The following is a 46,993-nucleotide window of genomic DNA, read 5'->3' as shown; positions in this document are numbered from 1 at the left end:
GAAAATCGTCGTCTCGGGGCTGTGGACCGAAGTCTGCAACACCACCTTCGCGCTGTCGTGCATGCATGACACCGACTACGAGATCTACATGGTTGCCGACGCCTCCGGCGGCACCTCGGCCGATGCGCACAAATACGCCATGGACCGCATGGTCCAGGCCGGCGTTATCCCGGTGACCTGGCAGCAGGTCCTGCTCGAATGGCAACGCGACTGGGCCCGCAAGGAAACCTACAATGCCGTCACCGCACTGGTGAAGGAGCATTCCGGCGCCTACGGCATGGGCATCGATTACGCCGTCACCATGGTTCACAAGGGTGACGAACGCGTCAGCCACGGCAGGACGATCGGCCCCAACCCGGCAAAGTGATCCCGGCCCGACCAGCGAACATCCGCAATCGCTTCGGCATGAATGGCAAGGCCGGCCCCGCAGGGGGCCGGAAACTCGCGAGCGTCACCTGGGGCGCAACCCGCCCTGGTTCTGCGGCCCGGGATCGCGCAGTAGCAGGACGGTGGCTTGGGCTTTCCGGCGATCCAGATTGGGTCACCGCATGTCGCAAGCTCCGGCGCAGGCGGTCGATTGCGACTTTGGCATTAAGGAATACAAGTGCTTTCCAAATTCGATTGACAAGCCAACTCCTCGCGCGCATTTTAGAAAACATTAGTTTTCCTAAATTGGCGAACGGCGTTTTGGACCGCCCCGCCACACCGGGGAAAGGAACCGGCCGTGAACCAGAACACGCCTATCGCCATCATCGAAAACCCCTCGCCGACTGCGGAGACAGTGCCGACCATTCGGCTCCGCGAGGAACTGCCTGCGATCCCGCCTGCCGTGGCTCCGGCCTCGAACATGCCCGCAAAGCGGCGGCTGCGCGGCCTGCTCTTCGCCTCCGTGGCCGTCGCGGCCGTGGCGGCCGCCGCCGATTTCGGGTGGGGGTACTGGACGACAGGCCGCTTCCAGGTGTCGACCGACGACGCCTATGTAAAGGCCGACAGCACGACGATTGCCCCCAAGGTCTCCGGCCATATCGCCGAGGTGCTCGTGGCCGACAACGAACGGGTAAAGGCAGGACAGATCCTCGCCCGCATCGACGACCGCGATTTCAAGGTGAGCCTCGAACGGGCCATGGCCGAGGTCGAGGCAGCGGAAGCCAACATCGCCAACAAGCAGTCGGCCCTGGTGGCTCAGCAATCCGCAATTGACGCGGCAAGGGCGACTGTCGAAGCCGACAAGGCCGACCAGACCTTTGCCGAGCAGGATGACAAGCGTTACTCCGAGCTTGCCAGACAGGGCTTCGGCACCGTCCAGAATGCCCAGCAGGCGGCCTCGCGCATCACGGCCGCCCGTGCAGCGGTAACGCGTGACACGGCGGCACTTGCCAATGAAACCAAGCAGCTCGACGTGATCAGGGCCGAGGTCGCCCAGGCGAAGGCAGCACTCGACAGCGCCAAGGCGGCGCAGAACCAGGCCCGCCTGGACCTCTCCTACACGGCTCTTGCCGCCCCCATCGATGGCGTGATCGGCAATCGCACCCTACGGGTCGGTCAGTATGTGCAGGCCGGCACCCAACTGATGGCGGTCGTCCCGACGGAGGCGGCTTACATCGTCGCCAACTACAAGGAGACCCAGCTCACCGACGTCTATCCCGGCCAGAAGGTGACGGTCGAAGTGGACACCTTCCCGGGGCAGGTCTTCGAGGGTCACGTCGACAGCATCGCGCCGGCGAGCGGCCAGGAATTTGCGTTGCTGCCGCCGGACAATGCGACGGGCAACTTCACCAAGGTGGTGCAGCGCATCCCGGTCAAGATCGTGCTCGACCGCGGGACCCCACGATCGGTGACCTTGCGGCCCGGCATGTCAGTCTACCCGACCATCGACACCAACCCGACGGCGACTGAGGTCGCGTCTAAGTCGGACAAGATCTACTAGAGCGCCGTGCGTTCAAGTGAACGCACAAAGGACGCTCTAGCACTTTGAATCTAGAGCGTCTTTCCGCTTCCAGTGATTCCACTTGAGAGCGGGATGCTCTAGGGGGCGATTAGGCGCCCATCTCACCACAAGGCAGGAGGGTGTTATGTCCACCATTGCTGAAACGGTTGCGCCCGGCACGCTGCCAGCCGCTGCGGCGCCATCTGAAAAAGCGAGCACGACGGCATGGATCGCGGTGCTCGCCGGCCTGATCGGTGCTTTCATGGCGATCCTGAACATCCAGATCACCAACGCCTCGCTGCTCGACATCGAGGGCGGGATCGGCACCGGCGTCGACAATGGCGCCTGGATATCGACCTCCTACCTGATCGGCGAGATCGTGGTGATCCCCCTTACCGACTACTTCAGCCGCGTCTTCTCGTTCCGGCGCTATATCCTGGCAAATGCGATCCTGTTCCCGATCTTTTCCGCGGCTTGCGCCTTCGCCCATGACCTCGGCTCGATGATCGTGCTGCGCGGTCTGCAAGGCGTTGCGGGCGGCGTGCTCATCCCCATGGCTTTCACGATGATCCTGACCCGGTTGCCCAAGACGCAGCAGCCGTTCGGATTGGCACTCTTCGCCCTGTCCGTCACCTTCGCGCCGGCGATCGGCCCGACGATCGGCGGCTACCTCACCGAGAACTACGGCTGGCAGTCGATCTTCTTCGTCAACACGCCCCCAAGCATCATCATGGTGGTTGCGCTCTACTTCACGCTCGAGAAGAAGCCGATGCAATTGTCCTTGCTCAAAGAGGGCGACTGGGCCGGTATCGTCACCATGGCGATCGGGCTCTCGGCTCTGCAGACCGTGCTCGAGGAAGGCAACAAGGACGACTGGTTCCAGTCGCCGTTCATCGTCAAGCTCGCCTTGATCGCAGCCGTGTTTCTGACCGCCTTCGTCATTATCGAGCTCAAGGTCGAAAAGCCGCTGGTCAAGCTACGCCTGCTCAAGCAGCGCAACTTCGGCGTCGGCGTTCTCGTCAATGTGCTGGTCGGAGTGGCGCTGTTCGGCACCGTCTACATCCTGCCGCAGTATCTGGGTCAGGTGCAGCGCTACAATGCCGAGCAGATCGGCTTCGTGCTCGCCTGGACCGGCTTGCCGCAGCTCCTCATCATTCCGCTCGTGCCGGCACTGATGAAACGGTTCGACGCGCGCTACGTCGGCTTCGTCGGCATCAGCATCTTCGCAGCCAGCTGTTTCATGAACACGACACTCTCGCTCGACAGCGCCGGCGACCAGTTCTTCGTGCCCAATATCGTGCGTGCCATCGGCCAGGCACTGGTGCTGACGCCGATCACGGTGATCACGACCGCCGGCATCGCGCCTGGTGACGCGGCCGCCGCCTCCGGCCTGTCGAACATGCTGCGCAATCTCGGCGGCGCCGTTGGAACGGCCACGCTCGCGACCGTGTTGACCAAGCGGGAGCAGTTCCATTCCAACATCATCGGCCAGTCCGTCACGCTTTCCCGCGATGAGGTCCGTGACCGGATCAGCGATCTGACCCATCATTTCATGACGCATGGCGTATCCGACGTCGCGGTTGCGCAACACAAGGCAATCGCAGTTATCGGCGCGACGGTTCACCGCCAGGCGCTTATCCTGGGGTTTAGTGATACCTTCGCGGTGATCGGCACTGTGTTGGCGCTTGCCGCCATCGCCCTGCTTTTCACCCGGAAGATCCAGCTTGGTGGCGCAGGTGCGGGTGGCGCCCATTGAAAGCCTGCAGGTCAAAAGACGTGCACTCAGGGGAGGCAGGTTATGGACAGTTCGACGCCCGGTCGTCTCTTTCTGGACGACCTCTTTGTGGGACAACGCTTTACAAGCGGGACGCACACGATCGACGAAGCACAGATCAAGGCTTTCGCTATGCAGTTCGACCCGCAGCCTTTTCACATCGACGAGGCGAAGGCCAAGGACACGCTCTTTGGGGGTCTGGCTGCAAGCGGATGGCACACCGCCGCCATCACGATGCGTCTCAATGTCGAGACGGGCCTGCCATTTGCCGGTGGTGTCATTGGCGCCGGCGGAGAAATCAACTGGCCGGCTCCGACGCGCCCCGGGGACACGCTGCATGTGGAAAGCGAAGTCGTGGAGATCATACCTTCCCGCTCGAAGCCTGATCGAGGCATCGCCGTCGTTCTCAGCAGCACCATCAACCAGCACGGGGAAGTGGTTCAGAACCTCAAGGCCAAACTCGTCCTCCAGCGGAAAGCGGCGGGTTGACGCCGATTTAGCCCGAATATGCAGAGGCGGCGACGTTCATTCCGTCGAGACGAAATCGTCCTCCCGAGAGTTCAGCAGCGCTGCCAGCGTGCTGAGGCCAATGTCGAGCTGATCCATTGCCGGGCTGGCAAGCGCGAGCCGGACCGCGTTGGGCGCGTGGCCCGGCGTGATGGCAAAGGTCGTCGACGGGGTCAATGCAATGTCGCGCCTGGCGGCAGCCGCAACAAACGTCTGCGAACGCCAATGGGGCGGCAGCGTCAGCCAGAGATGGTAGCACTTTGGGTTGGCCTTGACCTCGAAGCCCTGGAGATGAGCGGCGGCCAGCTTCTGCCGCGCCTGCGCATCAAGGCGTTTCATCGTCATGAGCGCGGCAACGGTGCCATCGGCCATCATCCGCGCGGCCGCCGCAAAGGCAAATCCTGTCGCGGTCCATCCACCCGAACGCACAGAGGCGATCACACTTTCCCGTAGCCGCTCGGGCGGCACGATGAAGCCGAGCGCCAGGCCGGGCGCCACCTTTTTGGAGAGGCTGTCGACGACAATGCAGCGATCCGGCGCGAGGGCGGCAAGCGGCGGCTCGTCGTCAAGGAACCCATAGACATTGTCTTCGATAACAGGAAGATCAAGCATCTCGACCACCCGCAGAAGATCGGCCCGGCGCGCCTCACTCATCGTCGCGCCCAGCGGATTCTGGACCGCCGGCTGGATGTAGATGGCCGAGAGATGCGCCTCGCAATGCGCTTTTTCAACGGAATCGGGGCGCACCCCGCCTTCGTCCATCGAAAGCGGCACCAACGCAATTCCGAGCCGAGCGGCAATGCCCTTGACGAAGGGATAAGTCAGAGCCTCGACACCGCAGCGACCGCCCGCCGGAACGACAGCCGCGAGAGCCGCAGCAATGCTCTGCCGGCCATTGCCGGTGAAAACGAGGTGTTCAGGACTGGGCGACCAGCCACCTTTGGAGAGGTGCGCTGCTCCAATGTTTCTGATCGCCGGCGTTCCGATGCTGATCGCCTGGCGCGATGCAACGTCGAGCAAGGCAGGAGCAGCCAACCCCTCCAGGCTTCTTGCGATAAGCGCTGTCTGGTTGGGCAAGATCGGGTAGTTGAACTCGAAGTCGGTACGGATACCACGCGGCTCTGCGAGCGCCGCCACGCCTCGCCTCGCCTCCCCGGAGATAAAGGTGCCCCTGCCCACTTCGCCGACAACGAGACCGCGGCGCAACAACTCGGCATAGACGCGGCTTGCCGTGGATACGGCAATCTTGCGTTCATAGGCAAAGCTACGCTGCGGCGGCAGGCGGTCGCCCGGCCTGAGCGACCCAACCGCAATTTCCGCGGCGATCGTGTCGGCAAGCTTCAGGTATTCCGATCTCGACATTATTGCACCGAGTACAATGTTTCAATTGCACCGAGAATTATATCGGAACATTTTATTCTCATCAAATCCCATTCGCCCGGGACCGCGACGGTTTCGCAGGCCAGAGCGCTCTTTTCGAAGCGCGCTCAGGCTGGCGGCATCGCACGCCCGGAGCAAGGGCTGGAAACGAGACAATGCCTGTATTTCTCAACCAACCGACCACTCTCGCGTTCAAGGCGCACGCGAATGCGGAGGCACTCCGATGGAACTGACCGTCCCGACGATCCTGGTCGCCTTTGCCGGGATATTCCTGATCTGCTTCATGAAGGGGGCGTTTGGCGGCGGTTTCTCCATAGTCGGTATTCCGCTGCTGTCGGTCGTGATGGACCCGGTCACCGCGGGCGGCCTTCTCGCGCCGCTCTTCGTCGCGATGGATCTGTATGGGTTGCGCTACTTCAAGCGCACCACCTGGTCTGGTCCCGACCTCGTGCTGCTGCTTCCGGGGCTCATGATTGGCATCGGGCTCGGCTATCTGCTGTTCCGCTTTCTCGATCACCGCACCGTTGCGATCGTGATGGCGGCGACGACCCTGCTCTTCGTCGGCCTGTGGCTGGCAAGGGGCGCAGAGGTGACGGCGCGCCCACGCTCGACCCCGAAGGCGATTTCTGCCGGTCTCGCCTCAGGCATAACCACGATGGTCGCACACTCGGGCGGACCGCCGCTGGCGATGTATCTGCTGCCGCTCGGTCTCAGCAAGGAGGTCTACGCGGGAACGACGAGCCTTTTCTTTACCGTTGGCAATGCAACCAAGGCCCTGCCGTGGTTGTTGCTGGCGAAGCCAACCGCCGATCTCGGAGTGCTGATGGCGATCTGCCTGCTCGCCGTACCAAGCGGTGTTACGCTCGGCTGGCGGCTCCAGGGTATGCTCGACCAACGGCAGGTCTATCGCGCCTGCTATGGATTGCTGGTCCTGGTGGCGCTGAAACTATTGTGGGACGGCGTTTCCGGCTTTCTCGTTTAACCGCCGCATCGCCAACCTGTCCAAAGAGGATGCTTGCGACCGAGCAACATCTCGCGCCATAGGCGTATTGCGCAAGCTGCGCCTGCAAAGCTTTTCACTTTGCGTATTGACCTAAGTTTCTCAAAAGGTTGAAGTGCTCTGGCCATTCAAGCGAGGTACTTCACCCTGCAGAGCAGCGCCCCTTTCACAGCAGCAGGAGAGATGGGTCGGTTGATCCAGTCTTACCGCTGGGACGACAGCCCGCTCGGCCCCATGGTGGCTTGGCCGCCATGTCTGGCGGCTGCGATCGACATCATGTTGCCGGCGCAGGCGCAGATCGTGATGTTCTGGGGCGAAGAATTCGTGGCGCTCTACAACGACGCCTATGCGCCGACCATCGGAGACAAGCACCCTCGCGCACTGGGGCGCCCGGCGCGTGAAAACTGGGGTGAACTCTGGAGCGACCTCGAGCCTCTGCTGCGACGCGTGCTGGAACGCGGCGAGACGGTGGTCGCGAAAGACCGTCCCTTCTACATCGAGCGACACGGTTATCCCGAAACGGCTTACTTCGATATTTCCTATTCACCCGTCCGGGACGAGGAACAGAGGGTTCGGGGCGTGTTCTGCATCGTCAACGAAACGACCGAACGCGTGAAATTCGAGGGCGCGCTGCAAGCCAACGAAGAGCGGCTTCGCGCCATCTTCTCGCAGTCAGCCGCCGGCATCTGCCAGATGGACCTGACGGGCCGCTTCCTCCTGGTCAACAATCGCTTCTGCGAAATCGTCGGCTATACCGAGACCGAACTGCTGACGATGCGGATGCACGACATCACGTTTCCCGAAGACGTCGCCGAAAGCGCCCGGCTGTTCAAGGCGATGGCGAGCACCGGCCAGAGCTACGAAATCGAGAAACGCTATTTGCGCAAGGATGGCAGTCTTGTCTGGGTAACGAACTCGGTCTCCGCGCTTCACGATGAGCGTGGCAATTTTCGGCAGGCCGCCGCCGTCATCGTCGACATCACCGAACGCAAGCGGGCCCAAGAGGTCGAACGTCGCCTTGCGGCCATTATCGCATCCTCCAACGACGCCATTCTCGGCATCGATCTCAGGATGAGGATCACGACCTGGAATTCCGGGGCGGAGAGGCTCTACGGCTATTCGGCCGAGGAAATGATTGGCCGCTCCGTCATGACGCTGGTTCCCGAAGACCGAATTGACGAAGAGCCTGCGATCCTCAGGCAGGTCAGCGCGGGTCTCAAGGTCGAGCCATATGAGACCAAACGGCTCCATAAGGACGGTCGAAGCGTCGATGTCCTGCTCAGCGTTTCGCCGATCTACGACGCCTATGGCAGCATCGTCGGCGCTTCGAAACTGGCCCACGACATAACCGTGCGGAAGGAGGCCGAGCGCCTGCAGACCGTCCTGGTCGGTGAACTGAACCATCGCGTCAAGAACGTGTTTGCAACCGTGCTGGCCATTGCCCGGCAGACGCTCGGTCGCAGCGACAGCACGAACGCTGGAGAGGTGCAGGCTTTTGAAGCGCGGCTGGTTTCGATGGCACGGGCGCACGACCTGCTCACCCATGGCAACTGGGAACGGGCGGATTTGAAGGCGATCATCAACCAGGCGATCTCTCCCTACTCGCAGGAAAAGTTCGTCGTTTCCGGTCCGCAGATCCAGGTTCCGCCGAGGATGGTCGTATCGCTGTCCCTGGCGCTGCATGAGCTCGCCACGAACGCCGCCAAATACGGCGCACTTTCGACCGGGAACGGGCGGGTCTCCATCACGTGGTCGCTCCAGAGCGGCACGTCGACCCGGCTAACGCTGCGCTGGCAGGAATCCGGCGGGCCGTTGGTAAAGCAGCCATCGCGCAAAGGATTCGGCTCGCGCTTGATTCAAACCCTGTTGGCTGCCGAACTGAATGGCCAGGTGGAGATCAGCTACCATCCCACGGGCTTGGTGTGCTCGGTCGACGCGGCCCTGCAAAGTGGGTGGGACGAACCCACCGCACCCTAACGGCGCATTGGTAACCCCCGAGCATCGCGCCTGGTAGCGGCTTACGCCTTGCCGGAGAGCGCAAGCACACGATCCAATGCTGCAGCAAATCCCTTGAGCGATACTGAGAACGTCACGTTCTTTCCCGTATCGCTCACAAAGGCACCGATCTTCAGGGCCGTTCCGCTGCGCAGCAACGCGACCGTCCCCTCGGTAAAGGTCAACGACACGATGCAGCCGATGGGCAGGCAGGTGCGGAACGGCGTTGCCTTGCCACCGGTCGCCTCATCGACGCCGAGGGACACGCCCTTTTCCAGGTAGAGGCCGAAGGGAAGCGCGAGGCTCCCCGCCAGACCGGCGTTTTCAGCCTGCCGAAGTTCGAGCGTCAGTACGTGCTGGCCACTCTTGTGAAACTGCTGTTGCGACAGGATGCAATGCTTTTTGCCGTCGGCCTCGGCGCAGGCGACGCTCCAGTCTTCATAGGTTTCAGAAAGCTGAGAGGGCGCGGCAGCCTTCCCGGCCGCCGCGTCCTCTCCGTAAAGCGGCGTGATGGCGACGAAAGTCGCCATCAGCACTGTCGATAGCCAGACGAGCCGGCGCATCAGAAGCGCACGTCAAGCTTGGCATCGACCGCATTCTGCGTCGTGCCGGAGCCGAACTGTCCGGTGTAGGTGATGCCAAGGCTCGCATTGCCGGTCAGCGCGAAATCGATGCCGGCCTCGATGATCGCCGCGTCTTCGGCAATCGGCGTACCGGCAACCGAGAAGGCGCTGCCCGTGCCGAAGGCCATGGTCGAGAACGGCGTCGTGTCGCCAAAGGCGTGCTGCCAGCCGAGCATGCCGCGCACCTTCGCATCTGTCGCGCCGAGGCTGAGCGGAGCAGAAGCGCGCAGACCGAGCGTCGTGAAGGTCGTGTCGGTCGTGTTGCTCTTGCTCGACAGGGCGGCCGCGGCACCGCGCTCGGTGAAGCCGTCGGTGTGCAGGCTGACATAGGCGAGGTTCGCAAAGGGCTCGAGCGCCACATCAGGCAGGTCGATGCGGTAGCCGACTTCGCCGAACGCTTGGAACGTCCCAGCGTCATAGTCGGCCTTCAGTTGATCGGTGAAGCCGGGGAAGGCAACGCTGCGCGACGTGTTGATCGAGTGCCAAGTATAAGCGAGGCCGGACCTGAGCGCGACATCGCCCCAGCGGCCGCCGCTATAGACACCGAGGTGATAGTTGTCGCTGTCACCGCTGGAGGCGCGGCTGTCGACGTCGAAGTTCGTCCGGCTGTAGCCGGCCATGATGCCGATCAACGCATTGTCCGAGACCGCCGCATCGAAGCCGGTGACGAAACCGCCCGTCGACTGATCGAGGCTGCCGGCGTTACCGTTGCCGTCGGTATTGGTCCAGGAGCCGAACACCTGGCCCCAGCCGACCATCGCCGGCGGCGCGGCGGGAACGGCGTTGACGACGGCGACGGCACCGGTCGTGATCTTGTCCTCAGGGCCGTAAGCAAGAACCGGAACGCTCGCAGCACCCACGTCACCGAAGGCGTCGCGGATGCGGTCGTTCACCGCATTGCGCAGCAGGCTGCTGTCGTTGATCAGCGCGGTCTGCGCCGAAGCATGGACTTCGCCGGACAGTTGGTCGAAGGCACGACGTGCCGCGTCGCCGTCGAGGATAGTCAGCGCATTGTAGAGCCCGAGCGACGGGCCACTCTGGGCAAGTGTGTTGAGCGCAAGTGCCGTCTGTCGCTGGTTGCCGGTCGCAGCCTCGCCTTCAAAGACGCCGGGCTCGGTGGGCTTCGGCTCACCTGGTTTCGGTTCACCGGGCTTAGGTTCTTCGCCGGGTTTCGGCTCTTCGCCTGGCTTCGTACCGCCGTTCTTGACCTTGATCTTTAGGTCGACCTGCTTCTCCTTCTGGTCAAGCGAGACCTCAAGGAACGCCGATTTCGAGATAGCCTCGGCAAACTTTCCTTCAATAGCACGGTCGGCTGTCAGGATCGTATAGGTCTGCCCTGTCTTGTAGCTCGTGTTGGGGTCGAGGGCGGTCACCTGGACATTCGTGCCGCTGCCGATCTTGGCGATACCGGAGTTTTCGTTGGTGCCAATGCTCTTGACGACGATCCTGTCGGAACGGCCGTCACCGGCAACATCCGCCTCGTAGATCGAACCGGTCGCCATATCCAGTCGGCCCATGATCGTCAGCGTGCCGGTGGAATTGTTGCCGGGCGAAATGATCGCCTTGGAGTCGATATACGTGTCGCCAACCGTGCCGGAGCCGCCGAGCCTACCGAAAGAGGTCGAGTTCGGATCGCGGATGCGGTTCATCTCGCCGAACACATTCACCTCATTGGTATAGAAGCGATCACCCTGTACCCGTCCCGTCTCACCATCGACGATGAGCGTGCCGCCGCTTACTTCGAACCGGGTCTCGCTGTAGTCCAGGGGGCCGTTATCCGGGTCGTTGTCGATCGTGTCGAGGTTGCTCTTCAGAACCAGCTTGCCACCAGAAACGTTCACCTTGCCGTTGAACTTCGTCAGGTCGCCGTTGACGATGGTTTCCCCGGAAAAATTGCTGATCGTGCCCTTGCCGACGAGCGTGTTGGCAAACTCATAACCGGTGTTCGTGTGGTTGAAATTGACGTAGCCCTTCCGCGGGCCAAAATCGATCTTCGTCGACGGATCGACCGTGCCTGCCGCCTGCGCCTGCCGAGCACGTGGCTCGGCAATATTATTCAGGTCGACCTTGCCGCCGATCGTCAGATTGCCCATACCTTCGTTGCTTATGCCCCCGATATCGGAAAGCACGATTCCGCCGCCAGCCGAAAGCCTGGCGCCGTTGGCGACCGAAAGGTTGACCCGTCCGGCTTCGCCAATCGTCAGCTTGTCGGCGACCTTGAACTCGCTGCCGGCGCCATCGACATAGACCTGAATGGTGTCGACGCTCTCATCCTCGCGCAGGACAGCAGTGTTGGTCGAGACCACGGCGCCGTTTTCGATCGTGAAGCTGTCGCCGACTGTGAACTCTCCGGTGTTGACCCACCGCGAATTCTCACCGGTCACCAGAACCGTGCCGTTTTCGAAGTAAGCCGTCTTAGAGTTGATGAGGCCGCCGTTCTCGATCCTGACCGCAGCCGTGTTGAGCGTCAGGGCGCCGTCGGCAACACCCAGATAGTCGGTGGCAAGCATGGAGCCGGCACCACGCACCACGAGCGTTCCGTCGCCCTCCTGCAGAGCGCCGACATGGGTCTCCTTGGCGGATACCTTTCCGCCGTTCTCGACGATCAGCGTGCCCTTGCCGCCGTAGATGCCCCCCTCAAAACCGCCGACAAAAAGCACGCGGTAACCGTTCGGATTGGCATCGACAATGTCCCAGGTCGACCCGGAACCGGAGACCACGACCGTACCTACGCTGCCTCTCCCGTCGGCGATGTAGCCGTTGAGGCTCTTGACGACGGCACCGTTGTTGATGGTTAGGGTCGCGCCAACGGGACGGCCGCGGATCACGAGATTGCCGTTGATCGTATGGTCGCTGGACCAAGTCTCATCGTTTGGCACGAGCAGTCCGGCCGCTTTTGCCGGCGACGGCACGAGCGGCATCGCCGCCAGCATCATCGAGACGAGACCGACGCGGCCTAGCGCTGTCGAACTCAGAAGGTTGATTCTCGAAACGTCCGCCTTTGCACAGATATTCAATGTCTGCCCCTTTTCCTTTGCATCCATGGGCGCACAACTCCCAAGCGAACGGTGACGCCGGGAAAGCGCGGTCATGGGCCGGCTATAGCAAGCCCGCGAAGGGGGAGAATTCGGCTTTCTGCAAACGGCAAATTGCAGCGCTGAAGGGCTGTGGCTTTCTGCAAACCGCTTGATTTCGCCGACGAACGTCAATCGACAAGCGTGCCGACTTCGCGGATAAAGCCTTGCATGGCGCGAACAAATAGCACGATTTCGGCGGATGAAGCAGAGTATGTCGCGGGCGTTCGCCGGGCAACGCTCTCCTTCGGCTTCCTGTACCAATTCATGCAGTTCGTCATCAGCAGCGCGTTGTGGGCGATCCTCGGATACGACCCGATCAAGATCGCGCCAATCACCCTGATCCTGATGTTGAACGGGACGCTGATGTCCTATGCAATGGCGGCGATCCTCTTTCACTTTAGAGAGAGGTCCATTCTCTTCAAGCTTCTGCTCGGCTCTGCCCTGTCGCTCGTGGCGGCGGCCATCAATGCCGGCGTCGACTTCCTCTGCCACGGCCTGATCGAACATGGCGACCCGGGCGACATCAACTGGACCAATGTTGGCTACACCATCATCTACTGTATGGCGCTCTTCCACGGATGGGCGTTTCTCTACATCGCGCTTCTCGCCAATTTCGAGTTGCGCGAGCGCGAGCGCCGCCTCGCCGTGACGCGGGAGGAGGCACTGGCGGCGCAGATGCGAGCGTTGCGCTACCAGGTCAATCCGCATTTCCTGTTCAACACCTTGAATTCGATTGCCGGTCTGATCGAAGAGGGGGCTTCGACAGTGGCCGGTCGTATGGTGCTTTCGCTTTCTTCTTTCCTGCGCACCACGCTCGAACTCGACCCGATGCAGGACGTATGTCTGGCCGATGAACTGGCGCTGCAGCTCGGCTATCTGAACATAGAGGGCGAGCGCTTCTCCGACCGTATGCGGGTCAAACTCGACATCGCACCCGGGCTTGAGCAGGCGCTCGTGCCGAGCCTCATACTTCAGCCCCTGATCGAGAACGCCGTGAAACATGGTGTCGGCTGCTCGGTCGGCGCGGTCGAGATCCTCATCACGGCCACGCGACGTGGCGAAACCCTCGAGCTTTCGGTCGAAAACGACCTGACGGCGGGGCCGCCGCTGAGCGCCAAAAAACCAACCGGCACCGGTACGGGGCTCAAGAACGTTGCCGACCGCATCAATGCACGGTTCCCGGAGATGGGCGCTTTCATATCCGGGCTCGTGGCGCCGCAACGTTTTCGCGCATCCATCACCATGCCCCTGCGGATAGCTGGCCCCTAAGCCACCTTGGAAACGGCAAGCCGGCAAAGCCAAACGGCACAGAATCCCGCCGGAAGCGCCGCGGCTTTCTGCAAACCGCTTGAAATCGCCGACGAACGGCAATCGACATCGGCGCCCGCTTGAACCATAAAAATGGAATGAAACCAGAGGATGAAGCCAAATCGGGGGACGAAAGCGCCTATATCGCCAGCATGCGACGCGCGACGCTCTGGCTCGGTTTTCTCTACTGGTTCGTGGAATTCCTCATCAGCAGTATCCTGTGGGGTATACTCGGGATCGATCCGATCGTGTCTGCCCCCGGCAAATTGCTGCTGATGTCCTGTGGCATGGTTCTTTCCTACGGTATCGCGGCGACGATGTTTCGCGTCAGGCACCGGCACATCGCCACCAAGATCGTCGTTGGATTCTCGACCTCTCTCATAGCCGCCTTTGCCAATACCGGCATCGACTTCCTGCTCTATGTTTTATTCGTGCGTCCCGACCCGATCACGGTCGACTGGACGAATACCGGTTACACGCTCGTCTACAGCATGGCCACCTTCGTCGGGTGGTCGTTCTTCTTCGTCGCGCTGCTCTACAGCTTCGAGCTGCGTGAGCGCGAACGGCGACTGGCGATCTCGCGCGAGGAAGCATTGGCCGCGCAAATGCGCGCGCTGCGATACCAGGTCAATCCGCATTTCCTGTTCAATACGCTGAACTCCATCACCGGGCTGATCGAGGAAGGGCAGACCGTTGCAGCGACCCGCATGGTGATGTCGCTTTCCAACTTTCTGCGTACGACTCTGGAGCTCGATCCTTTGCACGACGTGCGGCTTGCGGATGAACTGGACTTGCAAGCCGGCTACCTTCACATCGAAGGCGAGCGCTATTCCGACCGGATGAAACTCAGGATGGACATTGCCAGCGGCCTGGAAGAGGCACTGGTGCCAAGCCTGATCCTGCAGCCCCTGATCGAGAACGCGGTCAAACACGGCGTTGGCCGCTCACCTGAACAGGTCGAGATCGTCATCAGCGCCGCCAAGGTCGGTCAGTCGCTTGAGATTGCCGTCGAGAACGATATCGCCGCGGACACCGATAGTGGGCGGCGCCAGTCCTCCGGCACTGGGATCGGCCTCAAGAACGTCGCGGATCGCGTCCAGGCGCGGTTTCCGGGGGTCGGGGCCTGTGTATCCGGGCTCGTGACGCCCAGGCGTTTCAGAGCCGCAATTACAATGCCCCTGAGGCTTGCATGAACCAAATCCAGACAGTCTCCCTTTCGATCCTCATCATCGACGATGAACCGCTCGCCAGACGCCGCTTGCTGCGCCTGCTCGGCGCGATGCCAGGGGTCGAGGTCTTGGGGACGGCCGGCAATGTCCAGCAGGCCTGCAGTCTCATCGCCGAGCTGCAGCCGGACGTGATCCTGCTCGATATTCAGATGCCTGGCGGCACCGGCTTCGACATCCTGGAGCACGTGGGCAGCAACGCGCCCGCGGTCGTCTTCGTGACCGCCTTCGATCACTATGCGCTTCGCGCCTTCGAGGCGGCTGCCGTCGACTATGTCACCAAGCCGATCGAGGCGAACCGCCTGCGCACCGCAATCGAGCGGGCACGCGTGGCGATCGCGGCACGAACGAGCACCGAACGTGTGGTGGAACTCAGCGAAACCGTGCGGGCACTGCGGCAGGCGCTGCGCAAACACGAAACCCAGTCGGCCGATCTCTGGATCAAATCCCGCGGAGAATTCGTTCGGATCGCGCTCGACCGGGTCGTGCGTTTCCAGGCGGAGCGCGATTATGTCCGCATCCACATCGAAGGCCGGTCCTATCTGCATCACGAAAGCCTGGCTTCGCTTGAACGCCGGCTCGACCCGGCAGAGTTTCTGCGGCTTCACCGCAGCTCGATCGTGCGCCGCGACTGTATCGTGGGGCTGAAGCAGGCCCCCTTCGCAGCCCTCATCGCCCTTCTCTCCGACGGCAGCGAAATTCGCGTCGGGCGAACCTATGCGCGCCATATCCGGCCGACCACGGGCGAGCGCCCTCAAGCGGACTGAGGGCCGAAACCGGGGCGATGGATCGGCTTTAGCGCAAGACGCCGCGCAGCCGCGGCACCGCAAAATCCACGAAGGCCCTGAGCTTCATCGGCACGAGGCCCTGCGGGAGATAGACCAGCTGGACCGGAAGCGGCGGGTGTTCGAACGCCTCCAGCAACGGAACGAGCAACCCTTCCGAGACGGGACTCGCTACCTGATAGGAAAGCACCCGCGTCAGGCCAAGGCCGGAGATGGCGGCATCGACGGCCGATTCCGCCGTGTTGACGATCAACCGCGACCGGATCGGCGCGGCCAGTTCGCGTCCATCGTCGAGGAAGCGCCAGACATGGGCGGCCGTGACGTTTTCGAAGGTGATGCAGTCGTGCTCGGCGAGTTCGTTCGGATGCCCGGGGGCGCCGTGCTGCGCGACATAGCCGGGGCTTGCATAGACCACGCGGCGGACTGAGCCGAGCCTGGTCGCCACCAGGTTGCTATCGGGAAGGTTGCCGATCCGAAGTGCCAAGTCGATATGGTCGTCAACGAGATTGGCAAACCGGTCACCCAGCGCCAGCCGCATATCGATCTCAGGATGAGCCTTCAGGAAGTCCACGACGACGGGAAGAACGTGCAGGCGACCGAAGACGATCGGGGCAGAGATCGTCAGGTCGCCCTTGACCGCGCTGTATTCGCCGGCGGCCACCCTTTCCGCCTCTTCGACCCGCGCCAGGATCTCCTTGGCGGCCTCGACATAGGAGCGGCCGGTTTCGGTCAAGAGGATCTTGCGGTTCGTGCGAGTGATGAGCTGGGCGCCCAGATGCGCCTCAAGCTCCGAGACCTTTCGGCTGACTGTGGCAAGCGGCATCTTGAGCTGCCGTGAGGCAGCCGACAGGCTGCCGCTGTCGATGACGGCGAGCAGAACCCCCATGGCGTCGAGGCGATCCATCTTTCCTTCCAAAAAACGGGAATCAGTCTATCGTTCCCGCAGTCTACTGCCAAAAAATGGAAAGTCATAGATTGACTTCGAAGGCGGTTCATCCCGAACCGTCGGAGGGCCGCGACGGTTCTCATGCTCTTCGAGGGACATCTCCCATGAAACTCTATCGCCATCCGCTGTCCGGCCACTCGCACCGGGCTCAGCTCTTCCTGTCGCTGCTCGGCGTACCGCACGAACTGGTCGACGTCGATCTCAAGGCCCGGGCGCACAAGGAGCCGGAGTTCCTGAAGCTCAACCCGTTCGGCCAGGTTCCGGTCCTCGATGACGACGGCACTGTCGTTGCCGACTCCAACGCCATCCTCGTCTATCTCGCCAAGAAGCTCGGCCGCATCGATTGGCTGCCGGAAGATCCGGCTTTGGCCGCCAGGGTGCAGAAGTGGCTTTCGGTTGCTGCCGGCGACATCGCCTTCGGTCCGGCGGCTGCCCGGCTCGTCACCGTGTTCGGCGCCAATCTGCGGGCGGAAGAGGCTGTCGCCCGGGCCCATCGCGTGCTGGCGCAGATCGATGCGGAACTGAGCAGCCGCGACTTCCTGATCGGCGCCCGGCCGACCATCGCCGACGTTTCCCTCTACAGCTACGTTTCCGCCGCACCCGAGGGTAATGTGGACCTTTCCGACTACCCGCAAGTCCGGGCCTGGCTTGCCCGCATCGAGCGTCTGCCCGGCTTCGTCGGCTTTGAAAAGACGGCCGTCGGCCTCGCCGCCTGACGAACTGGCCCGGGGCGGTCACACTGCCCCGGGCCTCACCCCAACGAGGTTTCAGATCATGCCGGACAATGCACAACAGAAGCGGCCGGACTCTCCCTGGCACGAAGGCGAACTCGCCATCCAGCGCAGCCTCGGCGTCGTCGAGCGCATGGATGCGACCGGGCGTAATTTCGTCCGCAGCTTCATGCCCGAGCAGCACCAGCAGTTCTTCCCGATGCTGCCCTTCGCCGTCTTCGGCGCGGTCGATGCGCAGGGTGACGTCTGGGCGACGATGCGCGCCGCGGCCCCCGGCTTCATGCAGGCGCCCGACGCCTGGAACCTCGACATACGGCTGCCCCGTGATCCAGATGATCCGGCGGATGCCGGCATGGGCGACGCACACTCGATCGGCATGCTTGGTATCCAGCTCGAAACCCGGCGCCGGAACCGGCTCAACGGCGCGATCCTGCGCGACGGCGACGTCAGTTTCACCATTCGCGTGCGCCAGAGCTTCGGCAACTGCCCGCAATATATCCAGCTCCGGCAGTTCTCCTTTTCCCGCGATCCATACGAACCGGCATCGCAACGGCCGATCCGTTACGCGGCCCTCGACGATCGCGCCCGGGCGATCATCGCCAACGCTGACACCTTCTTCGTCGCCTCCTATGTCGACCGCGATACCGGCGAACGGCAGGTCGATGTCTCCCATCGCGGCGGAAAGGCCGGCTTCGTTGAGCTCGGCGAAGATGACGTTCTGACCATCCCCGACTTCTCCGGCAATCTGTTCTTCAATACGCTCGGCAACTTCATGGTCAATCCGCGCGCCGGCCTGCTGTTCGTCGACTTTGCGACCGGCGACATGCTGCAGCTGACCGGCAGCGCCGAGGTCGTACTGTCGTCGCCGGAAGTCGCAGCCTTTCAAGGCGCCGAGCGGCTATGGCGCTTCCGCCCCGAGAAGGTCGTCTATCGCGAGGACGGCCTGCCGCTTCGCTGGGCTTTCGAGGATGGTGGGTGGTCGCCCAGCCTGCTGACAACGGGCGATTGGGATCAGGCAAAGGTGCGGCTGCAGGCTGCGGCCGTCGCCGAGGCGTGGCGAGCGTTTCGGGTCGCCCGCGTCGAAGAGGAAAGCACGACCATCCGCTCGCTTTACCTCGCGCCGGACGACGGCATCGGCCTCATGGCTCACCAGGCCGGCCAGCACCTGCCGATTCGGGTGAGGATAGACGCGGACGGCAAGGCACTTGTCAGAAGCTACACGCTCTCTTCCGCCCCGACCGACGCCCTCTATCGCATCAGTGTCAAGAATGACGGCACCGTCTCGCAATACCTGCACGGGCTGAAAACCGGCGACCGGATCGAGGCGCGCGCGCCGGCCGGCAGCTTCACGATCGATGGCACCGAGCGGCGACCGGCCGTGCTGATCGGCGCCGGCGTCGGCATCACGCCGATGGTCGCCATGTTGCAGCACATCGTCCACGAGGGGCGCCGCAAGCGCCGCACGCGCCCAACCTGGCTTTTCCAGGCCGCTCGGTCCCGAAACGAACGCGCCTTCGAGCGGGAGATTGCCGCTCTGGTCGAGGAAGGCCAGGGCAACATCCGCCTCATACGTGCGCTCAGCCAGCCGGAGACCGCGACCGAAGGGCAGGACTATGACGTCGGCGGCCGGATCGATATCAGCCACCTCAAGTCCACGCTGCCCTTCGACGACTACGACTTCTATCTCTGCGGCCCGGCGGCTTTCACGCAGTCGCTGTATGACGGATTGCGCGGGCTTAATGTGGCCGATGCCCGCATCCATGCGGAAGCCTTCGGGCTCTCGTCGCTGACCCGGCGGCCGGATGGCGGTGCTGGGCCGATCATGCCACCGCCCGCCAGCGCTCCCGTACACGTCGTCTTCGCGAAATCCGCCAAGGAGACCAGTTGGCAGCCGGGCGACGGCAACCTGCTCGATCTCGCCGAAGCGCGCGGGCTGACGCCCGAGTTCGGTTGCCGCAACGGCAGTTGCGGCTCCTGCAGAACGCCGGTGCTCGAGGGGAAGGTGACCTACCCGTCGCTGCCCTCCTTCCCGGTGGCAGAGGGCGAGGCGCTGATCTGCTGCGCCGTTCCGGCGGAAGGTGAGGAACGCAAACTGCATCTTTCGCTCTGAGCTCTGGTTCGGCTATTGATGATGCACCACATCATCAGGCAGTCGACGTCGACCGAGCGGGATGCGCCATGAACGACCAACAGATACGCGATATCGTGCTCTGGCTTTCCGACCAGGGCCTGAAAGGCCTGGAAGAGCCGGAGTTGTTTGCCGGCTTCTGCGAGCAATGCCGCGCAGCCGGCCTGGATCTGGCCCGCGCGCTTGGGCTGATCGACACATTGCATCCGGAATTTGAGGGCCGCGCCTTCCAGTGGAACGACGAGAGCGAGGTCACGCCCGAAGTCATCCAGTACGGCTCGACGACCACAGGCGAAGCACTGCTGAACTGGCAGAACTCGATCTTCTCCCACATGCTTCGCGACCGAGCGGCAGAGCGCCGCATCCGGCTCTCAGCCGATGAAGGCACCACCTACAACATAATCGACAAGCTGAAAGATGAAGGTCACACCGACTGCATCAGCATGATTCACCATTTCACCGACCAGGGCCGTGTCGGCGAGATGGACTGTTTCTATTCCTATTGGACGACGCGACGCGACAGCGGGTTCAGTGACGATGATGTCGCCGCACTGAGAATCCTGCTGCCGACCCTTGCGCTGGCCGTGAAGGCCGGCTCATGCGTGCGCATCATCAGCACGCTCGCAGACGTCTATCTCGGCGCCGACGCCGGTCAGCGCGTCGTCAAGGGCAGCATTGCCCGCGGCTCGGCGGAACGTATCGAAACGGTCATGTGGTTCTCGGATCTGCGCGGCTACACGCGCATCTCGGACACCGCCGCCCCCGACGAGATCATCCCGCTCCTCAACGACTATTCGGGCACGGTAATCACCGCCGTTCACGACCACGGCGGCAGCGTGCTGAAGCTCATCGGCGACGGCGTGCTTGCGATATTCAACGCCGACGATCCGGCAATCGCCTGCGCCAACGCGATTGCGGCGGAACGGCAGCTGCGCCGCATGCTGGCCGAGCTCAACGCACGCCGGCAAGAGGAGGGCAAGCCGACGACCGACGTCTATCTCGGCCTCCATATCGGCGAGGTCTTCTACGGCAATATCGGCAGCCAGACGCGGCTTGATTTCACCGTCGTCGGCCCCGCCGTCAACGAAGTGAGCCGCATTTCGTCGATGTGCCGTTCGGTGGAGCGGCACATGATCATGTCCTCTGATTTCGTCGAGGCCTGCCCGCCGGAACATCAGGTTCATGCGGTGTCGCTGGGTCGTTTCGCGCTGCGCGGCATCGCCCGGGCAAAGGAACTGTTCACCTGGGATCCGGAGCTGCCGGTGAATTGAAAAGGCGCCGTTACTGGCTCATCGCGCCCTGAGAGACGCGCGAGAGGTGGCGGTGCTGCAGTTCGGCCTGAACCTCACCCTGGAAGTCCATCACCTGCCGGCGCACTTCGTCTTCCGAGCAGCCGCAGGCAAAAAGTTCGTCGGCAAGGGCGCGGCACCGGCGGCGCCAGAATTGCAGCGCTTCGGCGCCATGCAGGTCTTCGAGCTCGGCGGCAGCGGTGCGGATGGCGGTCAATCTCCTCGTCACTGGAAACGGAACGATCGTACCTACGTCGGATTCCGTGGCTTTCACTGATTGATTGCCTGCCATCGTCTCATTCGCCCCCTGGAACTTCGTGCGTTGACGCGAACGCTTGAAGACGCCCTACGCTTGTCGATATCGAGCACCTCAGATGCCTCCGATGTCCCCAATCGAAGGCGAAGCACTCTGGTGATTCCTGTTCTACGAAGCTTATGGTTAACGTTTCCTTCCCGCCGACGCCGCCAAGTGCGGATTGATCCTCTGCAAGACGGAAGATGTCGACCCCGTCAAACACACGACACGGTTTTCGGCTTTTCTGGGTTGGTTTCCGGCACAAAACATGACATTGGAAATCATATTTCTGCTGACCCTCGGTCGCCGCCCCCAGTGAGTGCACCTGCATGTTGAAGCGTTTCTTCGCGTTTTACCGCCCCTATCGCGGCCTGTTCATTCTCGACTTCTCCTGCGCCGTATTGTCCGGCCTGCTCGAACTCGGTTTCCCGATCGCGGTGAAGCTGTTCGTCGACCAGCTTTTGCCGAGCCAGCAATGGACGCTGATCCTCCTGTCCTCGGCCGGCCTTCTGCTGGTCTATCTGCTCAACACCGGCCTGATGGCGACAGTTACCTATTGGGGTCACATGCTCGGCATCAACATCGAGACGGACATGCGGCGGATGGCCTTCGACCATCTGCAGAAGCTCTCCTTCTCGTTCTTCGACAACCAGAAGACCGGCCATTTGGTCGGACGCCTGACGAAGGACCTCGAGGAAATCGGCGAAGTCGCCCACCACGGGCCGGAGGACCTGTTCATAGCGATCATGACCTTCATCGGCGCTCTGTTGCTGATGCTGATGGTGCATTGGCAGCTGGCGCTGATCACGGCCGCCGTGGTGCCGATGACCGCCTGGGTCACCAGCCGCTATGGTGGGCGGATGACCCGAAACTTCCGCAGCCTCTATGGCCGTGTCGGCGACTTCAACGCCCGCATCGAGGAGAATGTCGGCGGCATGCGGGTGGTGCAGGCCTTCGCCAACGAAGCCCATGAGCGCAGCCTGTTCGAGACCGACAACCAGAACTATCGCCGCACCAAGCTCGAAGCCTATCGCATCATGGCCGCGAGCACGTCGCTCAGCTACATGAGCATGCGGCTGACGCAGCTGATCGTCATGATCACCGGCTGCTACTTCGTGCTAACGGGCGAACTGACGAATGGCGGCTTCGTCAGCTTCCTGCTGCTGGTCGGCGTGTTCTTCCGCCCGGTCGAGAAGATCAATTCGGTCATCGAGACCTACCCCAAGGGCATTGCCGGCTTCAAACGCTTCCTCGAACTCATGGAAACCGAACCCGATATCGAGGACCGGCCGGGTGCTGCCGACGTCTCCGGCCTCAAGGGCGACATCACCTATCGCGGCGTCTCGTTCGGCTATAGCGCCGAGAAGCCGATCATCCAGAACATCGACCTGACGATCCATGCCGGCGAGACGATCGCCTTCGTCGGCCCCTCGGGCGCCGGCAAGACGACGATCTGCTCGCTGCTGCCGCGCTTCTACGAGGTCAGCGAGGGTTCGATCACCGTCGACGGTATCGACATCCGTGACATCACGCTCTCGTCGCTGCGCGGCCAGATCGGCATCGTGCAGCAGGATGTCTTCCTCTTTGCCGGCAGCATCCGCGACAACATCGCCTATGGGCGGCTTGGCGCGAGTGAAGCGGACATCCTGGATGCCGCGCGGCGCGCCAAGCTCGACGGCATGATCCAGGCATTGCCGGACGGCATGGACACGGTAATCGGCGAGCGCGGCGTCAAGCTTTCCGGCGGGCAGAAGCAGAGGCTGGCGATTGCCCGCATGTTCCTGAAGAACCCGGCGATCCTCATCCTCGACGAGGCGACCTCAGCGCTCGACACCGAAACGGAAAGGGCGATCCAGCAGTCGCTGGCCGAACTTTCCAAGGGCAGGACGACGCTGATCATCGCGCATCGGCTGGCAACGATCCGCGATGCGGACCGCATCGTCGTCGTCGACGGCAGCGGCATTCGCGAACAGGGGCCGCATGAAACGCTGCTCGCCGCCAAGGGCGCCTATAGCCGCCTCTATCACGCCCAGGCAGGCGCCGGCTGACAAAGCCGCGGAGCTGCAGGCATTGCATGCGGAAGGCGGGGGCGATACGAACGGAACACAACGTCCCCTACCCTCCGTCCCATAGACCTTCAGCGCCATGAACACTCCTGATCTTTCCGTCCTTGAACGTGCCCTCGCAGCCTTGCCGCAGCACTACCCCGGACCGGGCGGCGTCGCCGGTGTGGTCAGAAATGGCAAGGTCCTCTTTCGCCACGCCTGGGGCTATGCCGGCCTGACGGCCCGCACGCCGATGACGATGGCGACGCGGATACCGATCTGCTCGATCACCAAGCATCTGACCTGCGCCGTTCTGCTGGATAGGGTCGGCGATCCCGAGAAGCTCGATCGGGCGCTCGACGCCTATCTCCCCTTGCTCGAAGGCAAGCGCCCGACCGCTGCCCATCTCTGTCACAACCAGTCCGGACTTCGCGACTACTGGGCATTGACGGTGCTGCAGGGCGCCAGCCACGACGGCGTCTTCCGCCGCGAGGATGCACGCCCGCTGCTCTCCAAGGCGCGCTCGACACACTTCGAGCCCGGCACCCGCTATTCCTATTCCAATGGCAATTTCCGCATTCTCGCCGATCTCATCGAGGAGCATACCGGCCGCTCGATGGCGGAACTCTATCAGCGCTCCGTCTTTGGCCCCGCGGCCATGCAGACCGCCGCCCTGACACCGGATACGAGCCTGCCGCCGGACGGCGTCGTCGGTTACGAGGGCAACGAGACAACAGGCTATTTCGAGGCGCTGAACCGCATCTACTGGGCCGGTGACGCCGGTGTTTCCGCCTCGCTCGACGATATGCTTGCCTGGGAGTGTTTTATCGACGGGACGCGTGACGATGCGGACGGGCTCTACCGGCGCCTTTCTGCACCGCAGACCTATGCCGATGGCCGCCCGGCACCCTACGGCTTCGGCCTCGCACACGAGACGATCGGCGATGCCGTCATCAGCGGCCATGGCGGTGCGCTTCGCGGTTTTCGCTGCCGCAGGCTCTACGCGCCGGCCGAGCGCCTCTCTGTCGTGGTGATGTTCAATCACGAAGGCGATGCCCATGCGGCGGCGGTCGCGCTGATGAAGATCGCCCTCGGCCACGAGGATAACGAGACCACATCCGGAAGCTGGGACGCCAAGGGCACCGGCAACTATCTGGATGCCGAAACGGGCCTCGCCCTTGTCACCAGGCCCAGCGGATCGTCCCGCGTCGAACTGCAGTTTGCTACCTCTCCCGAGTCGCTTTCCGTCAGCGCCGACGGCAGCGCCCGTTCGGCCGCAGTGACCCTGACAGCGCAAGGCGCCTCGCTTCGCATGGAGCGGCCTCGCGAAAATCTGACGGTGAGCGCTGACCGCGTTTCCGGCACGGCACTTCCCGATATCGCCGGTCGCTATCACTCAGTTGAACTCGACGCCCATCTCGACATCGCTTCCACCAATGGTGTCTTCTACGGTGGCTTCGACGGTTCGCTCGGGACCGGCGCGATGCACGCCATGCGACCGCTGGCCGAAGACGTCTGGCTTCTTCGCTGCAAGCGCTCGATGGATGCACCGGCACCGGGAGACTGGACCGTGCTTGTCCGACGCGACCAGCAAGGCAACGTGGCCGGCCTCACCATCGGCTGCTGGCTCGCCCGACGGATCGACTACACGAAGATCGGCTGACGCCGCGGTCGAAGCGACCGGATATTTTAAGCAGGGGTACGGCCGCGGGCCGCACACGACCAGGAACCGGAAGATCACAGCGTGAAGCAGAAGCGACCGACAGCCGCTCGAGAAACCGGACGCCACGCCGGGGCCGATTCCGGCAAGCGCGTGACGGTTGCCCGCGCACTTTCCAAGCTCGGCTATTGTTCGCGCACGCAGGCCGAAAAGCTCGTGCTCGAAGGGCGCGTCAGCGTCGGCGGACGCAAGATCACGGACCTTTCACACTGGGTCGCCGTCGACAAGGATCGCATCACGGTCGACGGCAAGCCGGTGCTTGCCGAAGAGAAGATCTATCTGATGCTGAACAAACCGCGTGGACTGGTCACGACCCGCCACGACCCGGAAGGCCGGCCGACCGTGTTCGATTGCCTGAGGGATATAGACACCTCTTTCCTGTCCCCGGTCGGTCGCCTCGACAAGGCGAGCGAAGGACTTCTGCTCTTCACCAACGACACGGTACTCGCCCAGCGCCTGCTTGATCCTGAAACCCATCTCGGCAAGGTCTACCACGTGCAGGTCGCCGGGCAGATCGGTGACGACCAACTCAAGCAGATGGTTGCCGGCATCGAGGAAGGCGGCGAAACCTTGCACGCAGCGCGGGCCGTCCACCTCAGGGGCGGCGACAAGAACACGTGGATCGAAGTCGAGCTGGAAGAGGGGCGCAACCGCCAGATCCGCCGCATGCTCGATGCGCTCGGCTTCGAGGTGTTGCGCCTGCTGCGGGTTTCAATCGGGACGATCGCTCTTGGCGATTTGCCGAAGGGGACGAGCCGCAGCCTGGCCCCTGAGGAAATCGCCTATCTGAGGCGACGCACGGGTCTTTGACGGCAGACGACGGATCTCAGTTTCCAAAACGGGCCCTTGCCACACGCATTATCTCCCCAAAACGCGGCAGTGAACGCAGGCTGTCCAGATCGTTGTCGTTTTCCATCCATACCAACAATTCGGGGCTCATCTTCGGCGTGATACGCTCAAGCGCGTCCAGGGCCGCTTCGGCGTCACCACTGATCGCCCAGGCACAAACCAGATTTGCCTGCAGCTGGATATTGTCGGGCTCAAGCAGACTGGCGCGCGATGCCCATTCGTTGGCCCTCTCGCGATCGCCAAGGAGGGCGAGGATGCCGGCGCCATGCCCGATCGCACCGCTGTGATCCGGCTCAGCAGCGACGATGCGCTCGATCCGGGCCAAGGCACGGCGACAGGCCTCAAGTGCCGCCTGCGCGTCGCCCTTGCCCTGGTAACATTGGATAGCCATGGCGGCGGCGTTGTAGTCCGTGGGGGCCAGCGCCGCGGCCCGCTCAAAGTGGCGTATGGCGTCGTCATAGCGACGCTGCATGATGAAGGTTCGACCGGCAGCGAGATTGGTGGCGTAGTCGTCAGGCTCGAGCTGCAGGGCAATAGCACATTGCCCCTCCGCCTCCTCGAACTGTCCTCGATATAGAAATAGCAGCGCCTTTGCGGCATGGGCGCTGGCGAGACCGGAATCGAGTTCGAGGGCGCGGTCGATTTCCAGCTCGCCTGTTTCCGCACCTCCGACGCTGCGCCGCAGCCGGTTGAGCGTTTCGCCAAGAAGGGCCCAAGCCCGTGCATTGCCGGGCTCCAGCTCGGTCACGCGACGGCAGAGCCGGATGATCAGCGGCAGATGTCGCTCGGACCCGGTGATGTTGTATTCACGCGCCAGGAGAAACAGCTTGTAGGCTTCCGGATCGGTCGGCGCTTTGCGCTCCAATGCCTGGCGCTCCGCAGGTAGGAGCTGAAGCCGGAGCGCCTCGACGACGGCACTTGCCAGGTCTGACTGCAGCCGCAACACGTCCTTGATCTCTCGGTCGAAGCGCTCGGCCCAGACGGTCGCCTCGTTTGCGCCATCGATCAACTGCGCCGCCAGTCGCATTCGGTCACCGGCCTTGCGCACGCTGCCTTCGAGGATGTAGGCGACGTTCAGTTGTTGTGCGACGACCCGCGCGCTCTGTGGTTTCATCCCGAAGGAGGTCGCCCGCGAGATGACCGAGAGCGACGAGAGTTTGCTGAGGTCGATGATGATGTCCTCGGTAACGCCGGCACTGAAATAGTCCTGCTCCGGATCGCCGCTCATATTGGTGAAGGGCAGGACACAGATGCCGATCCGTTCGCGCTTGCCACCGGTCTCTGGCGGCCCGCCAGGGTGGATGGCGAAGGCGCGGACGGCGCGCTCGATGTTCTTGAGCGACATCGGCCCGAGGTCTTCCAGGGCAAGGCTCAGCTTTCCGGCGACGTGCTCGCGGACAGCTTCGGAGAGGATGATCCCACCGGGCTCGGCGAGAGCTTGCAGCCGTGCGGCGATGTTGACCCCTTCCCCATAGAGATCACCATCTTCGGCGATCACATCACCCAGGTTGAGCCCCATGCGAAAGCGGAGTGAAGGGTCGGTTGCCGCGGCCACGCTCTGAAGCGCCATTGCGCATAGGGTCGCATCGACCGCACTCGCAAACTCGATCAGGGCGCCGTCACCCATCAGCTTGACGATCCGGCCATGGTGCCGCACCAGCGTCGGATCGAATGCCGCAAAGGCCCCCTTGACGCGGGCAAGCGTACCGGCCTCGTCGCGTCCCATCAGCTTGCTATAGCCGGCGATATCGATACAGAGAACAGCGGCCAGTTTGCGCATCCAACCATTCCCATGGGCGAGCGCTCACCGTGAAGCTTTAGCCTCCCCGAGGTCAGTCCAACACACCCAGGCATAAGAAACAAGCGAAGACACCTGATCGCCCCTGAACTCAAGGGCGCGGTACCACGCCGCCCTTGATGGGTGGAAATCCACCCACACGATTGGCCGCATGTTTCCAAATCCACCCAAATCAGCGCCCGCGCCCGACAAATACGCGCCGTCACCCCGCTAAGCCGTTGTCTGCTCTACGATTGCGTTTGCAAATGGGGGTACCCAGAACCGGCGCGGGAGGAAACCTTGCCGGCTGGCCGATATTTCATCCGGGAGGAAGAGATGAAAACCTTGAATGCCCTGCTCGGCGCTGTTGCCGCCCTGTCGCTTTTCGCCGTTTCCGCCAATGCACAAACCTATCCCGAACGCTCGATCACCATGGTCGTGCCGTTCTCGGCCGGTGGCCCTACGGATACCGTCGCGCGTCTTGTGGCTGAATCCATGTCCAAGGATCTCGGTCAGCAGATCATCGTCGAGAACGTCGGCGGCGCCGGCGGGACGCTTGGCGCCGGCCGCGTCGCCCAGGCCGATCCGGATGGCTACACCGTGCTTCTGCATCATATCGGCATGGCGACCAGCGCCACGCTCTACCGCAAGCTCGCCTATGATACGCTGAACTCCTTCGAATATGTCGGCCTCGTTACCGAAGTGCCGATGACCATCGTCGCCCGCAAGGATCTGGAGCCCGCCGACCTCAAGGGTCTCGTCGAGTACGTCAAAGCGAACAAGGACACCGTCACCGTCGCCAATGCCGGTATCGGCGCCGCCTCGCATCTCTGCGGCATGATGTTCATGAGCGCCATCGAGACACCGCTGACGACCGTGCCTTATAAGGGCACCGGCCCGGCCATGACCGATCTTCTCGGCGGCCAGGTCGACATCATGTGCGACCAGACCACCAACACCACGAAGCAGATCCAGGGCGGCACGATCAAGGCCTATGCGGTCACCTCACCGGAACGCCTCAAGGTCTTCCCCGATCTGCCGACGACCGCCGAAGGCGGCCTACCGAACCTTCAGGTCGGCATCTGGCACGGTATCTACGCCCCGAAGGGCACGCCCGCCGAAGTGACCGAACGCCTGTCGAAATCGCTGCAGGTCGCGCTCAAGGATCCGAACGTCGTCGCCCGCTTCGGCGAACTCGGCACCGAACCCTCCTCCGACGCCGATGCGACCCCGGCCGCGCTGAAGGCAAAGCTTGAGAGCGAAATCGCCCGCTGGAAGCCGGTGATCGAAGCAGCCGGCCAGTACGCCGACTGATCCATGGCTCGTCGCGCCGCGTCCCGGTTCACCCCGGAGCGCGGCGCCTCTGACATTGGGGAAGCTGCGACGGTGCCCGGAGAGGGGTCAAATGCCGTCAACCGCTGTTGACAGCTGTCAACGTGCGCCGCCCAATGCGCGAACCCGGCGTGACGCCGGCAAATGCCAATGCGGGAGGCGGTCAGGAAAGCCTCGGCCGGCTGCCCCGCCCAGAACATATGGGGACACGATGAAATCACTCTCCTTCGACACCACCAATGCGCTCTGCGGCGGGATATTGACAGCGGTCGGGCTGTTCTTCACCTGGCAGGCCTTCAATCTCGAGCTTGGCACCGCCTTTCGGATGGGCCCCGGCTACTTCCCGCTGGTGCTCGCGATCATCCTGACGCTGCTCGGCATCGTGATCCTCGTGCAGTCCACCCGCGTCCAAGGCGAGCCCATCGGCCCGATCGCGCTGCGCGGCATGGCCTTCATCCTGCCGGCACCCATCTTCTTCGGCCTGACAGTCCGTGGCCTCGGCTTCGTGCCGGCGCTGTTCTTCACCGCGCTGATCGCCTGCTTCGCATCGGGCCGGATGAAACCGCTCATGGCGCTGGCGCTTTCACTGGCGCTGACCGCCTTCTCGGTCGCGGTGTTCAGCTATGGCCTCGGCCTGCCCTTCCAGCGCTTCGGCCCCTGGGTCCAGTTTTAGGAGACGCGCGATGGAACTCTTCAGCAATCTTGCGCTCGGTTTCGCAACCGCGGCCTCCCCTGCCAATCTGCTCTTCTGCCTGATCGGCGTTTTGCTCGGCACCTTGATCGGCGTGCTTCCGGGCATTGGCGCCACGGCGACCATCGCCATGCTGCTGCCGATCACCTTCCAGCTCGAACCGGTCTCGTCGCTGATCATGCTCGCCGGCATCTACTACGGCGCCCAATATGGCGGCTCTACCACCGCCATCCTGATCAACATGCCAGGCGAATCCTCCTCGGCGGTTACCGCGATCGACGGCTACCAGATGGCCCGCAAAGGCCGTGCTGGTGCGGCACTCGCCATTGCAGCGCTCGGCTCATTCTTCGCCGGCACCGTCTCGACGTTCCTCGTCGCAGTCTTCGCGCCGCCGTTGACCGAGATCGCTCTGAAATTCGGCGCGGCCGAATATTTCTCGCTGATGATCGTCGGCCTCGTCTCATCCATCGCGCTCGCCCATGGATCGATCACCAAGGCTCTGGCCATGGTGGCGCTGGGCCTGCTGCTTGGGTTGGTCGGCACCGACATCTATTCCGGCACGCCGCGTTTCACGCTCGGCATCCGGGAGTATGCTGACGGGCTGAACTTCGTCGCGCTCGCCGTCGGTGTCTTCGGCATCGCCGAAATCCTGCGCAACCTCGAAAGCGAACGCACCCGCGAAGTGCTTATGGCCAAGGTCACGGACCTGATGCCGACGCGGGATGACTTCAAGCGCATGTTCGGACCGGTCGTGCGCGGCACCATCATCGGCTCGGCGCTCGGCATTCTGCCCGGCGGCGGCGCGATCCTTGCTGCTTTCGCCTCCTATACGGTGGAAAAGCGCGTCTCGGACCGTCCTGAAGAGTTCGGCCATGGCGCCATCGCCGGCGTCGCCGGTCCGGAAAGCGCCAACAATGCCGGTGCGCAGACCTCGTTCATCCCGCTGCTCACCCTTGGCATTCCGGCCAACCCGGTCATGGCACTGATGATCGGAGCGATGATCATCCAGGGGATCGTGCCCGGTCCGAACGTGGCGTCCGAGCAACCCGCGCTCTTCTGGGGCATCATCGCCTCGATGTGGATCGGCAACCTGATGCTGGTGGTTCTCAACCTGCCGTTGATCGGGCTCTGGGTGAAACTGCTCAAGATCCCCTATTACGTGCTGTTCCCGATCATCATGGCGTTCTGCTCGATCGGCGTCTACAGCGTCAACTCGAACGTCTATGACCTCTATGCCGTCGCCTTCTTCGGCCTCGTCGGTTACCTGCTGTTGAAGCTGCGCTGCGAACCGGCGCCGCTGCTGCTCGGCTTCGTGCTCGGGCCGCTGCTTGAGGAGAACCTTCGCCGCGCCATGATCCTGTCGCGCGGCGATGCGACGACCTTCGTCACCCGACCGATCAGCGCGATCCTGCTTCTGATCGCGGCATTGGTGCTCATCGTCGTATTCCTTCCGAGCGTGAAGGCCAAGCGGCAGCAGGTCTTTGTCGAGGAGGATTGATCACTGCCAGCCATTTTCTCGACAATAGTTATATAAATCAATATCTTAAGACGCCGCGCCTCCAACCGGACGCGCGGCGTTCCCTTGACTGCGGCATTCTGCCCCTGCGCGGTTTGCCACATTGAGCTTTGTCAAGCCGCTCGCCTATCTCTCACTCATCGAAGAAAGAGACGAGGACGAAGCCGAGCAATGACACGCCGCACGAAATCAAGATGGGACAAGACCCTGCGCACCCTGTGCGCCGTGGCTCTTTTCCTGCTGGGTTTCGCCCATCTCGGCCTTGCCTTCGCCGCCCCAATCTCGCCAGCCGATTACGCGCTCTACGCGCTTCCCGACGGATCACTGCCGGATTTCTGTCAAACCGGCATTGACGCCGACGGGAAGGAAAAGCCGGCGCAGAAACATGTCTGCAGTGCCTGCCGGTTCTTCTGGGCGCTGCTAACGCCGCCGGATGACACCGTCGGCGAGCGCTTGCAAGGTAGCCTTGCGCCCACGGCTGCGGTGACCGCCGTACAGCCGCCAACACAGGTTCATTCGCCGAACTCCAGTCCGCGCGGACCGCCCCAAACCATCATCTGGCTTTGAAACCGCGTTGACAGCTGTCAACGCCCTCCTTCGATGTCGGATGGCAGCGAGGCGTCGTGCCTCCTTGTATCCGCAATGCGGACATATCCCATGCCCGAAACCCAATCCACAGTCGCGCCCTCCGCGGCCCCTCCCCTTGCGTCCTTGGGCAGACCGCCGCGTCTTCCCGCCCGCAGCCGTGTGGTCGGTGAAAACTTCACACTGCTTTTTGAAGGTGGCCGCAACCGCTCGCTCTTTCGCGTGCTCGACGGTTGTATCGTCCTCTCTCAACTGCTTGACGACGGCCGCAGGCAAATCACCGATGTGCTCGGTCCCGGCCGTCTTTTCGGTTTCACAATCGATGGACGCAACATCGCCACGGCGGAAACCTTGAGCATCGCGCGTATCGAATCCCTGGGCGATGCCGAACTTCACGCAACCAATCCGGCTGTTGCCAGCGAGTTGAAGACGACGCTGCATCGGCTGCAGACGCATGCCACCCTGCTTGGTCGCAAAACCGCGAGCGAGAAGGTGGCAAGTGCCTTGGTCGAACTGTCGCGTCTGTTCAATCGCAGCGGCGTCCCTGCCCGACTGAGCTTCCACCTGCATCTCACCCGGGCAGATCTTGCCGACTGGCTCGGCCTTACCGTCGAGACCGTCAGCCGCTGTCTCAATCGCTTCAAGCGCGAAGGCCTGATCGATTTCAACCATCCGAAGACCATGCGCGTGCTCGATCCCGAACGCCTCGAAGCCGCAGCGGGCCTCACCCGCAAGCGGGCGGCCCGCAGCGCGCATCCCCAGAACTGAAGATCTCCGAACAGTCCATCCCCACCCGGACTGCCTCAGAAAAGGAAGAACAATGATTGCCAGACTTGTCTACAACGTGCCGGTGTTCGGCTGGATGCTGAGGGAAGCCGTGCAGGGATCGCAGACGGCAAAAGTCCTGTTTGTGATCAACTGCGCATTGATCTGGCTGCTCGCGATCGTCGCCTTCGGCTACCCGGCGATCATCATCCCGGCGTTGGTTCTTGTGCCAGTCGTTTTCGTGCTCCTGATCCTGATCACCATGGGCTAATGGCTAAAGCCTGTCGCGCAGAAGTGCGCGGCGGTTTACGACAACGACATGCGAAATACCAAAAGCTTAAAGCGCAAGGAGCTAATCTGAACGATCGCGACGCGCTCTAGGTCCTCCCTTGGGCGCCCAGCGCATGGGCTAAAGCACACCCCAGCCGCGGTAGCGTCCGCGGCCGGTCATTTCGCGGATGCCAAGTTCCCGCACGAGGTTCAACGCACCACGCGGCGTCACGCCGACATGCTGCGCGACGAGCGTGGCTGAAACGATCGGTCGCGACAGCACCAACTCGATCAGCGCCGGCAGGCTGCTGTTGGAGCGCCGATCGCGGATGCGCATCTCCATCTGGGTCTTGGCCAGCGATAGGCGGTCGAGTTCCTTGAGACCCAGATCCGCGGTCACCGTCATCGCTTCCAAGAAAGCGCTCCATCGTGTCACTGGATCTTGCGAGCGCCGTCGTTCGTGACGGACGACCTTTTGTCCGGCGTTGAAGGAGAGGAGATGCGAGGTAACCTTGCCGCGTGATCTCAGATAGGCGCCAACGAGCAGTGAACCCATCCAGTGTTGGCGGCGCAGCGGCTCGATCCGCTCCCAGGCATCGAAGAGTAGCGCGGCGCCAAGGCTGGCCGGCAACTGATCCGCTGTCGCGACCACCTGGCGCCATTCGTCGATACGTGCGTCTTCGTCCCATTCCTCGTCAAAGAGCAGGCCCAGCTGTCCCATGGGCTCCTGTGCGGTCACACGTGCCGCGCGCTCAGCGACTTCGAGCGTATCCTTGTCGTGCGCTTCCAGCAGTTGCTGTGACCGAGCGATCGCCGCATCGATGGCCGCGAACTCGGCAGCCATCGGATTGCCGTCCTCCTCGTCGTCCGCCTCAAGATGACGGTCATTGCCAGTGGCACTCGATTGCAGCTCCAGCCCGGCCTTCGCAGGCATACCGCCGGCATTCGCCGGTGCAAGCTGTTCGCCTCGAAGGGCGGCGAGACCCTGAGGCGAAAGCGCCCATGCGGGTTCGGCCAGCCAGATGCGCCGCCGCGCGCGTATTACCGAATGGGCAATCGTCAATTCATGCGTCGGGGCACGGGCATCCATATGGGCATCATGCAACACGAGATCCTCGACATGGACGAGTTCACCGGCAACCCATAGGGCAGCCGCAGCGTCGAAGAAGTGGCCACGCTCGCGGAAGCCGTCTTCGACCGCATGGCGGTTTGTTCGCTCGTCCAGTCGCGCCAAACCATCTTCTGCCGAAATCAGCAGTGGAAGCAGTGTCGGATGATAGGGATCGGGGATCTGGTATCGCATTTCAAACTAAGGGTGCCAGTGTCGAAATGGAACGTAACACGATATTCATTTCCGTCACAGATGCGCTGTATCGCAAGGCAATTTGAAAGAGCGCACCGGCGTTGCGCCGGTATGGCGTAGCCTCCGCGATGGACTTGCTCAATCGTTCGCCGATTGGTGCCTTGTACGACAAGGCCTCGAACTCTGGTGGCAATTACCGTCGGCTTGCATTGGGCTAAGCGCATCGACTGTTGACAGCTGTCAACGCGCCACGAAGCGATGAGCCGGAAACTCCATCTGGAGAAATCCGAGGAACACTTCAAATGGTTCTCTCGGGAATGACCAAACGATCATCCAGTTCTCCGGGGCAGGGCGGGGCCAGAGGTTCGCCGGGTTGGCTATCGCTTCCATGATCGTCTGCGCTGCCCGCTCCGGCGTTTCCGTGTTTGAAATCATCCGCCCGAGCTTATGCAGGTTGCGCTCGATCGCCTCGTACGTGCGCACGACAGCATGCCCCATCCGTTTGCGTCCGACACGGTTCGCTTCCCGATCAATGACACGATCGATTGGCGTCCAAAGCGTGAAGACAAAGACCGGCGTTTCACGAGGTAGCGCGCTGCAAAACAGATCGAACTTCTCGGCGTCGTCAAAGACATTATCGAAGCAGACCCTGATGGCACCCATGGCCAGACAGGCAGCGGCGAGTGCAGCGCCAGCCCGGTATGTCGAACCGAGTCCTAGGGAAGTTCGAACATCTTCCAGGGCGAAATGGCGCAAAGCGTCGCCGGCGATGTTGATCGTACCGGGATGGCTCCGCGCCAGAACCAGACTTACCGTAGTCTTGCCGCCGCCGCCTGGCCCGTTAGGCCAAGGCCCTCGGCTGATTCGTGCCCAACATCGTTGCCGGAAGTGGAGTGCGGGACCACGCGCTGAACGCAGCATACCGTCTTGAGAGCGGGCGGCTATATCGCTCTTTTATCCACGGAGATTGCTGGCTGAATTTCTGGCAGTCCTCGTTCCCGTCCGCTTCGAATTGCTCTTGCCTCAAGCCCAGCCCGCTCCGTTGACAGCTGTCAACATGAGGCGCGCACGCCGAAGCTCAATGTCCCGGCGCCCTTCGAGCCCCACTAACGTTCGAAACCTAACCAGTGGAGCCGTCTTCGCAGGCAGCTGTTTCCAACCGTAGACAGCCATCGGCAAAACCCGCGCTAGCGGATCATCCGGCCATTCCCAAAGCCGTCCGGGCGACGGAAGCAAAAGCCCCTTTTCTTTCCAAAAGGGACAAAAACAACAATGTTATCGAGGAGATGGCGGGAGACGCAAATTGAATCCTGAGCACTACAATATCCCAAAGATATCAACGAATCCCTGCGCCTCCAGTTTCCCGCATTCGGTTGCCTTATACAAGCTCGCATTGATCGGCGAGAGAAGTAACGGCTACATCAGAACATCCCACTCAGCTCCCATCAAATGGTCCGTCCTCCATTCATCCAACGACCGAAGCTTGGGCGCGTAGACGTGCCGATAACATTGCCGAGACAGCGAAGGATTGGCTCTTCGCTCGGCGCGTCAGGTCACGTAGATAGGCGCCGGCGGAATGAATGTGCTCAGCTCGCTCCAGAAGGCACGCCAGCACGGTCGCGGTCGTTTCTGGCCCGAGTGTGGCGCAGGCTTCGTTGTAGGCATCAGGGCTGATCCCAAGCATGTTTTTGACGACTGTGGCGGCTGTCAGGAGATCGCGCCAGTTGTCGATACGACCGGATGGGCCGTAGTCGCGGATTTGCGGGCAGGCCTTCAATACGAGTGGCAGCGGTGTAGCACGGATGAGGGGAGGGGTTACCGGGGGATGCGAGCGACGTTCCGGAAGCAGCGATGTTTCGATATTTGCAGGTGGATCACTCGCATCTTGGCCGACCGGCAGCACATCCGTCGACGCTTTGCGCGAAAATTCCACCCCAAGTCTTTCATCAGCCGGTTCAGATTCAGAAAGATAATCGGATTCTGAATTCTGTATGTGCCGCTCATTTTGGCGTTCATTGGCAGCCGTATTTTGTGTTTTCAGTAGATTTTCCAGACGATTAGTCAGTTCGTCCTGCAGCAGGGCAAGAACAGGGAGGAGGCGCTCGATTTCGGCGATGGAGGGCTTGCGCGAGAGGGACATAGAGACGGCCTGGCAGTGCGCTTCGGCCTCTTCAGCGTAGGCGATATCAGATGGGCGCAACAGATCGACCAGCTTTGCAACGTCACGGCGGCAGAGGCTCATGCGTTCGCGCATCATCTGAAGGTAACGCCGGTCAGCTTCCAGACGAGCAGCCTCAGCTTCGAACTCGGCCGCGCGAGAAAGCAACGGTGCAAGGTCGAACCCGAATGCCTGGCCAATCGCTCCCTTGCGGTCACGGCGAGCGTAACGCTTACCGTTGGGGCTATCGCGCCGGAGAATGAGGCCAGCCTCGACCAGGGTGGCGAGATGCCGCCGGAGCGTCGTCTCGGCCATGCCGTGTGTTCTCAGGGAAAGCTGAGCGTTGGAGGGAAACACGACGAGACCGTCGGCTGCCTCGAGTTCCGTCTTCGGGTAGAACGACAGCAATGCGTTCAAGACGGCAAGAGAGCGATCGGAAACGCCAAGGTTCGACTTGGCGGCGCAGACCGTTCGAAACAATTTCCATTTATCGACCTTGCCTTCGTCGACGGCCGAAGCGCTGGAAAGTTGGTGCGCCAACATCCCAAGCGACATCGCCCGCCGCCCGAAGGGCGTCGTGACAATCCCACAATCCACTTGTCTTCACCTTTTTCAAGGCAAAAGAAATTCGTTCGCCGAAACGACGTTGAAAACTCTTGACACCGATTCGCGGAAATGGGATTCTCTAGTTGCTACACGAGAGAAGGGTTTCCGCAGCGCTAGTCGTTCGGAAGCCTTTTTCTTTTGCTCTGTTTAGTCTCCTGTTTCCTCTTGGTATTCGAGGTACAGAGATTTGAGCCTCTGCCTCACGAAATCTGCAAAGCCCGGGGCCTTCTTCCTGCTGAAGGACAGCGTCGTTTCGCCATCCGTTTCACGGATCCGGACCGGGGTTGTATCGTCGGGCGCCATCCACGAGATGGCTCTGGCGCGCCCCTTGGAGGCGCTCAGGAAGGCACAAAGCGCATCAAAACGCTGATCGCTCCCGACCGTCTGAAATTGTTTGTCTTTGACAAAGACGTCTGCAGCTTCGCCCCTTCCGTCCTGAGCGAGCAGCTCGGCGAGCTCGAACCAACGACGCCGACCAATCGTCGGTGCTGGCCCAATCGCCTCGATCAGGGCGGTCGGTAGCCGACGAACGAGGGAAATCATCTTCGAAAGTGCCGCCTTGTCGACGCCAAGCGAGGACATGATGATCTCGCGGGAGAAGCCACGATCCTCAAGGCGCGTGGCGAAGAGTGATCGCTCGATGAAGGACAGATCCGTGCGAGTGTTGTTCTCCTGCCCCTGAGAGACGACCAACTGTTCGTCGCTGAGATCGCGGACAACCGCGCGGACCTTGCTGCCAAGCTCGCGTGCAGCTGCCAATCGGCGATGACCGTAGGCAACCTGGTAGCGCCCTTCGGCATCCGGATGCGGACGCACGAGGATCGGAACCTGTTGTCCGTGCTCGCGAATCTGTTCTGCAAGAGCGGATTGTGCATCTGCTCCGATCTCGAGACGATCGACGACGAAAGAGGCGTCGATGAGCGCAGGGTCGAGATCGACGATCGTCAGTCCTTCGGCAAGCTGGCGCTCCAATTCCTGGGCGCGCTCAACTTTCTGGGTGATGTTCGACAGGGACCGAGTAATGCCGCCGACGGCGCTTACTGGCCGCGTCCCGACACTCAGGCCGGCGATCGGCCGGGCTGTTGCCAGGCGTTCCAGAGCCGTTTCAGCGTCGTTTCCGGCCGTGTCGTCCGTAATTCCAATCAGATTCTTACGGGCCATGGATTACTTCCTCCCCCAAACCTGACGGATCAGTTCTTCGATCTCGCCATTGACCTGGTTCAGCGAATCCATGGCGCGGTCGTATGTGCCGCGGACGAATTGCGAGCGTTCGACTTCGTAGAGTGTCTGCTTCGTCACGCCGGCATCGGAGATAGCCGTCGACTTCACCATCGCGTTCTGCAGCATGCGGTTGCCGAAAATGGCGCGCATAAAGCCGGTCATCTGGCTCTGCGGACCGTCATTCGGCTCGAAACGCGTGCCGAGATAGCGCATCCAGTCGTAACTTGTGCGACCGCCGGCCTTCTCGACGACACTCATCAGCTCACTCGTCATCGACAGGAACTGCGACATCGACATGACGTCGAGCATCTGCGGATGCACGGTGATGAGAACGGACGTCGCGGCACAGAGCGCCGACATGGTCAGGAAGCCGAGTTGCGGCGGGCAGTCGATGACGACGATATCGTAGAAACTCTCGATTTCCGCCAATACGTCGCCGATGCGCGCGAAGAAGAGGGTTTCGGCAGCGCCGCCTACCATCATTGCCTTCGGCGTCTCATGCTCGAACTCCATGAGCTCGAGATTGCCGGGAATGAGGTGAAGGTTGGCCGTATAGGTCGAACGGACGATGTCCGCGATCGGTCGCGGCTCGTCGTAGCGGATCGCGCCGTAAAGCGTTTCGCCCTCACCAACGTCCAATTCCGGCTGGTGGCCGAAGAGGGCGGAAAGCGAAGCCTGCGGATCAAGGTCGATCGCGAGCGTCCGGTAGCCGCGGAGGGCCAGATATTGGGCAAGGTGGGCAGATGTCGTCGTCTTCGCCGATCCACCCTTAAAATTCATGACCGATATGACTTGAAGCTTCTCGTCGCCCCGGCGATGCGGGACGTATTTCCCGGATTTTCCGCCTTCGTCGAGAACGCGGCGGATGCGCTCGATGTCCTCAATGGCGTACATGCGCCGACCGTTTGACAAGGGCGCCGGGCCGTGGCCCTCTGAGGCCACCTGTCTCAGATAGCCTTCGCCGATTCCAATGAAGGCGGCGGCTTCGGCAGGGCTGAAGAGGCGCATTGCCTTTTGGGCTTGCGGAGGGAAGATCTTCTTTTGATGCTGCTGCAGCTGATGCGCCAGTTCCAAAGCATCGGCAGCCAGAAGCGTCGGCAGATGCTCCTGTTCGTCGTGACCTTGAATTTTCTGTTGCAACATTGGGTTCCCCGAAAACTGCGCAAAAATCGTCATATCGGAACAATATGCGCAGATGCACTATGCTCCGATTCGGTTCGGTTTTACAAATGCATAGCGATCTATACCCAGGGCCGTGATTTGGCGGCGAATGAACCCGGGATCGCTGCTGGTTGTCCGCGGACAACTGAGACTTCGTGGTGAAGTTGCCACGGCTTGGCGGCTGATTTCCCGGCCGAGAGGAGAAGCTCTAAAAGAGTATAGAATTTATAGACTATTGACAGATGAGCGGATTGTGTCACGATTGTGTCTATCAGAGACGTGACGCGAGAAGGTTCGCTATGTTCTATCTTGGTGGAATGACCCTCGGTTATCTGGCGCCGCCGCCACTGAAGGCGACACGGCAGCCACGCGTGGAGGTCGGATCAGCTCCGGTTGAAAAGGCGGACTGTGAAGAGTCCGACCGCAATCAGGAATGGACGCGTGCATTCCTGACGCCCTGGCATCTTCTCTATTGATCAGCGGGCGGCGGCGGGGCCTTCGCGGCTGCAGCTGTTGACACCTGTCAACATTCGTCTGTTCAGGCCTCCGCCGCCATGGGGAAAAGCGCGAAACAGCGAGAGAAGGGCTGTTTCACCGCCGGGAAATGATTAAGTTCGGTGTCATGGACACCAAGCAAGACCGAACCGTTTCGAACGATCAGCCCGACGATAATAGCCAAGGACAGCCCTTGTCGTTGCATCAGCGTATCCTCGGGGATGTGGAAGGACGCATCCTCTCCGGGGAGTGGCCGCCGGGTCACCGCATTCCATTCGAACACGAGCTGACCGAACAGTATGACTGCTCGCGGATGACCGTGAACAAGGCGTTGACCGAATTGGTCAAGCGCGGATTGATCGAGCGGCGCCGCAAGTCGGGCAGCTACGTCACCTTTCCGCAGGTGCAGTCGGCCGTCATGGAAATCCATGACGTCAAGCTCGAAGTCCAATCTCTGGGGCTCGACTATAGTTTTCAATTGGACGAGCGAAAGGTTCGCAAGGTGGAGAGCCGGGACGTCGAACGCCTGGATCTTCCGACATCGGCCAGGCTGCTGGATGTCACGTGCCGGCATTTTGCCGGTGGGCGTCCCTTTTGCTTCGAAGAACGCCTCATCAGCCTAGCAGCGGTGCCCGAGGCGGAGGCGGAATTGTTTGAGACCGCGGCACCCGGTTCGTGGCTGCTAGGCAAGGTGCCGTGGAGTACGGCCGAACACCGTATTCGCGCCGTTGCGGCGAACAAACTGGCGGCGCAGGCGCTCGATATTTCGACCGGCACCGCCTGCCTGGTCATCGAACGCCGCACCTGGAGCGGTCGTGCGCCGGTCACGCATGTGCGGCTGACCTATCCCGGCGATCGCCACGAACTCGTTGCTCAGTTCGCGCCGAGTCCGATCGGATAGCCGGCTAACTCTCCGCTACCGGCTGGCAACATGCCAGTTGTCCGCGGACAACTGGCTATTCTCCAACCACGCGCAAGACAGGGGCCGGGCCGTTACCGGAAAAGGCGAAGACCTCGATCGGCTCGCCAATGCCCCTGACGGGATAGGAGCCGAGATGCTCCATGCTGGATGCGCAACCGGCCAGTTCGACGAAGGCCCGCGACAGAAGCACCGGCCGCTTCGTTTCCTTGGTCAGACTCTCCAACCGCGAGGCGATGTTGACCGCGGGACCGATCACCGTAAAGTCCAGCCGACGGCGCGAGCCGATATTGCCGTACATCACGTCGCCTACATGGACGCCGATCCCGTAGCCAAGGGGCTCACGGCCTTTTTCGAGGTTGTCCTTGTTGAGGAGAGCGATCGCCGCTTCCGCCTCACGGATCGCCTGCAGCAGGTTTTCGGCAGCATTCGCATTGCTGAGCGGGAAGATCGCCAGTAGCCCATCACCCATGAACTTGAGGATCTCGCCGCCGTATCGCTCGATCGGCTCCGACATGGCGTCGAAATAGCCGTTGAGCAGATCGATCACGTCGTCGCGCGGCCACAGGTCGGAGAGTTTCGTGAAGTCGCGCAGGTCGCAGATCAAAATGGCGGCACCAACGGTAACGCCACTGCCGCGCGTCGTGGCGCCGGCGAGGATCTGTTCACTGGCATGCGGGCCGACATAGGTTTCGAGCAACGTGCGCACGAACCGGTTTTTCAGCCGGATTTCGCTGACGAGGGCCAAGGCGGGTAGAAGATCCGAGAGAAGGCCGACGTGCTCGTCCTCGAAGCCGCCCTCTCGGTCGGTGGTGAAGGTCACGACATGGCGTTTGCCCAGCGTGTGTTCGAGCGGCCACGCAATGTACTCGGTCAGGCCCTCGGCCTTCAGGTCGGCATAAAGCGAGTTTTGAGACTGCTCTTCCGTCAGGGCTTCCAGGTTCGTGCGAACCTCGGTGCCGCCGTTGTTGATCACATAGAGCGGGCTATTGAGGTAGAGCGCGGTGTTTTGGGTCCCATAGTCATAGAGATCGATTTCGGCCTCGGCCAAGCCCTTGCGCCACAGAATGCGAGCACCCAGCCACTGCGGATGGTTGATCCGAAAATGCAACGTTGCGCGTGCAACCGGGACGCCGACCGCCTGTAGCCGTTCGCACATTTCCACGAGGATATTGTCGATGAACCGCTCGTTGCGGGTTTCGATGATCAGCCAGTCGAGCACGCTCCGGCGCCGGGCCGGCCAGCTTTCTCCTTCGATCGAAGGGGAGGGGGCCTGCGAAGACATCTGCATTTGCAATTCTCCATGCTGGTCGAACGCTCAGCCGTTCCTCCGGCGAACGTTCGCGATGTATCGCTGCAAATGTGGAGCATCGGCGGCGCCTTGATAAGGGGGAAGCCGAAAGCTTTTGAGAAAAGGCGGTGTTAAATCCGTTCACGCCGATTGATGCGCCAAGCGGCTCCCGTCGAGAAGCGGCAAGTGCAAGCGGACGCGGGCCCCCTGCCACGGGCCGGCAAGGATGTCGACACGGCCACCATGCAGACGGGCGATCTCCCGTGCCAGATTGAGCCCCAAACCGGCGCCGGTGGAACGTGGACGCAAGCAATAGAAAGGCTCGAATACGCGCTCGCGTTCCTCGACAGGAATTCCGGGGCCCTCGTCCTGGATTTCCAACCCGCCCGCGGCATTGACCTGCACGGTGATCGTGCCGGTGCCGCCGCCATGTTCGACGGCGTTGCGCAAGAGATTGGCGACAGCCTGCTCGATCTGGCGTGGCCGAGCGCTGACACGGGCCTCCGGCACCTCGGTTTCGAACGCCAGCTCGTAGCCTGCTTCGAACGCCAACGGCGCAAAGTCGGCGGCGGTGTTTCTCGCAAGGGCAACAAGATCGACCACTTCGAGTGCGCCACCGGCATGCCCGAGCACCTGCCGGTCGAGAAGCTGTTGGGCGAGGTGGGACAGACGCTCGATATCCAGCCTCTGGCGGGCACTTTCCGGGGCTTCCTGCAGAAGTTCGGCACGGGTTCTGAGGATCGCGATCGGGGTGCGCAATTCGTGCGCCGCGTCGGTGAGGAAACGGTTGCGCTGATCATATCCCTCGCCGAGCCGCGCCAGCGCCTTGTTGAAGGCTCGCACCAAGGGGGCGATCTCGGTCGGTACCTGTTCGGTTTCGAGCTGAACCGCGCGATTGTCGATATCGATGCGGCCGGCCTGGTCAGCGGTCGATATGAGGCTCGCCAAGGAACGCCGAACGACGGCCGGTGCCGTCACCAATGTGGTCACGCCCATGACCAGAACGATCGGCAGCAGGAAGCAGAGGATGAGCAGCGCGATCATCGGTACGACCTCGGTCCAGGTCGTCGTGCCGTCGAGGTCGCGTGCCATGTCGACATTGACGCTGATCTGCACGTCCAGCGGGCCATCGTCGCGCCGCGAAGCAACGGTCGAGGTGATGATTTGAACGCGGCCGGCGTCTGTCTCGGCGTTGTGGAGGACCGCGTCCGGCAGCGTTCCGCCATCATCAGAGCAGCTTCGCACCTTCCACACGTCGGAGCAGGGCGCCACCGCTTTTGCCATAGGGAGGAGGAACGTTTCCCTGTCGGAGAACCTGACCGGCGTCGTCGCGGACGATGAACCAGAGATTGGGGTGGGCCTGGCGTAGCTCGCGCAGCTCTTCGGTCTCACGCACCATCAACGCGCCGCTCGCATCGCGCCCGACGGCGCGGTCGAGAACATCCACCGCCGCTTCATTGTCGACGAGGAGGCGCGGCTGGACGATGAACAATGCCACGAAAAGCAGGCCGATAAAGACAAACAGCGTTGCCGCCTGTAGCAGAATGAGGCGGCGCACGAGCACCCATTGCAGCGAGCGGGGCCGAGCTTTCGTCATGTCGTTGCGCGCAGGAGATAGCCGAGGTTGCGGATGGCCCGGATCTCGACGCCGGCTCCGACATCATCGAGCTTCCGGCGCAGGCGCGACAGATGCGAGTCGAGCGCATTGGACTCGATCTCGTCTTCCATGGCGTAGACCGATTCCTCCAATGTCGCCCTGAGCACGGTTCGGCCCGGTCGACGCATCAAGGCTTCGAGCGCAAGACGTTCTCTGCGCAGGAGATCGAGCGGCTTGTCGTCCACGGCCGCTTCGCGGTGATGGAAGTCGTAGATCAGGCGTCCGACCTTGGTCTGTTCGGCTTTCAATGAGACGGGGCGGCGGGCGAGTGCCCGCAGCCGGGCCATCAGTTCTTCGACGGCAAACGGCTTGGACAGATAGTCGTCGGCACCGGCATCGAGCCCGGCGACGCGGTCGTTGATCGACCCCAAAGCCGTCAGCATCAATACGGGCGCGCCGACACCGAGGCCGCGCAGCTTCGGAATGAGGTCCAGGCCCTCGCCATCCGGCACACGGCGATCGAGCACGACGACGTCATAGGGCCAGAGCTCGGCGACGGCTTCGGCATCGGCCAGCGTCGAGACGTGATCGACGATCACCTGACGCCGCTCCAGCGCCGCCTTCAGGGCCGAAGCCATCTCCGGCTCGTCTTCCAGCAGCAGGATGCGCATGCCAGTTCTCCCGATTGCAGGTCTTCCTGAGCAGGTTACTCAATGAAAACATACATAAATTCAAATACCTACAACGAATTCCATCCGCCTCGCCAGTGAGGTTGAAGCCATCACTCGCATTCCAGCTTCGGCTGGCGGAAATTGGTGATGTACCAGCGGCCCTGCTGCATGCGCGCGTAGAAGGTATAGAAGCATTCCTGCTCTTCGACGTAGCCCGGCGTCGAGTATTCCTCGTAGCGCATTCCTCGGCGCGTGTCCTTGATTTCACCACTCGATGTGCCGGAGACGACATTCGTCGAGATCTTGCGCCATTGATAGGCCCGTTCGTTCCAACTGAGATCAAGAATGTTCGTCGGCGGACCGTAGTCGATGATGACGGATTCGACCGGCTGGCCGATATAGGTTTTCATGGTGTCGGAAGCGCAGCCGGCGAGGAGCAGCGCGGTAGCGGCAAAACATGCGAGGGCGCGGCGCCCTTTGCTGAAGAACATGACGGATCCCGGTTTGTCCCGCATTGCCAGGCGTCCACCCGGACGCACAAAGCCTGCGGTCGTGCTTTGACCTGCCGCATGCCCGATTGTTATTTCGGGTCGAGGCGGCGACAACCCGCTGCTAAAGGGGCAAGATTACAGGGACATTGCGGGAGGGCGGCGTGTGGCCCGCAGACAAGCCAGCGTCAGATCGCGGAGATGTTTGACGCCTGCCGGAAAAGAGCCGTGAACTGGGTGGCTTCCTGACCGCGAGGCGGTGCAGCTCAGGCGGCCAGATTCGCTTCTTTCTTTGATGTGGCCGTATCGGCTGCGTAAACAAGGCCGGGCTCCACGATCCACTCGCCGGAGCGAAGCGACAACACGTCAAAGCCGCCACCCGCCAGCCGCGGAGCCACGCCGACGAAGCGATAGCAAAGGCCGCTGCCATCCCTTACCGCTTCCCGTATGGGCCTGCCGGCAAGGGAGCCGATCACGGCGCCCTCAAATGCGATATCCGCCAGAATAAAGTATTCCGTCGGCAATCGGCGGCTGGTCTTGGGGCTGGGCTTGAACCCGTTCGTGAATTTCATTGTCTTGCTCGTCGTGAGACGTTCCGGAACCGGGGAGGACCGGTGCCGAGGCGTCTATGCATTTCTCTCGTCGTTGCCACGCGGGGCGCGATGGGCGTCTACCCACCGCTGCAGTCAAGCTGCATATTGCAAAGATAACACGTACCGCATGCCGGCGATGTTCCCGGCGGCACGGCGCGTCTCAAGCCATCGAAAAGCGGCGCTAAGAAGGCGGAGCCATCGGGGTTCGCTGCGGCATTTGCGCCGCCTCCTGTTAGCTCGAACCAAGGTAGGAAATCGCTTGGGAAGTCAGGCGCGGGGCATAAAGAACCCATAAAGGCTGGAGCATAGTGGCGTTTTCAGGCAGCGCCTCCGCAGTACCGGCGGAAGGTCGCGTTTCGGATCGGCTGTGTCAAAAAAATCTTGCCAACACTGTTGTATCGTTTCATTCGGCCATATTCTCGACACCGAGATTGTCGACCTCTTCCCGCAGGCTGGGACCACCCGGCGCTCACCGAGCGCCCGCTTCCGCCTCCTTTATGGGGAGGCAGGGGCGGGCGTTTTGCGCCTTTCGAGAGATCATCCACTTGTCATACGACAAACCCTCCGGGCACGTCACGAAACGTATCGTGCTGCACTTTCCGGGCTTTGAGCCCTTGGACGCCATCAGGCACCAGGCGCGCTACAAGCGATCAGCGGTGAAGACCGCCAAGCTTCAGGACTTCGAGGTCGAGGTGGGACCGGTACAGACCGAAGGGCAAAGCCGCTACTTCGATGTCGACAGTCAAGGTGCCGACTGGCAAACGTCGAGCCGCGTCTATGTTTTCGATCACGACGAAATCGTCAAAAGCCTGAACGGCCGGTCGACGCTGCGCAGAATGGTTGCGGGATATTCGAGTGCCGCGCGCGTCGTCTGGGAAGGCGGCGCATTTTCCTACTTCCGACACGCCTGGCGCTTCGGCCTGTTCTTCATTTTTCCGTTCCTGCTCGTCGCGATCGGCATTGGCTTGAGCCTGCTGATCGGCACCGCGCCCTATTGGCTTGCGCTGGAGTCTTCGCTTCTGGTCCTGAGCGCGATCGTCGCCTACGTCGCCTTCTTCCGGCTCTTTCTTCCCTGGTCGGACCGGTGGCATACGCTGCACCTTTTTTCCGATTGGGAGCTGGCCGTCGCGGTCGCCAGCCTGGAAAAACCCTATTTCCAGCAGTGGGTTGAGGATAACCTGGCGTCCGTGCGGGCGGCACTCAGCGAGCCGGCCGACGAATACCTCATCAGCTCCCACAGCATGGGCTCAAGCATCGCCACTCAGGTGATCGGCACTTTGGTGGAAAGGGAGCCGAGCCTGTTTGCGGGAAAGCGGGTCGTCTTTGTCACGCTCGGCGGCGCGATCCTGCAATGCGCATTGCTTCGCTCGGCCGACGTCTTGCGGGCGCGCGTCGGCGCGATCGCCCGTGTGAAGGACATCTTCTGGTTCGATGTCCAATGCCTGACCGATGCGATCAATTTCTACAGATGCCAGGTGGTGGCACTCGCCGGGCACCACGATGCGCCCCAGCCGCCGATCGTCTTCATACGGCTAAAGCACATGCTTTCACCGGAACGCTATCGCAGGATCAAGCGCGATTTCCTTCGGGTTCACCGCCAATATGTGCTCGACGCCGACGTCCGCGCGCCCTTCGATTTTACGCTGATGACGGCCGGACCGCTCCCGGCCGCCTCATTTGCAAATCCGAACTGACGAAGGCGTCTCAGGATTTCAGCAGGGAGATCCCGCTTTCCCGATCGAAGAGGTGGAGACCTTCGGGCTCGACCGCGAAGGTGACAGCGTCGCCCGGTTTCGGGCAGGCGCTGGCCTTGACCAGCGCGCCGATTTCCTTGCCAGCAAAAAGGAAGGTCACCAACGCGTCATTGCCGTGAAACTCGACGAGATCGGCAATGCCTGACATGCGATTGGGGCTGGCCTCGGCGATTTTCAGATCCGCCGGCCGTATGC

The 46,993-nt window shown here is 62.0% G+C and carries 43 protein-coding genes (1 of these 43 running past the window's edge); 24 read left to right on the top strand and 19 right to left on the bottom strand.

Annotated features, from left to right (window positions below):
• The 4 genes from ACTJKM_RS29125 to ACTJKM_RS29110 form a co-directional block, all read left to right on the top strand.
• Positions 1–367: isochorismatase family protein (locus tag ACTJKM_RS29125; protein ID WP_440661232.1), on the top strand; the 367-nt coding region annotated here is incomplete at its 5' end.
• Between the two features lie 357 nt (positions 368–724).
• Entirely contained in the window at positions 725–1,927 is a 1,203-nt protein-coding gene (locus ACTJKM_RS29120) for an HlyD family secretion protein (protein ID WP_440661468.1), read from the top strand.
• A 145-nt stretch (positions 1,928–2,072) separates the two neighbouring features.
• Positions 2,073–3,683 (top strand): MDR family MFS transporter, encoded by a 1,611-nt coding sequence (locus tag ACTJKM_RS29115; RefSeq protein WP_058327592.1) that lies wholly within the window; start codon positions 2,073–2,075, stop codon positions 3,681–3,683.
• A gap of 42 nt (positions 3,684–3,725) precedes the next feature.
• Entirely contained in the window at positions 3,726–4,190 is a 465-nt protein-coding gene (locus tag ACTJKM_RS29110) for a MaoC family dehydratase (protein ID WP_058327593.1), read from the top strand.
• Between the two features lie 36 nt (positions 4,191–4,226).
• Here the strand turns inward: ACTJKM_RS29110 and ACTJKM_RS29105 are convergent, their stop codons facing one another.
• Positions 4,227–5,570, bottom strand: a complete 1,344-nt coding sequence (locus tag ACTJKM_RS29105; RefSeq protein WP_440661466.1) for a PLP-dependent aminotransferase family protein — start codon at positions 5,568–5,570, stop codon at positions 4,227–4,229.
• 241 nt (positions 5,571–5,811) lie between these two features.
• On the opposite strand from ACTJKM_RS29105, the gene ACTJKM_RS29100 reads away from it, so the two are divergent.
• Positions 5,812–6,570 carry a sulfite exporter TauE/SafE family protein gene (locus tag ACTJKM_RS29100; protein ID WP_058327595.1) on the top strand — a complete coding sequence of 253 codons (759 nt, stop codon included), beginning with the start codon at positions 5,812–5,814 and terminating at the stop codon, positions 6,568–6,570.
• 201 nt (positions 6,571–6,771) lie between these two features.
• Positions 6,772–8,565, top strand: a complete 1,794-nt coding sequence (locus tag ACTJKM_RS29095) for a PAS domain S-box protein (protein ID WP_440661465.1) — start codon at positions 6,772–6,774, stop codon at positions 8,563–8,565.
• A 41-nt stretch (positions 8,566–8,606) separates the two neighbouring features.
• On the opposite strand, the gene ACTJKM_RS29090 is transcribed toward ACTJKM_RS29095, so the two are convergent.
• Both ACTJKM_RS29090 and ACTJKM_RS29085 read right to left on the bottom strand, forming a co-directional pair.
• Positions 8,607–9,146 (bottom strand): invasion associated locus B family protein, encoded by a 540-nt coding sequence (locus ACTJKM_RS29090; RefSeq protein ID WP_113513285.1) that lies wholly within the window; start codon positions 9,144–9,146, stop codon positions 8,607–8,609.
• A complete protein-coding gene (locus ACTJKM_RS29085; RefSeq protein ID WP_162764704.1) occupies positions 9,146–12,250 on the bottom strand; it encodes an autotransporter domain-containing protein in 3,105 nt (1,034 codons plus the stop codon). Before ACTJKM_RS29085 ends, ACTJKM_RS29090 begins: the two co-directional genes overlap by 1 nt.
• A 201-nt stretch (positions 12,251–12,451) precedes the next feature.
• Between ACTJKM_RS29085 and ACTJKM_RS29080 the strand changes: the two genes are divergently transcribed.
• The 3 genes from ACTJKM_RS29080 to ACTJKM_RS29070 all read left to right on the top strand — a co-directional run bounded on the left by ACTJKM_RS29080 (position 12,452) and on the right by ACTJKM_RS29070 (position 15,584).
• Positions 12,452–13,552, top strand: coding sequence for a sensor histidine kinase (locus ACTJKM_RS29080; RefSeq protein ID WP_440661463.1), 1,101 nt, complete (start codon positions 12,452–12,454; stop codon positions 13,550–13,552).
• Positions 13,553–13,689: 137 nt separating this feature from the next.
• Positions 13,690–14,784 carry a sensor histidine kinase gene (locus tag ACTJKM_RS29075; RefSeq protein ID WP_440661462.1) on the top strand — a complete coding sequence of 365 codons (1,095 nt, stop codon included), beginning with the start codon at positions 13,690–13,692 and terminating at the stop codon, positions 14,782–14,784.
• The gene (locus tag ACTJKM_RS29070; RefSeq protein ID WP_113513289.1) at positions 14,781–15,584 is read left to right on the top strand and encodes a LytR/AlgR family response regulator transcription factor; all 804 of its coding nucleotides are present in this window, start codon (positions 14,781–14,783) and stop codon (positions 15,582–15,584) included. The genes ACTJKM_RS29075 and ACTJKM_RS29070 overlap by 4 nt, the downstream gene beginning before the upstream one ends.
• Positions 15,585–15,612: 28 nt before the next feature.
• Here ACTJKM_RS29070 and ACTJKM_RS29065 read toward each other — a convergent pair whose 3' ends face one another.
• Positions 15,613–16,506 carry a LysR family transcriptional regulator gene (locus ACTJKM_RS29065; protein ID WP_058327602.1) on the bottom strand — a complete coding sequence of 298 codons (894 nt, stop codon included), beginning with the start codon at positions 16,504–16,506 and terminating at the stop codon, positions 15,613–15,615.
• A gap of 146 nt (positions 16,507–16,652) precedes the next feature.
• On the opposite strand from ACTJKM_RS29065, the gene ACTJKM_RS29060 reads away from it, so the two are divergent.
• The 3 genes from ACTJKM_RS29060 to ACTJKM_RS29050 all read left to right on the top strand — a co-directional run bounded on the left by ACTJKM_RS29060 (position 16,653) and on the right by ACTJKM_RS29050 (position 20,678).
• Positions 16,653–17,264: a glutathione S-transferase family protein gene (locus ACTJKM_RS29060; protein WP_440638751.1), complete on the top strand. Its 612-nt coding sequence runs from the start codon at positions 16,653–16,655 to the stop codon at positions 17,262–17,264.
• Positions 17,265–17,322: 58 nt separating this feature from the next.
• Positions 17,323–19,389 carry an FAD-binding oxidoreductase gene (locus ACTJKM_RS29055; RefSeq protein WP_058327604.1) on the top strand — a complete coding sequence of 689 codons (2,067 nt, stop codon included), beginning with the start codon at positions 17,323–17,325 and terminating at the stop codon, positions 19,387–19,389.
• Between the two features lie 68 nt (positions 19,390–19,457).
• Entirely contained in the window at positions 19,458–20,678 is a 1,221-nt protein-coding gene (locus ACTJKM_RS29050; RefSeq protein ID WP_440661461.1) for an adenylate/guanylate cyclase domain-containing protein, read from the top strand.
• A gap of 10 nt (positions 20,679–20,688) precedes the next feature.
• On the opposite strand, the gene ACTJKM_RS29045 is transcribed toward ACTJKM_RS29050, so the two are convergent.
• The gene (locus ACTJKM_RS29045; RefSeq protein ID WP_058327606.1) at positions 20,689–20,988 is read right to left on the bottom strand and encodes a DUF6074 family protein; all 300 of its coding nucleotides are present in this window, start codon (positions 20,986–20,988) and stop codon (positions 20,689–20,691) included.
• 332 nt (positions 20,989–21,320) lie between these two features.
• On the opposite strand from ACTJKM_RS29045, the gene ACTJKM_RS29040 reads away from it, so the two are divergent.
• From ACTJKM_RS29040 to ACTJKM_RS29030, 3 genes are all read left to right on the top strand, one after another.
• A complete protein-coding gene (locus tag ACTJKM_RS29040) occupies positions 21,321–23,039 on the top strand; it encodes an ABC transporter ATP-binding protein (protein ID WP_110880206.1) in 1,719 nt (572 codons plus the stop codon).
• 97 nt (positions 23,040–23,136) lie between these two features.
• On the top strand, positions 23,137–24,699 hold the full coding sequence (locus ACTJKM_RS29035; protein ID WP_058327608.1) for a D-aminopeptidase: 1,563 nt from the start codon (positions 23,137–23,139) through the stop codon (positions 24,697–24,699).
• Between the two features lie 81 nt (positions 24,700–24,780).
• Entirely contained in the window at positions 24,781–25,566 is a 786-nt protein-coding gene (locus tag ACTJKM_RS29030) for a pseudouridine synthase (protein ID WP_058322683.1), read from the top strand.
• A 16-nt stretch (positions 25,567–25,582) separates the two neighbouring features.
• On the opposite strand, the gene ACTJKM_RS29025 is transcribed toward ACTJKM_RS29030, so the two are convergent.
• The gene (locus tag ACTJKM_RS29025) at positions 25,583–27,385 is read right to left on the bottom strand and encodes a TPR end-of-group domain-containing protein (RefSeq protein ID WP_058327609.1); all 1,803 of its coding nucleotides are present in this window, start codon (positions 27,383–27,385) and stop codon (positions 25,583–25,585) included.
• A 333-nt stretch (positions 27,386–27,718) separates the two neighbouring features.
• Between ACTJKM_RS29025 and ACTJKM_RS29020 the strand changes: the two genes are divergently transcribed.
• From ACTJKM_RS29020 to ACTJKM_RS28995, 6 genes are all read left to right on the top strand, one after another.
• A complete protein-coding gene (locus ACTJKM_RS29020; protein ID WP_058322685.1) occupies positions 27,719–28,696 on the top strand; it encodes a tripartite tricarboxylate transporter substrate-binding protein in 978 nt (325 codons plus the stop codon).
• A gap of 229 nt (positions 28,697–28,925) precedes the next feature.
• Complete coding sequence (locus ACTJKM_RS29015; RefSeq protein WP_058322686.1) at positions 28,926–29,387, top strand: tripartite tricarboxylate transporter TctB family protein; 462 nt, start codon at positions 28,926–28,928, stop codon at positions 29,385–29,387.
• A 10-nt stretch (positions 29,388–29,397) separates the two neighbouring features.
• Positions 29,398–30,903 (top strand): tripartite tricarboxylate transporter permease, encoded by a 1,506-nt coding sequence (locus ACTJKM_RS29010; protein WP_058322687.1) that lies wholly within the window; start codon positions 29,398–29,400, stop codon positions 30,901–30,903.
• A 189-nt stretch (positions 30,904–31,092) separates the two neighbouring features.
• A complete protein-coding gene (locus tag ACTJKM_RS29005; protein WP_058322688.1) occupies positions 31,093–31,488 on the top strand; it encodes a hypothetical protein in 396 nt (131 codons plus the stop codon).
• A 90-nt stretch (positions 31,489–31,578) separates the two neighbouring features.
• Positions 31,579–32,274: a helix-turn-helix domain-containing protein gene (locus ACTJKM_RS29000; RefSeq protein WP_162764705.1), complete on the top strand. Its 696-nt coding sequence runs from the start codon at positions 31,579–31,581 to the stop codon at positions 32,272–32,274.
• A gap of 52 nt (positions 32,275–32,326) precedes the next feature.
• Positions 32,327–32,542 (top strand): hypothetical protein, encoded by a 216-nt coding sequence (locus ACTJKM_RS28995; RefSeq protein WP_058322690.1) that lies wholly within the window; start codon positions 32,327–32,329, stop codon positions 32,540–32,542.
• A 138-nt stretch (positions 32,543–32,680) separates the two neighbouring features.
• Here ACTJKM_RS28995 and ACTJKM_RS28990 read toward each other — a convergent pair whose 3' ends face one another.
• From ACTJKM_RS28990 to repA, 5 genes are all read right to left on the bottom strand, one after another.
• Entirely contained in the window at positions 32,681–33,844 is a 1,164-nt protein-coding gene (locus ACTJKM_RS28990; protein ID WP_113513301.1) for an RHE_PE00001 family protein, read from the bottom strand.
• A gap of 240 nt (positions 33,845–34,084) precedes the next feature.
• Complete coding sequence (locus tag ACTJKM_RS28985) at positions 34,085–34,600, bottom strand: hypothetical protein (protein ID WP_440661459.1); 516 nt, start codon at positions 34,598–34,600, stop codon at positions 34,085–34,087.
• Between the two features lie 709 nt (positions 34,601–35,309).
• The gene (gene repC / locus ACTJKM_RS28980; RefSeq protein ID WP_440661458.1) at positions 35,310–36,599 is read right to left on the bottom strand and encodes a plasmid replication protein RepC; all 1,290 of its coding nucleotides are present in this window, start codon (positions 36,597–36,599) and stop codon (positions 35,310–35,312) included.
• A 156-nt stretch (positions 36,600–36,755) separates the two neighbouring features.
• Positions 36,756–37,769: a plasmid partitioning protein RepB gene (gene repB, locus ACTJKM_RS28975; protein WP_113513305.1), complete on the bottom strand. Its 1,014-nt coding sequence runs from the start codon at positions 37,767–37,769 to the stop codon at positions 36,756–36,758.
• 3 nt (positions 37,770–37,772) lie between these two features.
• Positions 37,773–38,969 carry a plasmid partitioning protein RepA gene (gene repA / locus ACTJKM_RS28970; RefSeq protein ID WP_373419892.1) on the bottom strand — a complete coding sequence of 399 codons (1,197 nt, stop codon included), beginning with the start codon at positions 38,967–38,969 and terminating at the stop codon, positions 37,773–37,775.
• A 320-nt stretch (positions 38,970–39,289) separates the two neighbouring features.
• Between repA and ACTJKM_RS28965 the strand changes: the two genes are divergently transcribed.
• Complete coding sequence (locus ACTJKM_RS28965) at positions 39,290–39,466, top strand: hypothetical protein (RefSeq protein WP_197423462.1); 177 nt, start codon at positions 39,290–39,292, stop codon at positions 39,464–39,466.
• A 62-nt stretch (positions 39,467–39,528) separates the two neighbouring features.
• Here the strand turns inward: ACTJKM_RS28965 and ACTJKM_RS28960 are convergent, their stop codons facing one another.
• Positions 39,529–39,690 carry a hypothetical protein gene (locus tag ACTJKM_RS28960; protein WP_440661472.1) on the bottom strand — a complete coding sequence of 54 codons (162 nt, stop codon included), beginning with the start codon at positions 39,688–39,690 and terminating at the stop codon, positions 39,529–39,531.
• Between ACTJKM_RS28960 and hutC the strand changes: the two genes are divergently transcribed.
• Entirely contained in the window at positions 39,613–40,386 is a 774-nt protein-coding gene (gene hutC, locus ACTJKM_RS28955; protein ID WP_058327614.1) for a histidine utilization repressor, read from the top strand. The two genes, ACTJKM_RS28960 and hutC, sit on opposite strands and share 78 nt — an antisense overlap.
• A 55-nt stretch (positions 40,387–40,441) precedes the next feature.
• Here the strand turns inward: hutC and ACTJKM_RS28950 are convergent, their stop codons facing one another.
• The 6 genes from ACTJKM_RS28950 to ACTJKM_RS28925 form a co-directional block, all read right to left on the bottom strand.
• Positions 40,442–41,695, bottom strand: coding sequence for an adenylate/guanylate cyclase domain-containing protein (locus tag ACTJKM_RS28950; protein WP_058327615.1), 1,254 nt, complete (start codon positions 41,693–41,695; stop codon positions 40,442–40,444).
• Between the two features lie 141 nt (positions 41,696–41,836).
• Entirely contained in the window at positions 41,837–42,691 is an 855-nt protein-coding gene (locus ACTJKM_RS28945; protein ID WP_440661470.1) for a sensor histidine kinase, read from the bottom strand.
• A 232-nt stretch (positions 42,692–42,923) separates the two neighbouring features.
• On the bottom strand, positions 42,924–43,292 hold the full coding sequence (locus ACTJKM_RS28940) for a hypothetical protein (protein ID WP_440661457.1): 369 nt from the start codon (positions 43,290–43,292) through the stop codon (positions 42,924–42,926).
• Positions 43,289–43,963 carry a response regulator transcription factor gene (locus tag ACTJKM_RS28935; RefSeq protein ID WP_058327617.1) on the bottom strand — a complete coding sequence of 225 codons (675 nt, stop codon included), beginning with the start codon at positions 43,961–43,963 and terminating at the stop codon, positions 43,289–43,291. The genes ACTJKM_RS28940 and ACTJKM_RS28935 overlap by 4 nt, the downstream gene beginning before the upstream one ends.
• 110 nt (positions 43,964–44,073) lie before the next feature.
• Positions 44,074–44,454: a hypothetical protein gene (locus ACTJKM_RS28930; RefSeq protein WP_057251245.1), complete on the bottom strand. Its 381-nt coding sequence runs from the start codon at positions 44,452–44,454 to the stop codon at positions 44,074–44,076.
• Positions 44,455–44,717: 263 nt separating this feature from the next.
• A complete protein-coding gene (locus tag ACTJKM_RS28925) occupies positions 44,718–45,023 on the bottom strand; it encodes a hypothetical protein (protein ID WP_057251244.1) in 306 nt (101 codons plus the stop codon).
• Positions 45,024–45,589: 566 nt separating this feature from the next.
• On the opposite strand from ACTJKM_RS28925, the gene ACTJKM_RS28920 reads away from it, so the two are divergent.
• Positions 45,590–46,738: a hypothetical protein gene (locus ACTJKM_RS28920; protein ID WP_440661455.1), complete on the top strand. Its 1,149-nt coding sequence runs from the start codon at positions 45,590–45,592 to the stop codon at positions 46,736–46,738.
• Between the two features lie 10 nt (positions 46,739–46,748).
• On the opposite strand, the gene ACTJKM_RS28915 is transcribed toward ACTJKM_RS28920, so the two are convergent.
• On the bottom strand, positions 46,749–46,993 hold the final stretch of the coding sequence (locus tag ACTJKM_RS28915; protein WP_440661454.1) for an ABC transporter ATP-binding protein. It continues 838 nt past the right edge of the window; only the last 245 of its 1,083 coding nucleotides appear in the window; its start codon lies beyond the right edge, outside the window — the gene reads right to left on this strand; the stop codon is at positions 46,749–46,751.

Origin of the sequence: Ensifer sp. 22460, from assembly GCF_052044935.1 — a bacterium.
GTDB lineage: Bacteria > Pseudomonadota > Alphaproteobacteria > Rhizobiales > Rhizobiaceae > Ensifer.
This window is presented reverse-complemented; position numbering and strand designations above follow the sequence as displayed.

Coding starts and splice junctions, on each gene's coding strand:
- ACTJKM_RS29105 (WP_440661466.1), bottom strand. CDS start 5,570: ATGTCGAGATCGGAATACCTGAAGCTTGCCGACACGATCGCCGCGGAA.
- ACTJKM_RS29000 (WP_162764705.1), top strand. CDS start 31,579: ATGCCCGAAACCCAATCCACAGTCGCGCCCTCCGCGGCCCCTCCCCTT.
- ACTJKM_RS29070 (WP_113513289.1), top strand. CDS start 14,781: ATGAACCAAATCCAGACAGTCTCCCTTTCGATCCTCATCATCGACGAT.
- ACTJKM_RS28950 (WP_058327615.1), bottom strand. CDS start 41,695: ATGCAGATGTCTTCGCAGGCCCCCTCCCCTTCGATCGAAGGAGAAAGC.
- ACTJKM_RS29015 (WP_058322686.1), top strand. CDS start 28,926: ATGAAATCACTCTCCTTCGACACCACCAATGCGCTCTGCGGCGGGATA.
- ACTJKM_RS29080 (WP_440661463.1), top strand. CDS start 12,452: ATGGCGCGAACAAATAGCACGATTTCGGCGGATGAAGCAGAGTATGTC.
- ACTJKM_RS28945 (WP_440661470.1), bottom strand. CDS start 42,691: ATGGGCGTGACCACATTGGTGACGGCACCGGCCGTCGTTCGGCGTTCC.
- ACTJKM_RS29060 (WP_440638751.1), top strand. CDS start 16,653: ATGAAACTCTATCGCCATCCGCTGTCCGGCCACTCGCACCGGGCTCAG.
- ACTJKM_RS29050 (WP_440661461.1), top strand. CDS start 19,458: ATGAACGACCAACAGATACGCGATATCGTGCTCTGGCTTTCCGACCAG.
- ACTJKM_RS29025 (WP_058327609.1), bottom strand. CDS start 27,385: ATGCGCAAACTGGCCGCTGTTCTCTGTATCGATATCGCCGGCTATAGC.
- ACTJKM_RS29020 (WP_058322685.1), top strand. CDS start 27,719: ATGAAAACCTTGAATGCCCTGCTCGGCGCTGTTGCCGCCCTGTCGCTT.
- ACTJKM_RS29090 (WP_113513285.1), bottom strand. CDS start 9,146: ATGCGCCGGCTCGTCTGGCTATCGACAGTGCTGATGGCGACTTTCGTC.
- repB (WP_113513305.1), bottom strand. CDS start 37,769: ATGGCCCGTAAGAATCTGATTGGAATTACGGACGACACGGCCGGAAAC.
- ACTJKM_RS29010 (WP_058322687.1), top strand. CDS start 29,398: ATGGAACTCTTCAGCAATCTTGCGCTCGGTTTCGCAACCGCGGCCTCC.
- ACTJKM_RS28965 (WP_197423462.1), top strand. CDS start 39,290: ATGTTCTATCTTGGTGGAATGACCCTCGGTTATCTGGCGCCGCCGCCA.
- ACTJKM_RS28995 (WP_058322690.1), top strand. CDS start 32,327: ATGATTGCCAGACTTGTCTACAACGTGCCGGTGTTCGGCTGGATGCTG.
- ACTJKM_RS29085 (WP_162764704.1), bottom strand. CDS start 12,250: ATGGATGCAAAGGAAAAGGGGCAGACATTGAATATCTGTGCAAAGGCG.
- ACTJKM_RS29115 (WP_058327592.1), top strand. CDS start 2,073: ATGTCCACCATTGCTGAAACGGTTGCGCCCGGCACGCTGCCAGCCGCT.
- ACTJKM_RS28935 (WP_058327617.1), bottom strand. CDS start 43,963: ATGCGCATCCTGCTGCTGGAAGACGAGCCGGAGATGGCTTCGGCCCTG.
- ACTJKM_RS29095 (WP_440661465.1), top strand. CDS start 6,772: ATGGGTCGGTTGATCCAGTCTTACCGCTGGGACGACAGCCCGCTCGGC.
- ACTJKM_RS29005 (WP_058322688.1), top strand. CDS start 31,093: ATGACACGCCGCACGAAATCAAGATGGGACAAGACCCTGCGCACCCTG.
- ACTJKM_RS28960 (WP_440661472.1), bottom strand. CDS start 39,690: ATGCAACGACAAGGGCTGTCCTTGGCTATTATCGTCGGGCTGATCGTT.
- ACTJKM_RS29045 (WP_058327606.1), bottom strand. CDS start 20,988: ATGGCAGGCAATCAATCAGTGAAAGCCACGGAATCCGACGTAGGTACG.
- ACTJKM_RS29075 (WP_440661462.1), top strand. CDS start 13,690: ATGAAACCAGAGGATGAAGCCAAATCGGGGGACGAAAGCGCCTATATC.
- ACTJKM_RS28925 (WP_057251244.1), bottom strand. CDS start 45,023: ATGAAATTCACGAACGGGTTCAAGCCCAGCCCCAAGACCAGCCGCCGA.
- hutC (WP_058327614.1), top strand. CDS start 39,613: ATGGACACCAAGCAAGACCGAACCGTTTCGAACGATCAGCCCGACGAT.
- ACTJKM_RS29100 (WP_058327595.1), top strand. CDS start 5,812: ATGGAACTGACCGTCCCGACGATCCTGGTCGCCTTTGCCGGGATATTC.
- ACTJKM_RS29055 (WP_058327604.1), top strand. CDS start 17,323: ATGCCGGACAATGCACAACAGAAGCGGCCGGACTCTCCCTGGCACGAA.
- ACTJKM_RS29035 (WP_058327608.1), top strand. CDS start 23,137: ATGAACACTCCTGATCTTTCCGTCCTTGAACGTGCCCTCGCAGCCTTG.
- ACTJKM_RS29110 (WP_058327593.1), top strand. CDS start 3,726: ATGGACAGTTCGACGCCCGGTCGTCTCTTTCTGGACGACCTCTTTGTG.
- ACTJKM_RS28990 (WP_113513301.1), bottom strand. CDS start 33,844: ATGCGATACCAGATCCCCGATCCCTATCATCCGACACTGCTTCCACTG.
- ACTJKM_RS29040 (WP_110880206.1), top strand. CDS start 21,321: ATGTTGAAGCGTTTCTTCGCGTTTTACCGCCCCTATCGCGGCCTGTTC.
- ACTJKM_RS29065 (WP_058327602.1), bottom strand. CDS start 16,506: ATGGATCGCCTCGACGCCATGGGGGTTCTGCTCGCCGTCATCGACAGC.
- ACTJKM_RS28930 (WP_057251245.1), bottom strand. CDS start 44,454: ATGTTCTTCAGCAAAGGGCGCCGCGCCCTCGCATGTTTTGCCGCTACC.
- ACTJKM_RS28940 (WP_440661457.1), bottom strand. CDS start 43,292: ATGACGAAAGCTCGGCCCCGCTCGCTGCAATGGGTGCTCGTGCGCCGC.